The sequence below is a fragment of the Acidithiobacillus albertensis genome (assembly GCF_001931655.1).
Taxonomy (GTDB): domain Bacteria; phylum Pseudomonadota; class Gammaproteobacteria; order Acidithiobacillales; family Acidithiobacillaceae; genus Acidithiobacillus; species Acidithiobacillus thiooxidans.
In genome coordinates this window covers 2,462,305-2,519,975 of record NZ_MOAD01000001.1, presented here as the reverse complement: position 1 = coordinate 2,519,975, position 57,671 = coordinate 2,462,305, and the positions used below count along the sequence as shown (strand labels likewise).

50 protein-coding genes, 1 tRNA gene and 2 pseudogenes (1 of these 53 running past the window's edge) are annotated in these 57,671 nt (G+C 53.1%); 29 read left to right on the top strand and 24 right to left on the bottom strand.

The window, feature by feature from the left end:
- Window positions 1-978: the 5' portion of a D-alanyl-D-alanine carboxypeptidase family protein gene (locus BLW97_RS13000; protein WP_075323369.1), read on the bottom strand. 192 nt of this gene lie to the left of the window's left edge; 978 of the gene's 1,170 nt are visible here — the first part of the coding sequence; it begins with the start codon at window positions 976-978; its stop codon lies beyond the left edge, outside the window.
- A 27-nt stretch (window positions 979-1,005) separates the two neighbouring features.
- Window positions 1,006-2,511 carry a Do family serine endopeptidase gene (locus BLW97_RS12995; RefSeq protein WP_075323368.1) on the bottom strand — a complete coding sequence of 502 codons (1,506 nt, stop codon included), beginning with the start codon at window positions 2,509-2,511 and terminating at the stop codon, window positions 1,006-1,008.
- Window positions 2,512-2,915: 404 nt separating this feature from the next.
- On the opposite strand from BLW97_RS12995, the gene mrdA reads away from it, so the two are divergent.
- The 3 genes from mrdA (at window position 2,916) to BLW97_RS12980 (ending at window position 6,684) form a co-directional block, all read left to right on the top strand.
- Window positions 2,916-4,763 carry a penicillin-binding protein 2 gene (gene mrdA / locus BLW97_RS12990; RefSeq protein ID WP_075323367.1) on the top strand — a complete coding sequence of 616 codons (1,848 nt, stop codon included), beginning with the start codon at window positions 2,916-2,918 and terminating at the stop codon, window positions 4,761-4,763.
- Window positions 4,764-5,131: 368 nt separating this feature from the next.
- Window positions 5,132-6,379 carry a voltage-gated potassium channel protein gene (gene kch, locus BLW97_RS12985; protein ID WP_207650598.1) on the top strand — a complete coding sequence of 416 codons (1,248 nt, stop codon included), beginning with the start codon at window positions 5,132-5,134 and terminating at the stop codon, window positions 6,377-6,379.
- Entirely contained in the window at window positions 6,376-6,684 is a 309-nt protein-coding gene (locus BLW97_RS12980; protein ID WP_024893103.1) for a superinfection immunity protein, read from the top strand. Before kch ends, BLW97_RS12980 begins: the two co-directional genes overlap by 4 nt.
- Here BLW97_RS12980 and BLW97_RS12975 read toward each other — a convergent pair.
- Window positions 6,665-7,780: a septal ring lytic transglycosylase RlpA family protein gene (locus BLW97_RS12975; RefSeq protein ID WP_075323366.1), complete on the bottom strand. Its 1,116-nt coding sequence runs from the start codon at window positions 7,778-7,780 to the stop codon at window positions 6,665-6,667. The genes BLW97_RS12980 and BLW97_RS12975 overlap by 20 nt on opposite strands.
- Window positions 7,781-7,794: 14 nt before the next feature.
- Window positions 7,795-7,947 (bottom strand): hypothetical protein, encoded by a 153-nt coding sequence (locus BLW97_RS19490; protein WP_158025170.1) that lies wholly within the window; start codon window positions 7,945-7,947, stop codon window positions 7,795-7,797.
- A gap of 58 nt (window positions 7,948-8,005) precedes the next feature.
- On the opposite strand from BLW97_RS19490, the gene BLW97_RS12970 reads away from it, so the two are divergent.
- Window positions 8,006-9,751, top strand: a complete 1,746-nt coding sequence (locus BLW97_RS12970) for a peptidoglycan D,D-transpeptidase FtsI family protein (RefSeq protein ID WP_024893105.1) — start codon at window positions 8,006-8,008, stop codon at window positions 9,749-9,751.
- Here the strand turns inward: BLW97_RS12970 and BLW97_RS12965 are convergent.
- Window positions 9,748-10,272, bottom strand: a complete 525-nt coding sequence (locus BLW97_RS12965) for a hypothetical protein (protein WP_075323365.1) — start codon at window positions 10,270-10,272, stop codon at window positions 9,748-9,750. The genes BLW97_RS12970 and BLW97_RS12965 overlap by 4 nt on opposite strands.
- A gap of 37 nt (window positions 10,273-10,309) precedes the next feature.
- On the bottom strand, window positions 10,310-10,684 hold the full coding sequence (locus BLW97_RS12960) for a glycine zipper domain-containing protein (protein ID WP_010639269.1): 375 nt from the start codon (window positions 10,682-10,684) through the stop codon (window positions 10,310-10,312).
- Window positions 10,685-10,904: 220 nt separating this feature from the next.
- On the opposite strand from BLW97_RS12960, the gene BLW97_RS12955 reads away from it, so the two are divergent.
- Entirely contained in the window at window positions 10,905-11,291 is a 387-nt protein-coding gene (locus BLW97_RS12955; protein ID WP_010639271.1) for a hypothetical protein, read from the top strand.
- Window positions 11,292-11,461: 170 nt separating this feature from the next.
- Window positions 11,462-12,019 carry a GTP-binding protein gene (locus BLW97_RS12950; RefSeq protein ID WP_010639273.1) on the top strand — a complete coding sequence of 186 codons (558 nt, stop codon included), beginning with the start codon at window positions 11,462-11,464 and terminating at the stop codon, window positions 12,017-12,019.
- A gap of 19 nt (window positions 12,020-12,038) precedes the next feature.
- Here the strand turns inward: BLW97_RS12950 and BLW97_RS12945 are convergent, their stop codons facing one another.
- The 8 genes from BLW97_RS12945 to BLW97_RS12910 form a co-directional block, all read right to left on the bottom strand.
- Window positions 12,039-13,841 (bottom strand): putative bifunctional diguanylate cyclase/phosphodiesterase, encoded by a 1,803-nt coding sequence (locus BLW97_RS12945; RefSeq protein ID WP_075323364.1) that lies wholly within the window; start codon window positions 13,839-13,841, stop codon window positions 12,039-12,041.
- Between the two features lie 112 nt (window positions 13,842-13,953).
- Complete coding sequence (locus BLW97_RS12940) at window positions 13,954-15,261, bottom strand: ammonium transporter (protein WP_024893108.1); 1,308 nt, start codon at window positions 15,259-15,261, stop codon at window positions 13,954-13,956.
- A gap of 52 nt (window positions 15,262-15,313) precedes the next feature.
- Window positions 15,314-15,652 (bottom strand): P-II family nitrogen regulator, encoded by a 339-nt coding sequence (glnK, locus tag BLW97_RS12935; RefSeq protein WP_010639279.1) that lies wholly within the window; start codon window positions 15,650-15,652, stop codon window positions 15,314-15,316.
- Between the two features lie 55 nt (window positions 15,653-15,707).
- Entirely contained in the window at window positions 15,708-16,886 is a 1,179-nt protein-coding gene (locus BLW97_RS12930) for an outer membrane beta-barrel protein (RefSeq protein WP_075323363.1), read from the bottom strand.
- A 155-nt stretch (window positions 16,887-17,041) separates the two neighbouring features.
- Complete coding sequence (locus tag BLW97_RS12925; RefSeq protein WP_075323362.1) at window positions 17,042-18,532, bottom strand: SpoVR family protein; 1,491 nt, start codon at window positions 18,530-18,532, stop codon at window positions 17,042-17,044.
- Entirely contained in the window at window positions 18,525-19,829 is a 1,305-nt protein-coding gene (locus BLW97_RS12920; RefSeq protein ID WP_075323361.1) for a YeaH/YhbH family protein, read from the bottom strand. Before BLW97_RS12920 ends, BLW97_RS12925 begins: the two co-directional genes overlap by 8 nt.
- Window positions 19,830-20,050: 221 nt before the next feature.
- Window positions 20,051-21,373, bottom strand: a complete 1,323-nt coding sequence (locus BLW97_RS12915) for an ammonium transporter (protein ID WP_235179991.1) — start codon at window positions 21,371-21,373, stop codon at window positions 20,051-20,053.
- A 220-nt stretch (window positions 21,374-21,593) separates the two neighbouring features.
- Window positions 21,594-23,528: a PrkA family serine protein kinase gene (locus BLW97_RS12910; protein WP_075323360.1), complete on the bottom strand. Its 1,935-nt coding sequence runs from the start codon at window positions 23,526-23,528 to the stop codon at window positions 21,594-21,596.
- A 207-nt stretch (window positions 23,529-23,735) separates the two neighbouring features.
- Here BLW97_RS12910 and BLW97_RS12905 point away from each other — a divergent pair, with 207 nt between their 5' ends.
- Window positions 23,736-24,029, top strand: a complete 294-nt coding sequence (locus tag BLW97_RS12905) for a hypothetical protein (RefSeq protein WP_075323359.1) — start codon at window positions 23,736-23,738, stop codon at window positions 24,027-24,029.
- 101 nt (window positions 24,030-24,130) lie between these two features.
- Window positions 24,131-25,081, top strand: coding sequence for a PDC sensor domain-containing protein (locus BLW97_RS12900; RefSeq protein ID WP_024893114.1), 951 nt, complete (start codon window positions 24,131-24,133; stop codon window positions 25,079-25,081).
- On the opposite strand, the gene BLW97_RS12895 is transcribed toward BLW97_RS12900, so the two are convergent.
- The 4 genes from BLW97_RS12895 to BLW97_RS12880 form a co-directional block, all read right to left on the bottom strand.
- On the bottom strand, window positions 25,078-28,467 hold the full coding sequence (locus tag BLW97_RS12895; protein ID WP_075323358.1) for a transglutaminase family protein: 3,390 nt from the start codon (window positions 28,465-28,467) through the stop codon (window positions 25,078-25,080). The genes BLW97_RS12900 and BLW97_RS12895 overlap by 4 nt on opposite strands.
- 32 nt (window positions 28,468-28,499) lie before the next feature.
- On the bottom strand, window positions 28,500-29,486 hold the full coding sequence (locus BLW97_RS12890; protein WP_075323357.1) for an alpha-E domain-containing protein: 987 nt from the start codon (window positions 29,484-29,486) through the stop codon (window positions 28,500-28,502).
- On the bottom strand, window positions 29,471-30,934 hold the full coding sequence (locus BLW97_RS12885) for a circularly permuted type 2 ATP-grasp protein (protein ID WP_075323356.1): 1,464 nt from the start codon (window positions 30,932-30,934) through the stop codon (window positions 29,471-29,473). The genes BLW97_RS12890 and BLW97_RS12885 overlap by 16 nt, the downstream gene beginning before the upstream one ends.
- Before the next feature lie 260 nt (window positions 30,935-31,194).
- Window positions 31,195-31,944: a proteasome-type protease gene (locus BLW97_RS12880; protein WP_010639297.1), complete on the bottom strand. Its 750-nt coding sequence runs from the start codon at window positions 31,942-31,944 to the stop codon at window positions 31,195-31,197.
- Window positions 31,945-32,291: 347 nt separating this feature from the next.
- Here BLW97_RS12880 and glnL point away from each other — a divergent pair, with 347 nt between their 5' ends.
- The 9 genes from glnL to BLW97_RS12830 all read left to right on the top strand — a co-directional run bounded on the left by glnL (window position 32,292) and on the right by BLW97_RS12830 (window position 41,724).
- The gene (glnL, locus tag BLW97_RS12875; protein WP_075323355.1) at window positions 32,292-33,377 is read left to right on the top strand and encodes a nitrogen regulation protein NR(II); all 1,086 of its coding nucleotides are present in this window, start codon (window positions 32,292-32,294) and stop codon (window positions 33,375-33,377) included.
- Complete coding sequence (ntrC, locus tag BLW97_RS12870) at window positions 33,374-34,783, top strand: nitrogen regulation protein NR(I) (protein WP_075323354.1); 1,410 nt, start codon at window positions 33,374-33,376, stop codon at window positions 34,781-34,783. The genes glnL and ntrC overlap by 4 nt, the downstream gene beginning before the upstream one ends.
- 95 nt (window positions 34,784-34,878) lie before the next feature.
- Complete coding sequence (locus tag BLW97_RS12865; RefSeq protein ID WP_024893118.1) at window positions 34,879-35,817, top strand: tetratricopeptide repeat protein; 939 nt, start codon at window positions 34,879-34,881, stop codon at window positions 35,815-35,817.
- A gap of 124 nt (window positions 35,818-35,941) precedes the next feature.
- Window positions 35,942-36,910, top strand: a complete 969-nt coding sequence (locus tag BLW97_RS12860; RefSeq protein WP_010639305.1) for a polyprenyl synthetase family protein — start codon at window positions 35,942-35,944, stop codon at window positions 36,908-36,910.
- A 10-nt stretch (window positions 36,911-36,920) separates the two neighbouring features.
- A tRNA-Pro gene (locus BLW97_RS12855) sits at window positions 36,921-36,997 on the top strand.
- A gap of 291 nt (window positions 36,998-37,288) precedes the next feature.
- Window positions 37,289-39,379, top strand: a complete 2,091-nt coding sequence (locus BLW97_RS12845) for an O-antigen ligase family protein (RefSeq protein ID WP_077218416.1) — start codon at window positions 37,289-37,291, stop codon at window positions 39,377-39,379.
- Window positions 39,376-41,130, top strand: a complete 1,755-nt coding sequence (locus tag BLW97_RS12840) for a peptidoglycan D,D-transpeptidase FtsI family protein (protein WP_010639311.1) — start codon at window positions 39,376-39,378, stop codon at window positions 41,128-41,130. Before BLW97_RS12845 ends, BLW97_RS12840 begins: the two co-directional genes overlap by 4 nt.
- Window positions 41,127-41,438 (top strand): hypothetical protein, encoded by a 312-nt coding sequence (locus BLW97_RS12835; RefSeq protein ID WP_075323353.1) that lies wholly within the window; start codon window positions 41,127-41,129, stop codon window positions 41,436-41,438. The genes BLW97_RS12840 and BLW97_RS12835 overlap by 4 nt, the downstream gene beginning before the upstream one ends.
- Before the next feature lie 10 nt (window positions 41,439-41,448).
- Window positions 41,449-41,724 (top strand): hypothetical protein, encoded by a 276-nt coding sequence (locus tag BLW97_RS12830; RefSeq protein WP_075323352.1) that lies wholly within the window; start codon window positions 41,449-41,451, stop codon window positions 41,722-41,724.
- A 12-nt stretch (window positions 41,725-41,736) separates the two neighbouring features.
- Here the strand turns inward: BLW97_RS12830 and BLW97_RS20460 are convergent, their stop codons facing one another.
- The 4 genes and pseudogenes from BLW97_RS20460 to BLW97_RS12820 all read right to left on the bottom strand — a co-directional run bounded on the left by BLW97_RS20460 (window position 41,737) and on the right by BLW97_RS12820 (window position 44,040).
- Complete coding sequence (locus BLW97_RS20460) at window positions 41,737-42,213, bottom strand: ATP-binding cassette domain-containing protein (protein ID WP_423230374.1); 477 nt, start codon at window positions 42,211-42,213, stop codon at window positions 41,737-41,739.
- Between the two features lie 36 nt (window positions 42,214-42,249).
- Window positions 42,250-42,726: pseudogene (locus BLW97_RS20455) on the bottom strand (ATP-binding cassette domain-containing protein); the annotation flags it as partial.
- A gap of 30 nt (window positions 42,727-42,756) precedes the next feature.
- Window positions 42,757-43,596 (bottom strand): annotated as a pseudogene (locus tag BLW97_RS20450) (ATP-binding cassette domain-containing protein); the annotation flags it as partial.
- A 93-nt stretch (window positions 43,597-43,689) separates the two neighbouring features.
- Entirely contained in the window at window positions 43,690-44,040 is a 351-nt protein-coding gene (locus BLW97_RS12820) for a DUF4870 domain-containing protein (protein WP_075323350.1), read from the bottom strand.
- Window positions 44,041-44,206: 166 nt separating this feature from the next.
- Between BLW97_RS12820 and BLW97_RS12815 the strand changes: the two genes are divergently transcribed.
- The 4 genes from BLW97_RS12815 (at window position 44,207) to BLW97_RS12800 (ending at window position 48,731) form a co-directional block, all read left to right on the top strand.
- Window positions 44,207-45,145: a uracil-DNA glycosylase gene (locus BLW97_RS12815; RefSeq protein WP_075323349.1), complete on the top strand. Its 939-nt coding sequence runs from the start codon at window positions 44,207-44,209 to the stop codon at window positions 45,143-45,145.
- 136 nt (window positions 45,146-45,281) lie between these two features.
- Complete coding sequence (locus BLW97_RS12810; protein WP_010639321.1) at window positions 45,282-45,578, top strand: type II toxin-antitoxin system MqsR family toxin; 297 nt, start codon at window positions 45,282-45,284, stop codon at window positions 45,576-45,578.
- A 2-nt stretch (window positions 45,579-45,580) separates the two neighbouring features.
- Window positions 45,581-45,982 (top strand): type II toxin-antitoxin system MqsA family antitoxin, encoded by a 402-nt coding sequence (locus tag BLW97_RS12805; RefSeq protein ID WP_075323348.1) that lies wholly within the window; start codon window positions 45,581-45,583, stop codon window positions 45,980-45,982.
- Window positions 45,983-47,546: 1,564 nt separating this feature from the next.
- Window positions 47,547-48,731: a hypothetical protein gene (locus BLW97_RS12800; protein ID WP_075323347.1), complete on the top strand. Its 1,185-nt coding sequence runs from the start codon at window positions 47,547-47,549 to the stop codon at window positions 48,729-48,731.
- Window positions 48,732-49,173: 442 nt separating this feature from the next.
- Here the strand turns inward: BLW97_RS12800 and BLW97_RS19485 are convergent, their stop codons facing one another.
- Complete coding sequence (locus BLW97_RS19485) at window positions 49,174-50,055, bottom strand: TIR domain-containing protein (protein WP_075323346.1); 882 nt, start codon at window positions 50,053-50,055, stop codon at window positions 49,174-49,176.
- A 216-nt stretch (window positions 50,056-50,271) separates the two neighbouring features.
- On the opposite strand from BLW97_RS19485, the gene ffh reads away from it, so the two are divergent.
- The 8 genes from ffh to BLW97_RS12755 all read left to right on the top strand — a co-directional run bounded on the left by ffh (window position 50,272) and on the right by BLW97_RS12755 (window position 57,232).
- Window positions 50,272-51,648 (top strand): signal recognition particle protein, encoded by a 1,377-nt coding sequence (gene ffh, locus BLW97_RS12790; protein ID WP_024895344.1) that lies wholly within the window; start codon window positions 50,272-50,274, stop codon window positions 51,646-51,648.
- A gap of 69 nt (window positions 51,649-51,717) precedes the next feature.
- Entirely contained in the window at window positions 51,718-51,978 is a 261-nt protein-coding gene (gene rpsP, locus BLW97_RS12785) for a 30S ribosomal protein S16 (protein ID WP_010637598.1), read from the top strand.
- Complete coding sequence (gene rimM / locus BLW97_RS12780; protein WP_193640216.1) at window positions 51,962-52,477, top strand: ribosome maturation factor RimM; 516 nt, start codon at window positions 51,962-51,964, stop codon at window positions 52,475-52,477. Before rpsP ends, rimM begins: the two co-directional genes overlap by 17 nt.
- On the top strand, window positions 52,477-53,220 hold the full coding sequence (trmD, locus tag BLW97_RS12775; RefSeq protein ID WP_075323345.1) for a tRNA (guanosine(37)-N1)-methyltransferase TrmD: 744 nt from the start codon (window positions 52,477-52,479) through the stop codon (window positions 53,218-53,220). The genes rimM and trmD overlap by 1 nt, the downstream gene beginning before the upstream one ends.
- Window positions 53,221-53,242: 22 nt before the next feature.
- Complete coding sequence (gene rplS / locus BLW97_RS12770) at window positions 53,243-53,587, top strand: 50S ribosomal protein L19 (protein WP_010637603.1); 345 nt, start codon at window positions 53,243-53,245, stop codon at window positions 53,585-53,587.
- A gap of 54 nt (window positions 53,588-53,641) precedes the next feature.
- Complete coding sequence (locus BLW97_RS12765) at window positions 53,642-54,847, top strand: hypothetical protein (protein WP_075323344.1); 1,206 nt, start codon at window positions 53,642-53,644, stop codon at window positions 54,845-54,847.
- Between the two features lie 12 nt (window positions 54,848-54,859).
- Window positions 54,860-55,771 (top strand): site-specific tyrosine recombinase XerD, encoded by a 912-nt coding sequence (gene xerD / locus BLW97_RS12760; RefSeq protein ID WP_075323343.1) that lies wholly within the window; start codon window positions 54,860-54,862, stop codon window positions 55,769-55,771.
- An 87-nt stretch (window positions 55,772-55,858) separates the two neighbouring features.
- Entirely contained in the window at window positions 55,859-57,232 is a 1,374-nt protein-coding gene (locus tag BLW97_RS12755) for a hypothetical protein (protein ID WP_010637607.1), read from the top strand.
- Between the two features lie 12 nt (window positions 57,233-57,244).
- Here BLW97_RS12755 and BLW97_RS12750 read toward each other — a convergent pair.
- Window positions 57,245-57,671, bottom strand: a 427-nt coding sequence (locus tag BLW97_RS12750) for a PDZ domain-containing protein (protein ID WP_169829323.1), incomplete at its 5' end; no start/stop codon positions are given.

The following is a 57,671-nucleotide window of genomic DNA, read 5'->3' as shown; positions in this document are numbered from 1 at the left end:
TTCAGCACCGGTGGGAATCATGACGTCCAGGCTTCGGGCGACGGTGACGGGGAGTTTGTCGGGGTCGAGGCTGGTGTCACTGTAGGTGCCCACCATGCTTCCGGCTTTGGTCACGGTGTGATCGGTGGTGAAGCGGTAACCATAATCCAGCAGGGCTACGACATCGTTGACCCCGCTGGGCCAGTTGGGAGCACCCATGACCACCGCAATCAGGCGACGGCCATTGCGTATTGCCGTGGTATCCATGCAGTGCCCGGCAGCGTTGGTGTGTCCGGTTTTCAGGCCGTCAATGTCGGGATGTCCGAAAAGGGCCGGATTCCAGCTGCGTTGCTTGATGTTGTTGTAGCGATAATATTTTATTCTGGAAATGTTGATGACCTGGGGGTATTTGGCAATCAGGTCCCGGGAGAGCATCGCAATATCCAGGGCGGAAAGGTGCAGATCAGGGGTCGGGAGTCCATCCACGTCACTGTAATGCGCACCGGGTAAGCCCAGTTTGGTCGCCGTGGCATTCATTTCATCTACAAAACTGGCGCGACTGCCTGCCACGGCCTGGGCCAGTGCCACCGCCGCGTCGTTGCCGGAGTCAATAATCAGTCCGTGCATCAGTTGATCCACGGTAACGGGGAGGTTGGGCTGAATGAACATGCTGGACCCACCCGTGTGCCAGGCTACCCGGCTGACATGAATGCGCTGATGCCAGTGCAGGGTTCCGTTGGCCAGAGCGCCGTAAGTCAGATAAGCCGTCATCAATTTGGTCAGGCTGGCGGGGGGTAACTGCAGGTTGGCATCTTTTTCCGCAATAATCTGGCCTGTTTGGAAATCCATCAGCACATAGCTTTTGGCATCTGGTATGGGTGGTGGGGGGGGCATCAACAGGTTGGTACCCGCAAAGGCGGTGCCACCCGTCATCAGGGTGGCGAAGGCAGCAAGCAAAATGAAACGGGATTTGTGCTGCAGGTACTTTTTGTAGCGCATGCGACTTCCTTATACGTTGGTTAATTTTTAGTGTGCAGGGAGTGTGATCACCACGTAGAGGCTTTGATGACCCTGGCGAACCAGCAATGGAATCGGCGTGTGGGCCGGCAATTTCCGGACAATTTGCTGCAGCTGTTCCGGGCTGTTCACTTCCTGCTGGTCAATTTGCTGAATGACCATCCCATCGGTCAATCCCATTTGCGCGGCGGGGCCGGGATAAATGCTTTCAATTTCCACTCCATGATGAATGCCCAGACGCTTTTGTGCGGCCTGACCGAGGGTGGTGACGCGCAGCCCGAGACGGCGGATATCTGCCGTTTTTTCGGCTTCCACATGACGCATTTTGGCGGGCATGGTGCCAATGGTAACCTGCAGGGTTTCCGGTTTACCGTCATGCAAAATGCCCATGGGTACCGTGGTTCCCGGAGGGGTGTCACCGACGAGGGGGGGCAGTTGTCCGACGCTGTAAACGGCCTCGTGGTTGTAGGTCACAATAACGTCACCCGGCTTCAGGCCTGCCCTGGCGGCTGCTTCATGGGGGCTGACCGAGGCAACCAGTGCCCCGACCGGTTCTTTCAGATGGAGGGCCTTGGCCATTTGCGGGTTCACTTCCTGAACGTCCACTCCAAGCCAGCCAAAGCGAAGCTTTTTGTGTTCTTCAAAAGCATGTACTGCACGCATCGCCGTATTGATGGGAATGCTGAAGGAAAGACCCATGTAGCCACCATCGTTGGTATATATCTGATCATTAATACCGACGACCTGGCCTTCCATGTTGAAAATAGGCCCACCCGAGTTGCCGGGGTTGATGGGCACATCACTCTGAATGAAAGGAATATATTCATCATCATGGGGCAGCGGGCGATTCAGGGCACTGACTACACCCTGGGTGACCGTATTGTAAAAGCCAAAAGGCATGCCAATCGCCAGCAACCACTGGCCTACTTTAAGGTTACGGGAATTGCCCAGTTCTACCGTGGGCAGGTTGTGTGCATTGATTTTCAGCAGCGCCGTATCATAGCGAACGGATAGACCCACCACCTTGGCCGGGTAAGCATGATGGTTGGTCAATGTCACAATAATATGATGCATACCTCGCACCACATGCCCTGCCGTCACAATATAACCATTGTGGGAAATAATAAATCCTGAGCCGAGGGCCTCCATTTTTTCTTTCTGGGGCGGGTTGGCTCCGGAAAAGCCCTGGAAGAACTGGTAGAAAGGCGAGTTTCTGGGGAACGGATCGGTAGCGTTTCCTGCCCCTCCCCGAACGATTTTAGTGTCGGAGTCATCAATTTTAACGATGGCATTCCCATATTTATTGACAATGGGTGTGAAATCGGGAAGATCCACCAGTTTTTGCGGCATGGTGTTTGTTGTTGCCGGGGCAGGTTTGGCCATTGTGGCGGGTGAGCTCGTCTGACTATCTGCAGCAAAAGCCCATCCTGCCGCACCGAGTCCAAAACCCGCCGTTGCGGCTATTACGGCGACAAGTATCTGCCGTGGCTGAAAACTGAATGAACGTAAAGGCATAAACATAGGCTCCTAATTTTTTTCAGGATGATTTTTGTCCCAATGACACAATATCTTCTCCACCAGAATGCTGGCTGGATAAGCGAAGAGGGCGATGCCTGCCAAAATAAGCAGTATTTCCAGGACGTCAGTCATCAGCATGGAACAGAGCTGAGTTCCAACGAATAACTACAGGAATGATTACGGGTCATTAGCGGCATCTTCAAGTCATGGTCACGGTGCTGTACACGCGTCTTAAGACGTCTGCTTTTCGCGGGAAGTTCCCGGCAGCTCAACAGTAATGTGTGAGGCTTGGGGAACTTTACCCGCTATCATGACCTCTCAGCATAGCCATAAACTTTGTTAGCAGAGGCCTTTACGCCGTTGTTGTTCCCTCATTTCATGGTTGTTACAGGCAGGTTTTTATGAGTCCGAACGCCGTAAGAGCCGGTCGCTTCCGGGGTCGTTTGGCTTTGGCTATTGCCTTGCTGCTGCTGGCGTTTGTGTACCTGATCTGGCGTCTGGTCGATCTGGAGGTACTGCATTATCAACGCTTCCGGCAAATGGCTCAGGCCAATCATACGGCCATTGTCCCGGTTGCTCCGGCGCGAGGACTGATTCTTGCCAGTCATGGTCAGATTTTAGCTGCCAATCATCCGCGTTATGTGCTGGAAATTATTCCGGACGAAACAGAACATCTGCATGCGACCCTGAAGCACATTGATCAACTGCTTCCTGTTCCGAAAAAAAATATTGCGCATTTACTGCGGACCTTGGATGACAAACCACCCTATATCCCCAGAATTCTTCTGCACCGCATGAATGCCCAACAAATAGCTGCATTTTCGGTGCGCGATATGCAGTTTCCAGGGGTGCAAGTGGCCGCACAGTGGCACCGCTATTATCCCTACAAAACCCTGTTTACCTCGGTAGTCGGTTATGTCGGACCGGTCAGTGCCCGAAATCTGAAAGGTTTTGATCCGCAAAAATACATTTATCGCCGGTTTATTGGAGAAAACGGTCTGGAGTATGCGTTTGAACGTGAATTGCGTGGAAAATTCGGATATCAGATCAAGGATGTAAATGCTTTGGGCGTACCTGTGGCCAATTTGCGGAATATTGCGCCGACGCCGGGTGATAATCTCCTGACCAGTTTGCGCCTGCGGGTGCAGCGTGCCGTCGCAACCGTTATGCGTCGCAATCATTTTCGTGGTGCGCTGGTGGCAGTTAATCCCAATAATGGCGCAGTGATCGCCAGTTATAGTAACCCCAGCTTCAATGCCAACTGGTTTGTAAATGGCATCAGCGAGGTCCACTGGCAGAGTCTGCTGCATGACAAGGGGCGCCCCCTGTTGAATCGGGTAGCGCAAGGGCTTTATCCTCCTGGCTCCTGCATCAAGCCCTTTTATTCCATTGAGGCGCTGCAGGATCATGTTATTTCGCCCCATTTCCACACCTACTGCCCCGGTTATATCCGTCTGGGTGGTCATGTTTACTGGGACTGGTATCGCTCGGGCTTCGGTGAAACCGGTTTGACCAAGGCGCTGGCCTGGTCGGTAGACGTATTTTTTTATAAGCTGGCTATCAAAATGGGTATTCAGCGTCAGGATGCGGCTCTCTGGCGTTTTGGCTTTGGTCACCCTGCGCCCATTGATACTCCCGGTAGCGCCAACGGTTTTGTGCCGACGCCACGTTGGAAAGAAGCGCATTTTCATCAGCCCTGGTACACCGGTGATTCGGTGATTCTGGGTATTGGACAAGGCTACTTGCTGGTGACGCCACTGCAATTGGTGCGTGCCGTGTCAGCCATCGCCAATGGCGGATATTTACCCTCTTTGCATGTGGTGAGCGCACTCATTAATCCGGAAACCGGAGTGCGGCAGCCTTTAGCGATACCGCCCGCCAAGAATCTGCATATTCCTGCCTTTGCTCTACGGGCCGTGCGCAAGGGGATGGCAGCCTGTGTAACCCGGGGAACCTGCAAAAGTATGGCAACACCGGGTTTGTCCATGGCCGGTAAAACCGGAACAGCCGAAGTGCCCATCGGTTATCACGAGGGCCGCACGATTTATAATGATGACTCACTTTTCATCGGTTGGGCGCCGCTCCATCATCCGCAAATTGCGGTGGCGGCAATAGTAGAGGATGGCGGGAACAATGCCTGGCAAGCCCTTCCGGTGGCCAAGGCAGCTATTTTGAGTGACTTGCGTCCCAAAATGAAATTACGGGATTTCACCAATATTGTCGTGAACCCCGCCCAGGCCTTTGGTTGATCTCTTTGAACTGTTCCCGATGATTACGGTCTACTGATATACTTGAATATCAGCTTACAGAAGAAGGAATCACTATCATGTTTTATGCTACTTTTATTGTTCTGGGCGCTTTGTGGGTTGTTGCCATGTATGCGGGTATGCGGACTACTTTTGGTCCGGCTGATCCAGATGACAACGAGCACAGTGCCTGATCAAGCATTATTTGCGGCTTTGCGTCACCCTGTGTGCAAAGCCGGTTCAACGCCTCATCTATTCGTTCGTTTATTAAAGACCTGTCGGGCTTTTTATTGCGTTGATTATGTCTGTAGGGTTAGTGTTGCTGCAACGCCATTAACTGAATAAGTAAGAATAGAGCCTGAGGAACTGCCATGATTCGAATTCCTGATGTAATGCGCCTGTCTTTGCGCCAGAGGTTATTTCGATTTGCGGCCAAGGCGCGTGCGGTTTTATATCTGGATCACTGGTTTCCCCATATTCCCATGGCATTGGCCGTAGGTTTGCTGGGTGCTCTCGCTATTCTCAATGCGCTCCCCGATCTGCTGCACATTTTCCCGGAGCTTGCTGAATTAGCACCTTCTACCAGCCTGACTCAGGCTCCTTTGCTTTCAGCGCTTGGCACCGTGCCCGAAGCCGTACTCGGCATCGTCCTCTTGTTAATGGCTTTTGGTTTGCTGTTCCGCTCACGTTTTTCCTGGGCGATTACGCTGGTATTGGCGGGGGCCATGTTGGCCATGCTGCTCCACCATTACGGACTGGAGTGGAGCGGATTCACTATTTTCAACGCCGTTATTCTCATTGCTTTGCTATTGTTCCGCCGACATTTTGCACACTCCAGTGTGGCGGCAGGTACGCTTTTCGCGGTCATCTCCATCTTGTTGTTGATGAGTTATGCGGTATTGGGCAGTTATGTGCTGGGTGCCGGTTTTTCACCACCCATTACCAATCTGGTCAGTGCCCTGTATTTTGCCGTGGTCACCATGTCGACGGTGGGTTATGGGGATATTGTTCCCAAAAGTACTGACGCCCGATTTTTCGTGATTTCCATTATTATTCTGGGTATTACGGTTTTTGCCACCTCTATATCTGCAGTGATTGTGCCGTTACTCAATGGTCGGATGCAGCGACTGCTCATGGGTGGTGAGAAACGCCATTATCGTAATCATTATTTGATTATTGGCGACAATATGCTTGCTCAAAATACCTATCGGGCGTTGCGCGCCCGCCATTTACGGACGCTGGTTCTGGTTCCTGCTCCCCCTGAAAACCAATGGATGGCCAATGAAGATTTAATGGTAGGTGATGCGACAGATCTGGAGGTTTTGCGGCGGGCGGGTGCTGAGTGTGCCCTGGGTATTCTGGCCCTGCGGGTGATTGATAGTGAAAATGCTTTTATCATTCTGGCCGCCAAGGAATTGAATGCTCCCGGAAAAACCGTTGCGGCTGTTCAGGATGCCAAAAATCTTGAACGGTTACGTCAGATTGGTGCAGATCTGATTATTTCGCCCGATGTGCTGGGCGGAGAACTGCTGGCCATGACCTTAAGTGGCGAGGAAATGCAGGGAGACATCATTATCAACAAATTGTTTGCCGCGAAAACGGAAGGAGCAGAAGCATGAGCGCATTTCTGGGTATCGGCATTGTGCTGCTGGCGCTGATTGGTCTGGGCATCGCCGCCTTGTTTATTCATTTTGTGGTCTGGTTACTGGCGGCGGTTCTCGGTTTGCTGATTTACTTCGTGCCGAGCGTAATTGCCGCTGCTCGTCATCATGAACATTTTCTCTGGGTGTTGGTCCTCAATATCGTCCTGGGCTGGTCCGGCATTGCCTGGGTGGTACTGATCGTTTGGGCTATTCTGGGGGAGCGCCGCTTGCCGCCCCTGAACCGGGTACGGGCTGACGCCTCTAACCCGCCTGTTCGCTGACCACAAAAGTGCCTAGCCGCAAGCGCTCCAGGCTGGATGCGTAATCTTCGGGAGCAGCTGTCGGTGCCATGGGTCCGATTTTGATTTTGTAAAGACCGGCTGGGCTGTTGGATGCTGCGCGGACCAGCTTGGCGGTGCTGATGCCAAAGTCCTGAAGTTTGCTGCGCTCACGTAGTGCACTTTGCATACCCATCGCCTGGGCCGTTTCCAGATATACCTGCTCGACTTGCGGGCTTCTGTGCCAGCTGCGCAGAACATGGGCCGTCGGCGGCGCAGAGGGCTGTGGCGCCGACGGCGCTGGCATTGGCGGTACTACCTGCGTGGGCACTGTCTGGACTACCGGGTTGTTGCTGGCGAACGCCTGATTGACGACTGCCGTCAGATTTTTTCGGGCATTTGCGGGAGGCGTGTAAGCGGGCAAGGGTATAGCCTGGGGAGCAGCCTGAGGAATCACCCGTTCTGGCGCTACAGATTGTGGTACTGGAGCTTGCGGTGTTGGCCTTTGCGCGACCTGGACAATCTGCGGGGTCGGGACATTGGGACTGAGAGCGCTGGGGACTACCTGGATATGTACCCGGGAAGTCCCCTGATTGAGCATTCCCAGAGCATTGGCGGCACCCGCCGACAAATCCATAATACGACTGTCTACGAAGGGTCCTCGATCATCTACCAGTACCACGATGCTGCGACCATTTTCAAGATTGGTCACCCGCACGCAGGAAGGCAGGGGTAAGGTGCGACTCGCGGCGGAGAGTTGCCGGGCATGGAAGGCCGTGCCCATGGCGGTTGTGTCGCTGGAAGATTGACGATCATACCAGGAGGCGACACCGTTTTCAGAAAATCCCGAAGCGTTGTGCATCGGGTGATACCACTGTCCGTCAATTTCATAGGGCTGATTATAGGCAGCATTCAGGTCAGGAGACGGAGCGTAACAGGACTGCCCGGTTGAATAGGCGGAACTGGCCAAGGCGGATCCATAGCCGTTGCCTGAAGAAGCATGCATCTGGCCGGGCATGCTGGCACAGCCAGCCAGGGCCGCAACAGCTAGGGTAAAAGTCCCCAATCGGAAAAACGGGAATGCCTGTTTCAAGCGCATGAAAATGCATGACCTCAATAGTGTTGTTTCCGCCATTCTAGGGCAGAGTCTTCAGAAAGTTCAAGTTTGGCATTGGGTTGCCAAGCTTTTCTCATGTTCATATAGAACAGTATTTCAAATCCTGCCGTATTCCCGGAACTTTTTATCGGTACCGCCGTCTGATTCATGTTAAAACTCCATCAGAGTTCACTATGAATACTTTTACCAGCAGACAGTGCCCCAGTCATGGCTGAGACTTCCGTTAAAATATTACCCTCGGGTCGGGCGCGCTGGTTGATTATTATTCTTCTGCTCGGTTTTGCAGCCGTACTTGCCCGGGATTTGCGTTTGCAGCTATTGGAGCACCAAACCTTAAGATCTCAGGGGCGCATGCGTTATTTGCGGACCTTACCGCTGCCCAGTGAGCGTGGCGTAATCACCGCCCGAAATGGTGAACCGTTAGCGGTCAATGTCAAAGCCGTCACCATCTGGGCTGACCCGGCCATTCTGGATAAACATCAAAATCATTGGGGCGCCATTGCTCAGGTATTACATCTGAGTCCTGCCAGTTTTGCCGAAAGGGTTGCCGGGGGTGGGGCAGATTATGCCTATATTCTCCGGCAGATTCCCCCCGCATTGGGAAAAAAGCTGGATGCACTGCAGGTTCCGGGTATTTATGTGCAAAACACCAGCCGCAGTTATTATCCGCTGGGTGCCGTCACTGCCCCCCTGTTAGGTATGGTCAACCTCCAGCATCAGGGAGGGACCGGACTGGAGCTGGGCTACAATCAGTGGTTGGCGGCTTACCCCGGCAAAGAAAAGGTTCTGGAAGATGGTCACGGACAGATTGTCCATGTCGATAAAATTTTGCGCCTTCCTCGCGCCGGACATGCCCTGCAGCTCACCATCAATCCACAAATCCAGTATTGGGCCTATATGACTTTGCTGGCTGCCCAGCGTCATTTCGGGGCAAGTAACGGTTCGGCGGTAGTCATGGATGTGCGTACCGGACAGGTGCTCGCGATGGCCAGTGTTCCCAGTTGCAATCCCAATAATATCGGGAGTTGCAGCAATCCCATGGATTATGTGGATAACGCCGTCCATCAGGCTTTTGAGCCGGGATCGGTCATTAAACCTTTTGCCATTGCCGCCGCACTGGCTACGCATAGTGTGCGCCCAACGGCCCGTTTCAACGTGTCTCATCCCCTCTGGGTGGGGGGGTATCCGATTACCGATGACGTTACCCATCACATTTTGAATATTGAACACATTCTCAAGTATTCCAGTTGTATTGGCACCGCCAAAATAGCCCTGAAGACGCCGCGTCGAGATATATATGCCATGTATCGGGCGGTGGGTTTTGGCGATGTTCCCCAAGTCGCTTTGCCAGGGACGACTTCAGGCGTTTTGCCCGCCTGGGAAGGTTGGGGAAAAGCACGCCACGCGACAATTTCCATTGGTTATGGAATATCTGTGACTACCCTGCAATTGGCAGATGCTTATGCGGCCATCGCCAACGGGGGCTATCATATTCGTCCCGTGCTGGTAAAAGGGGAGCCGTTAGTCAAACGTCGGGTCATGCCTTTTTGGGTGGCCAACGATTTGCGACGCTGGTTACGCAGTGTGGCAGAGCCCAATGGCACTGGTATTCTTGCGGCGATTCCCGGTTATGCAGTAGCAGGCAAAACCGGTACGGCAGATTTAGCCAACGGCAAGGATGGTTTTTTTCATCATCGCACCAACGCGACTTTTGTGGGCTTTGCCCCGGGACGTGATCCGCAACTGGTGATGGCGGTAACTCTGCGCGACAGCGATAAATTCTGGAATTTCGGGGGGGTCGAGGCGGCCCCGGTATTCCGGGTAACCATGGAGCATGCGTTGGAACAACTGGATATTGGTCCGGAATGGTGCGGCAAATCGGTGTGCCGTCTGCGGGCGCCGGATATTACCACAGCACAGGCGGAAATCTGGTCGGAGGGCGGTGGAAACTAAGTGCCCTGCTCTTTGGCTAGCTTATGTAATTCGTCCACCCAGTTTTGCAATTTACGTAAATCGTTTCTGATCAGAATTCCCATGATTAGACAGGAAAATATCAGGACCCCCAACGCTGTCCACCATAAAAATGTGGGCATCCCAAAAATCAGGTTGACCAGAAACACTCCGGCAACTGGACCAAAAAGAAATACCGAAAGTAGCCATTCGCGCTGCAATACTTCGCGAATGGCCGATTTCCGCAAAATTTCCGGATGCAAGGCAATATTGGCATCAGCCAGACGTACCGCCACAATGTGTCCCTGCCGGACCAGCAAATCTGCATCGGTTCCGCTCGGTAGCGGCTCCATGCTTTGGCAAATGAGTGGCGTGACAGGAACGCCTTCTTCCTGCGGATGAAACTGATAACTGCGAATGCTGCCCTCGCCCGAACTGAGAATGATGCCCGGCAGGGCGAGAGAGTGCTTTTCGAGGGTTCTTCCACCCTCAAGATGCCCGCCGATATGTTCTATGGCAGGCATTGCGGACGGATTATCCATCGGTGCTACAGACATAAGTCTAGCGCGGTGTGCAGGTGTAACCCGCTGGGCAGGCCGGAGGCTGTTGATACTGGGGTGCTGTTGGATTGCACACATACCCTGCCGGACAGGGGACACTGCCCTGGGGGGCTGCGTAATAGCCGGGTTGCGGGGCCGGGGCTTGTTCTTGCTGCTTGGAAAGGCCATAACCTGCCAATCCCCCCAGACCTGCGCCGATCGCAGCACCCGCCAGTGGTGAACCGGTCTGGTTGCCAATGACCGCGCCAGCTACGGCACCGAGCAGGGAACCACCGGCTGTATTGGCCGTCGTACCATTGCTGGCATAAGGATTATTTGCACAGCCCGCCAGTATCAACGGGAAAGCAGCAGCTATCAACCATTTAGCAGTTTTCATGAGTGTTCAGCTCCTCTAAGCGTTTAATCATAATAGGCCAAGCCTGCATTATGGGACAAAATTACAGGGTTATGCCACTGTAGCCAAGTGCCTACAGCAGGAGTGTGGTGAAAAGCGAGGCATGGCAGATAGAGCATTGTTCCCCGGAAATTTCGGGTATATTGTACATCAAACGATCATTCTGATTAATGTTTAATGTCTGCTTTTTTGGAGGAAATTTATGTCTTTTTCGTCACGCCTTGCGACGGTGTCTGTGGTCTTGGCTCTGGGGCTGAGCGGTTGTACGGCCAGTTGGGCCCCGCAAGTCAATCCGGTGCCTTATTATACGTATTATCCGGCTTCACTGGCGGTGGTCACGGCGGCTGCAGAAAAGGCTTTGCCCCAGGCAGGCATGCAATTTACCGGAGCTAAACAAATCAGCCCGACCACCGTGGAAGTCCATGGCTATGATTCTGAGGGTAATGCTGTTCTTATTAATCTCACATCCAAGGGTGCTGCAGTGACCAAATTTTCAGCACGCATTGGCCTCTATGGGCATCTTCAGGAAGTTCAGCAAATAGAACACTGGATGGGGCGTTATGTAGGGCAGGCTATTAGCAAGCCATAATATACGGTTAACGGACAAATTTACCGAGATAAAGCAGGTAAAAAGCAAAGTTGCCACTAAGGCGCTGATTAACGCCAGGCCTTGGTAGGCTATATGAATGATTATGCTTGTAGTATATTGCAAAAAAATTAGTTTTAACTGATTGATGTCGCGAATGGAATCATGAATTTATGAATGACGCTCCCATAGAAAAAAAGGTTATTATTGCGGGGCATGTTGGTTCTGGTAAAACGACCGCCCTACAATCCATTTTCGGTGAAAACATGCTGAGTACGGATGCCAAGTACTCAGATGCGCTGCCTTCGGAAAAGAAAAAAACTACCACGGTGGCTATGGATTATGGGGTGATTACCTGCCCAAAAACTGATTATCGCTTGCATATATACGCCATTCCCGGGCAGGAACGGTTTCAGTTTATGTGGGAAATTCTAGGCAAAAATACCGACGGGCTGGTTGTCCTGGTGGACGCCAAACGTCCTAATCCCATCGCTGCAATTCACCTCTATCTGGACAAGATCCTGCCTTATCTGAATCGGGCCGTTGTCGTCGTAGCCCTTAATAAGCTGTCTTTGGATGAGCGAGACATTCTTAAAATGCCGCCCTACTTGCGACATGGTGATCTTCGCTTGCGCCTGACGACTACGGATGCGCAAGACCCTGATGAGGTTTTTGCACTTTTGCGTATGCTGCTGGATGAAATGGTGTTGGCAGCCACCCTGCAAAGCTGAATTTTTATAGTCCGTTATTCTACTTTTGTATATAAGCGACCATTTCCTGTGCAGGCATTGGTCGGGCAATGTGGTAACCCTGACCACGATCCGCTCCGCTGGTCTGCAAAAGTTGCAGGGTGATTTCATCTTCAATTCCCTCGGCGGTCACGGAAACGCCCAAGGCGTGGGCCATTTGTACCATGGCGCGGACCATATCCTGATGACGCTGGCTGCGTGTCATGGGAATAACAAAAGTATGGTCAATCTTGATCTGGTTACATCCAAGTTCAAGCAGATACTGCAGGGCCGCAGGACCGGTCCCGAAGTCGTCCAGTGCAAATCTCACCCCCAGGCTCTGACAGTCCTGGATTAATCGTGAGGTTTTGCCAATGTCCCGTAAGGCAATTCTTTCGACGAGTTCCAGGCAGACCCGTTCTGGAAGTAGTGCCGGGCACGTGTTCAGATTCGCGCGCAGTTCTTCGCAGAGTCGATGATTCTCAATCTGGCGGGCGGACAGGTTGATTTGAATGTCGAGCAGGAAACCCTGTTCTGCCCATTTATTTCCCTGTCGGCAAGCTTCCTGAGTGACCCAGGCACCAATCCGCTGCATGGCCGGAGAGTTTTCGGCAATATCCATGAAACTGGCGGGCAGTAGCAGGCCCCTTTCGGGATGCTGCCAACGAATCAGTGCTTCTGCTGCGACACACTGACCCGTATGCAAGTTGATGATAGGTTGCCAGTACAAAACAAATTCTTTCTGTTTTAATGCGCGCTCCAGCTCGCCGCGCAAGCGCTGTGCGGCGCGGCGGCGTTCGTCATCGTCATGATCATAATAAACCCAGCAGTTCCCCCCTTGGCTTTTGGCTCGGTAGACCGCCTGATCGGCGTGATGAATGAGCTCCAGGACGGGAACTTCATCATGTGGATAAGTAGTGACTCCGGCACTGGCAGTGATGCGGATCTGCTGGTGATCAACACCCATACGAATATTCAGGGCAATCAGCACGCGTTGTAAAATATCTTCCAGATCCCGACGACTGTGCAGATTTTCGAGGAGTAATAGAAATTCATCCCCGGCCAGGCGAACAATAGTGTCACTGGCGCGCAATACGTCTTGAAGACGCGTCACGATTTCGCGCAAGAGCCGGTCTCCAGCCTGGTGCCCCAGGTTGTCATTAACTTCCTTGAAGCCGTCAATATCCAGCAGGACCAGGGCCAAAGTGCGCTGGTCACGTTGTGCACGGGCACAAGCGGTTTGGAGTCTTTCCTCCAGTTGATAGCGGTTGGGGACGCCCGTGAGCGCATCCCGAGTGGCAATATGCTCCAGGTGCAGCTCCATGCCCATGCGGTACCAGGCTGCGCCAAGCATGTCAGCAAGCAGTTGGGCGAGCTGCAACTGCGCTTCGGTGATTACTGGAATATTGGCGGTAAACCAGGAAATGGCAAGAATGCCATTAGTTCCTTCGGGACCATGCACCGGGATGACCAGACTGGCTTTTAATCCGGTAGCGATATATTCAGGCATGGCCGAGGAGTCTGCAGGATAATTGTCTACAAATACTGCCTGATCCAGTTGAATGGCCCGGCCACTGATGCCCTGATTATCGGGAAAAACATGGCTGGCTAACTCCGCATAAGCGGACGGCAAGCCATGAAAAAATAAATAACGTAAATTATTTCCTTCACGAACAATGAAGGCGGCCCCTTCGGCCTGCAATTGTTCCGCAGCCAGTGCTGCAGTTTCTTCAAAGAAAGCGCCGAAATCGTAAATCCGCGTGAGATGTTGCAGGCGACTGATGATAGATTCCTGATTCATGGCGTCCGTTTTAAGGCTGTTCATTTGGATAATCCCGCTTAATTTAATTAGTCTAATTTTGTTTTTTTGCATGGACACAAAAAAACGGCGGTTTCCCGCCGTATATTGCTTATTCCTAAAGTTTTACCAGATAGCTTCAGTCACCCGTCACCGGACGCCGTTCACCATCACCATAGAAAGCATAAGCTTCTTCACCATGAATGGCATCATCCCCAATCATCAGTTCTTCTTCAGACATGCGCAGCGGTACCACCAGGCTGATCAGCTTCAGAAGAATATAAGTGACGACAATATTCAGGGCGATGATAAATGCTGCGCCAATAATCTGCAGCCAGACCTGATGCCAGTTACCGTCAGTAAGGGCACCTCCTGGGTTGCTGAGTCCGTAAGCTTTACAGCCTTCCTTGGTGGCGAGTAAGCCCACCATAATGCCGCCCAGTACCCCGGCTACAGCGTGGGTGTGGAATACGCCGAGGGTGTCATCCACTTTACGGAACAGTGCTGTTTTACCGACAATATTCATACTGATCCAGGGGATAATGCCGGAAGCGATGCCAATGGCAATAGCACCATATCCGTCTACCACACCAGCGGCCGGGGTAATTGCGACCAGTCCGGTAATCATCCCTTGAACAGCGCCAATTACTGCTGGTTTTTTGAAGTAAAAAATGTCCATGATTGTCCATGTCAACACACTCATGGCGGTGGCCACGTTGGTATTGAGGACGGCGGCACCGGCATCGCGGCTGGCAGCATAAGGATCGCCGCCATTAAAGCCGTTCCAGCCGAGCCAGAGAATACCGGCACCAACCAGCATTAATAGCACGTTGTTGGGCTGGAAGTTTTCACGATCCCGAGCAAGACGGGGACCAATCACTGCCGCACCGACAAATCCGGCAATACCTGCAGACAAATGGATGACGTATCCACCGGAATAGTCGATAACGCCCATCGTTGAGAGGAAGCCGCCACCCCAAAGGCTGAAGGCACCAACCGTGTAGGAGAAAGTCAGCCACAGGGGTACAAAAATCATCCAGGCCTTGAAACTCATGCGGCCCAAAAAGGCCCCCGCCATGATGACCAAGGTAATAGCAGCGAAGACAAACTGAAAATACACCATCGTCGCCATCGGCATGGCCGCAGTAGAGCCGCTGGTCGGGAAGACCGTTTGCATGAGTTCATCATTCATACTGGCGATGGGGCCCGGTATACCCACAAAAGAAAACCATTCGTGGCCGAAGGCCATGTTGTAGCCCCAGAGGAGCCAGGCGATCATTACGGCAGCAAAAGCGTAAAAGGCCATGAAAGCGGAGTTGATGGCCCACTTCTTTTTGACAATGCCCGCGTAAAGTACCACGAGCCCCGGAACACTTTGTAAACCGACGATGGTTGCGGCAGTGAGCTGCCACGCATTATCGCCCGTATTCAGCCAAGCTACTGACATGAGGTAATTCCCCCTTTTAACAATTTAAGAGCGGTTGTAGAACGGTTTAAATTTAAAGTGCGTCGTTACCGGTTTCACCGGTACGGATACGGATGGCATCCAGAACTTCCGAAACAAAGATTTTGCCGTCACCGATTTTTCCGGTTCGGGCGCCTTTTTCGATGGCTTCAATGGCCTGGTCGACGGCATCATCACTGATGACGGTTTCGATTTTGACCTTGGGAAGAAAATCCACGACATATTCAGCACCACGGTAGAGTTCAGTGTGACCTTTCTGGCGCCCGAAGCCTTTGACTTCGGTGACGGTCAGGCCCTGAATCCCCACCGCCGATAAGGCCTCGCGGACATCATCGAGTTTGAAGGGTTTAACAATGGCAGTAATCAATTTCATGACGTTACCTCTTGCACAGGGTTGGAACATCCTGGGGGGTAACCCCCCCCAGGGGTTAGAACATAAAGCCGGTCTCGACCATGCCACGGATCTGGCTTTTGGCGAGCCCGGAGGTACCCGCGAAACCAGTACCGCTGGCCATGCTAGCCTTGACATAAGAAAGTTCGGCGCGGGCAAAAAAGCCGCCATCCTGATAGGTGGGTGTGGCTGTCAGCGACCAGGCGTGAGATCCTGCCCCAAAGCCTGTCAGATTGGCCGATCCATCCGTGGCGCTTCCCGAGTTGCTGATATATTCGACGCGACCAGCCAGGGAAATTTTGTCCGTCAGGCTGTAGTTTGCGAGGATGGCACCCCCCAGGGTGCTGGTGGTTTTGCTGCCTGCACCCAAGGCCTGGATGGCACTGGCAGGAACACTGGTGTATTGCATATACGGGGTAACGACAAGATTACCTCCGCTGTAGGTGTACCCGACATCGACAATGGCCTCATTATTTTGCAAAGGCGTGGTGGCAATGCTGGAGTAGGCGTAATCCGTGTGGCCCAGATTCCCGCCACCCTGGACGAAGAGCGTGTTCTGCTTGTCCAGCGCCCAGCTGACCATGCCGCTCATCCAGTTGAAACGATTGGAGTAGAATCCGTCATTCCAGGAGACGGCAGCGGTAATGGGTCCCGCACTATAGTTGAGTTGGATACCCTTATTGACGGCATTTTCCTGGCCCCAGAGCAGGCCCCGCGCAATATTCCAGTTCTGATAGCTGAAGGTATATTCCGCACCAATCAATGTGAAAAGTTTGCCGATTTGGACGTTAAAATGATCATTCGGGGCAATTTCAATATAACCCGTGGGCAGAGCGCCAAAAGTGTCCTGGGTAAACGTCCCGGTAGAAGCATAATTGGCACCAAGGGTCATGACGTTATAGGCGCCAGCCTGGACGGCAAATTGCACAAGGCCGGAATTTTTGGAGATCATGACCATACCATTGCTGATATCGGCAGAGGCGGATTTGCTGCCCGGATTACTGGAACTGGGAAACTTGTTGTCCTGCCATACCCCATAGCCACTGGCTACACCTTGAACATTCAGGATACCCAAAGGACCGGCATTGAAGGTCAGCGGGCTGGGCAGAGCCAGGGGGTCTGCCTCGGCGTTGTCCATGGCGAAGGGCGAAACAGCCAGCATCGCCAGGAAAATGGGGTGATATCGACTGCTTAATGTTTTTTTGCTGTTTTTCATTGAAGTAACGCTCCCTGTCAGTGTAGTTGCAGAAAGCGTTTAGCAAATTCAGTGCCATGAAAAAAACATTTAAAAAACAAATAGATTATTAAATTTAACGACGGAGTAAGTTGTCATGCGCACCAATATGGTGCGCATTGCATCAAAATGATGCGTTACGGTTCGTCATTTGGTCGGGGTTGTGGCACCGTCAAGGTCTGATCTTCAATATCCAGATGGACGTCATAACCCCAAAGCTCCTGTATATATCCCAGAGTCTTTTGGGCTTCTTCAAGATCCAGGGCTTGCTGGTCCATTTGTTTCAGACGTAACTGCCGATCTCCCCAGCGGTCTACAGAGATGACCTGAATGTCCGGAGGGCGGCTACTGTCGGCAATTTGCTGGGCGAGTGCTTCGCGCAGGTGTTGGTAGCCCGCATCATCATGGATGGCGCTGACCCGGTAGGTCGCTTCATCTACCGCATTGTGCAGGGAGAACAGATGTAAATCCCGCATTACCTTGGGAGAAAGGTATTGCAGAACAAAGCTCTCATCCCGAAATTCGCGCATGGCAAAGTGAATGTGTTTCAGCCAGTCCGGGTCGCCGGCAAAACTGAACCAGCGCCGATCTTCCTCTGTAGGCGCCACGCAGATCCGTTTGATGTCCTGAAATATGGCAAAACCCAGCGCATAGGGATTAAGACCACTATAACGGCGGTCATCAAAATCGGGCTGCATGACTACCGCCGTATGGCTGGCGTAAAATTCCAGCAGCGTACCATCCGTCAGTAACCCTTTGGCGTGGAGGCTGTGCATGATGTGATAGTGGACAAAGCAGGCAAAGCCCTCATTCATGATTTTGGTCTGGCCCTGCGGGTAAAGATACTGGGTGATTTTGCGGACAATGCGCAAAATTTCCCGTTTCCAGCCTTCCAGATGCGGGGCATTTTTTTCAATGAAATAGAGCAGGTTTTCTTGTGGTTCAGAGGGGAAATTGTCCGGGGAATGGGTGCTGGGAGTGTGTGCAGGGGGCAGGGTTCGCCATATTTCCAGAACCTGCTGCTCCAGATAACGTTCGCGTTCCTGCCAGCGCTGTTCTTCTTCCCGCGCCGAAAGCTGTCGCGGGCGGCGCGCCCGGTCAATGCCGTTGCGACTGATGGCATGTGCAGCGTCAAGGACATCGGTCACCGCATCCATCCCGAAGCGTTCTTCGCATTGGGCAATATAGCGTTGGGCGAAAGCCAGATAATCGATAATCCCTTCGGCGTCTGTCCATTGCCGGAAAAAGGCATTGTTTTTGAAAAAGGCGTTATGTCCAAAAGCGGCATGGGCAATGACCAGAGTCTGCATGGTCATGGTGTTTTCTTCCATGAGATAACTGATGCAGGGATCACTGTTGATGACCAGTTCATAGGCCAGACCCATTTCACCGCGCCGGTACTGACCCGACTCAATGGCGCGCTGTTTGCCAAAAGACCAGTGCGCGTAATAGACCGGCAGGCCGATGGAGGCGTAGGCATCGAGCATCTGCTCGGCGCTGATGACTTCCAACTGATTGGGATAGGTGTCCAGATGGAGTTCTTCTGCAGCTATGACGGCAATGGCTTCCGTGACCGCATCCAGGCGTGGAAAAGTCCAATCATTATCCGTAAACAGGAACTTAGACATGGCTGGGGATCTCCTCGCTGGAAAACAGGGTGCGGAAGAGGGGGTAAATATCTTCCCGGGCGCTGGCTCTGGCGGTAATCAGCTCGGGATAATCTTCCGCAATGCCATCATAAAGTTGCAGAAGATCACTTTCGTTTTCGCGGTTGACCTCCAGGTAAAAAAGATTGCGCAGGCGCGGTAAAAGCTGATGCAGGTGTTCAGCTACGACCGTATTATCGGCAAAATAGTTGTCACCATCGGAAACCTGCGCGACGTAGACATTCCAGCGGTCGACCGGAAAGCGTTTGGCCATGATGTCTTCAGTGAGCATGATGGCCGGAGAAACCAGGGTGCCACCACCCTCACGGGCACCAAAAAAGGCCTGTTCAGTACATTCTGTTGCCGTACTGTGATGTTTGATGAAAACAATTTGTACGGCCTGATAATGGCGATGCAGAAAAAGGTAGAGCAGCAGGAAAAAACGCTTGGCCAGATCTTTTTCCTTTTCTCCCATACTGCCCGAAACATCCATGACACAAAACATGACCGCATTGGTGATGGGATGGGGTTGCTGGTCAATATGGGCAAAGCGCAGGTCGGCTTCATCGATAAAAGGAATCGCCTTGATTTTGCGCGCCAGGATGGAAATCTGCTCGTCCAGAATTTTCAGACGTTCCTGCTCCAGGGAAACATCTTCCTTGCGGGCAATGCGTGTGCTGATTTCCTCCTGCAGTTTGCTGCGGGCTTCTTCCAGCTCCTGAAGCTCGCGGCGTTTGCCAGCCCGCAGAGCCAGACGGCGTGCCCGGGCAGCGCGCATGGTGCGGCCGACATGCATGCGTGAGGGGCTGCCGTCCTTGATAAATCCGGCGCGACGCCATTGTTCCGCCTGGACATCGCCCTGCGCGGTTTTGCGTAAATTGGGCAAAGCCAGCCCATCAAAAAGCAAATCCAGAAACTCGTCGGCGGACAGGACGATGGCGACTTCGTCATCGCCCAGACCATCGGGAGAACCTTCACGGCCCTGACCGGCACCACCGCCTTCGGGTTTGTTGATTTCGTCGCCACGCTGATATTCCTTGTTACCAGGCAAGACTCTTTCCCAGGAGGAATCGCTGAAATCCCGGCGGAAGTTGGGTTCGTGCAAATCGCGGGTAGGGATGGAAATGGGTTGATCGGCATTTGCCAGATCTTCAATGGAGCCGGAGCGCGCCATTTTTTCCACAGCGCTCTTCAGGCGGGCGCGCACTCTTCTCTGGAGGCGCTCCTGATTACTGGTGGATCGGGTTCCGGAACTACGCCGGTCGATAATCGTACTCATGGCAGGCTCCTCGGAAAACCAGGTCTTTTCCGGATGATGACGCAAGAGAATGATTGCGGGATGCTCCCGTTACAGGTTGAGCAGAGCACGCTCGATGTTTCCAGTTTACGCGCGTAGGTCGTTCTGGAAAACAGGCAGCAGCCTGGAAATCGTGTTCTGATCAGCCCGCCCGGGGACCTGCTCCGGGCCTTGCAGCGGCCCGACACAGGTCCATTTTCGGGTTACTCGTAAACCTGTTCACCATGCTGGGTGATGTCCAGCCCTTCCCTTTCCTGCTCTTCTTTCACGCGCAAGCCGAGGGTCCAGTCGATGGCTTTCAGAATGATGAAGCTGACGATAGCGTCATACACAATTGTGACGCCCACTCCGGTAGCCTGGATCAGCAACTGTCCGGTATTGCCTTCCAGCACGCCCGCAGTGCCGCCGATAGCTTTGACGGCAAACACCCCGGTGAGCAGCGCGCCGACAATACCACCCATAGCGTGGACCCCGAAGGCATCCAGGGAGTCATCGTAACCCATCCAGTTTTTCAGGTAGACAGAGGCCCAGAAACAAATGACGCCCGCCGCAATACCTATCCACAATGCGCCCATGGGACCCACAAAACCCGAAGCCGGGGTAATGGCTACCAGCCCTGCGACAGCTCCCGAAGTCATGCCCAATACCGTAGGTTTACCCCGTGCCACCCACTCTGCAAACATCCAGGCCAGAGCTGCGACCGCAGTAGCAATCTGTGTAACCGCCAGCGCCATGCCTGCCCGATCACTGGCCGCGACCGCAGACCCGGCATTGAATCCAAACCAGCCTACCCAAAGCAATGAAGCACCTATCAGGGTGTACATGAGATTATTGGGGTGCATGACATCATGCTTGTAGCCGACCCGCTTGCCCATGACCAGCGCCGCTACGAGGCCCGCTACCCCGGCATTGATGTGCACCACGGTACCGCCCGCATAGTCGAGGACGCCATCGGCGCCCAGCCAGCCACCGGGTCCCCAGACCATGTGGGCGATGGGTGCATAGACCAGCAGGGACCACAGACCGGTAAACCAGAGCAGGGCTGAAAACTTCATGCGCTCTGCGAAAGCGCCCACAATCAGCGCCGGGGTGATGATCGCAAAAGTCATCTGGAAGGTCATGTACACCGATTCCGGAATGGTGGGCGCCAGACTGCTTACCGAATCCAGCCCCAGGCCATTGAGGAACAAGCGACTCATGCCCCCCATAAAGGCATTACCGGTGGTGAAAGACAGGCTGTATCCCAGCATCATCCACAATACCGAAATTAGCGCCGTGACCGCGAAACTCTGGGCAGCTGTGGCCAGCACATTTTTTTTGCGGACCATGCCTGCATAAAACAACGCCAGACCCGGCACGGTCATGAGCAGCACCAGTGCCGTAGAGGTCAGCATCCAGGCAGTATCCCCACTATTGAAACTGGGCGTGCTGGTGCCAGCCTCTGCCAGCGGACTCCCCAGGAGGGTGAGGGCACCCATCCATGCCGTTCCTCGAAATACGTATTGCCTTGCTCCCTTCTTCATCATATCGCTCCTTGTTTTCCATCGTTTCTGAGGCTGAATGCCCCGTGTGTGCAATTTGGTTTAGCAAAAACCATGCAAGCCATTAAAAACAACGAATAGAGGTATTTTGAGCCGGGAGAGAGAGCGAATCATCGAAACTATGCACCAATATGGTGCATAGTTTTCAGGGTAAAATAATGCCCGCATACGCGGGCAAAGATCAGAACTGGATAGAACCCGAATTTCAGTGGTGTTTACGATAGCGCATATACCAGTCCACCAGCAGGCGGACCTGTTTTTCCGTGTAGCCTTTTCGGGTCATGCGCGCGACAAAATCCTGATGTTTCCGCTCGTCTTCGGAAGAACTTTTTTTACCGAAGGAAATCACCGGCAAGAGGTCTTCGGTATTGGCAAACATTTTCTTCTCGATAACCGCACGCAGTTTTTCATAGCTGGTCCAGGAAGGGCTGATCCCATCATTGGAAGCCTTTACCCGCAGGACAAAATTGACCACTTCATTGCGGAAGTCCTTGGGATTGGCAATACCCGCCGGTTTCTCGATTTTTTCCAGTTCTTCATTCAGAAGGCCGCGATCCATGAGTTGGCCGGTGTCTGGATCACGGAATTCGGTATCCTGGAGCCAGAAGTCAGCATATTGAATGTAACGGTCAAAAAGATTCTGACCGTAATCCCCATAACTTTCGAGATAGGCTTTCTGGATTTCCAGACCCAGAAATTCGGCATAGCGGGGCGCCAGTTCGGTTTTCAGAAAAGCCAGATAATGGGATTCAGTGTCCGCCGGGAACTGTTCGGCACGAATCTGTGTTTCCAGCACGTGCAGCAGATGGACAGGATTGGCAGCCACTTCATCACTGTCAAAATTGAAGGTGCGCGACATGATTTTGTAGGCAAAACGGGTAGAAATGCCATCCATGCCTTCATCCACGCCGGCAGCATCCCGGTATTCCTGCAGGCTTTTGGCCTTGGGATCCTTGTCTTTCAAGGATTTGCCGTCGTAGATTTCCATTTTGGACCAGAGACTGCTGTTGCCCGGCTCTTTGAGGCGGCTGAGCACGGAAAAACGCGCCAGCATGTCCATGGTGTCGGGCGCGCAAGGGGCGTCATTGAGGGCGCTGCTTTCCAGCAGTTTATGGTAGATACGGGTTTCTTCCGTGACCCGCAGACAGTAGGGCACCTTGACAATATATACCCGGTCGAGAAAGGCCTCATTCCGCTTGTTGTTGCGGAAAGCGGACCATTCCGATTCGTTGCTGTGGGCCAGGATGATACCCTGAAAAGGCATGGCACCAAATCCCTCGGTGCCATTATAGGTGCCCTCCTGGGTGGCCGTCAGCAGCGGATGCAGCATCTTGATCGGTGCCTTGAACATTTCCACGAATTCGAGAACACCCTGGGTGGCGACATTCAGGCCACCCGCGTAGGAGTAGGCATCAGGATCATCCTGGGAAAAATCTTCCAGCTTGCGAATGTCCACTTTGCCCACCAGGCTGGATATATCCTGATTATTCTCGTCACCGGGCTCCACCTTGGTAATACCGATTTGATGCAGCTGCGATGGCATCAGGCGCTGCACCGTGAATTTACGGATGTCACCGCCAAATTCGCGCAATCGTTTGGCCGCCCATGGAGACATCACGCCATTCAGGGCGCGACGGGGAATACCAAAACGATCCTCCAGTATGGGGCCATCTTCATCCCGATCAAACAAACCCAAAGGCGATTCGTAAAGCGGCGAAACCTTGCCGTTGGCGGCCAGACAGTAAATGGGATGCTGCTCCATCAGGGTCTTCAGACGCTCGGCCAAAGAAGATTTGGCAGCCCCAACCGGACCCAGCAGGTAGAGAATTTGCTTGCGTTCTTCCAGTCCCTGCGCGGCATGGCGGAAATAGGCCACCAGATTTTCGACGACATCTTCAATACCGTAAAAATCATTGAAAGCCGGGTAGGTGAGCAACTTTCGATTCATGAATATCCGCGACAGTCGGGGGTCCGCCTGAGTGTCGATCACCTGCGGCTCGCCGATGGCGGCCAGCATCCGTTCTGCAGCGCTGGCATAGGCTATGGGTTCACGGGCACAGAGATCCAGATAAGCGTCCAGTGAAAGGGTGACTTCCTGCTGTTGCAGGAAACGCTCCTGATAACGGTCGAATAACGCCATTTGCCACTCCTTGCGGCGAAGCCGCGATGGTTTACAGCCTGAATCTTTTGGACATGGGCGCGACCTTAGGGTTCAGGTGTTGAAGGATGTTTTTTGTTAAGCATTTCCTGTGCCAAAGTGCGGGCAGTTCTGGTCTTTCTCCCCGATATGGCCTGTTGTGTATTCCTGCACTGTGTACTAACAAATTGTTCGTAGGTGGTGCGCTCTATGCACAATTATGGTGCATGGCGGCGGGTTGCGCCAGTCCGCATCCCGACCAGAAAGATGCTGTCCGGAAATGCTTCACAAAATATTAACTGGCTGTTTATCAGCGGATTATATGGGTATTTGGCGATGAGCCTGAGCTTTGAACAAAAAAAAGGGCGGGAGGACCGCCCTGGAAGCCACTTGAGGAGGAGTGATCAGATGACCATGATCAGGATATGTTTAGCAGGAAGCGTGCCATCTTTTTTGCGAAATGCCGATTCCCGCTTTTGGGTGAGTAGATTCTTTGAAGCATAAAAGGTGTTGAGGCTATGGCACGCCCCTTGCTGCACTATACATAGGTCATAATCTGAACAATTTGCACATAGACGCCACGAGCGACCTGTTGGGGGTGAGTCATGAATCGCTTCGAGCATTTTCGCGAAGTACGCAAGGATCTTGCCGCACTGCTTGGGGGCGTCGTTGATGCCCTCGCCAGTCCTGCATTGTTGCAGCAGCATGCGGATGAACAACGAAAAAAGCTGACTTGCCTCATTAACCGCCACCCTTTTCTGGATTTGTGCTATCTCCTGGATGCGGAGGGTCGGCAAATTGGGGATAATGTGGCTGCTTCCCGGCGCCGTACCGCTGGTAAAGAAGATGGAGATGGCGTGGATCGCAGCCATCGACCTTATTACCGTCTGGCCCTCAATGCCTTGTCTCCAGTCCTGACCGAACCCTATTTATCTTCGGCCAATGGTCATATTTGTGTGACGGCTGCAGCACCTATTCGTGATGAAAAGGGGCGACTGCTGGGCATGCTGGTGGCGGATAGCGAGCTGGATAGAGCCCTCGCCCTGCTTGAAGAAGATGATATCCGGCGGGGCTTCGAACCCTATTTCAAGGCCATTTATACCCTGTTTTCGACTGGCCTGCTGGCGGTCAGCGCCGCTCTGGGTTTTCATGCAGTTGTCACCCTGAAACAGGTCTGGTCTGCGGTGGCCGCGCCAGAAGATTTTGCGGCCCCTTTTCAGGCAACTATTTTGTTCACCCTGGCGCTGGCCGTATTTGATCTGTCCAAAACCATTTTTGAAGAGGAAGTCCTGCTACGCAAAGACATTCGTCGTCATAGTACTACGCGACGCACTTTGACCCGATTTATTGCGGCCATCCTGATTGCGGTGTCCATCGAAGGCCTGATGCTGGTGTTCAAATTTGCTCTGGATGCCCCCCAGAATCTCTGGTTGGCCGTACTGCTGCTGGTGGCCGCTGCATTGCTGCTGGTGGCCCTGGGCGTATATGTATATTTGGGCGGCCAGGCAGAAGTGCTCCTGTCACAGCATCGTGACCAGCGCCACGATGCAGGTTAGGACCTTGGTTTTGGGGATCTGGCCATGCGCAGATCCAGGGTATGTGGATAATCCGGTTGTTCTTCATCATAAGGTGCTTGCCAGGGGTATTCACCGCTGCCTCTGGCAACGAAACGCCCCTCACCCGGAGCTACCGGAACCCCGATGATGGAGGGGGGTGTAGGAGGGGTTGATTCGGGTTGGCTGTGACCGGTCGTGGTAAAGCGGGATTGGCGCCGCGCCTCGGCTTCCCAGGCGTTGACGGGGAATACTTCCGAATTGCGTCCACCCGGATGCATGACATGGTAGGTACAGCCGCCGATGCTACGTCCATTCCAGGTGTCGATCAGATCAAATGTCAGTGGGGAATGCACCGGAATGGTCGGATGCAGGGCAGATGGCGGCTGCCAGGCACGATAACGCACCCCTGCCACCTGGGTATCCGAGGCTCGGGTTGTCTGCAGCGGAACACGCCGCCCATTACAGGCCAGTATATGTCGTCCGGGAGTCATTCCCGTGACCTTGACCTGCAGACGTTCAATGGACGAATCCACGTAGCGGGCGGTGCCACTTCCGGTGACCTCCTCACCGAGAACATGCCAGGGCTCAATGGCGGCACGCAGTTCTATTTGTACATCACCAATCTGCACATGCCCATGCTCTGGAAAGCGAAATTCTGAAAAGGGTGTCAGCCATTCCAGTTGAAAGAGGATCCCGTGGTTTTGCAGGTCCGTACAGACCTCGCGCAAATCTTCCCAAACATAATGGGGCAGCATGAAGCGATCATGAAGCGTCGTTCCCCAACGAATCAGGGCATGACGATAAGGATCTTCCCAAAAGCGTAAAACCAGACTGCGGACCAGCAACTGCTGGACCAGACTCATGCGCGCATGAGGCGGCATTTCAAAGGCACGCAGTTCTACCAGTCCCTGGCGTCCGGCGGAACCGGTCGGCGAGTAGAGTTTGTCAATGCAGATTTCTGCGCGATGAGTATTTCCAGTAATGTCGACCAGAAGATTACGAAACAAGCGATCTACCAGCCAGGGTTGCACGACAGTACCTGGAGGTACCTGGGTAAAGGCAATTTCCAGTTCATAAAGTGCTTCATGGCGGGCTTCGTCCACCCGGGGTGACTGGCTGGTCGGGCCAATAAACATCCCACTGAAAAAATAGGAAAGAGCCGGATGATGCTGCCAATAGGTAATGAGACTTTGCAACAAATCCGGACGGCGCAGGAAAGGGCTGTCGCCGGGGGTAGCGCCGCCCAGCGTCATGTGATTGCCTCCGCCGGTGCCGGTGTGGCGGCCATCCAGCATGAATTTTTCGGCGGTCAGGCGGCAGGCATGGGCTTCTTCGTAAAGCAGGGTGGTTTTTTCGACCATTTCCGGCCAGCTGGAAGAAGGGTGAATGTTCACCTCAATAACGCCGGGGTCCGGTGTGACCAGCAGTTTTTCCAGGCGCGGATCACTGGGCGGCGGGTAACCTTCAATGACGATCGGCATTTTCAGGGCAGCCGCAGTGGCTTCAATGGCGCTGAGTAGTCGCAGATAATGTTCAGTCACCTGCAGGGGTGGGAAAAAGCAATACAGACAGCCTTGGCGGATCTCCAGGGTGACTGCTGTGTGGGGGATTTCCTCCCAGCTGGGGGCTTTGTTGCTGGCCTGGCTTTTCGCTGTTTCGGATTTATCGCTGCTCCCCGGAGTCGGCTTGGCATGCAAATCCGGTAAGGGCGGTAAGGGCGCGAAGGAGTCCGTTTCCGGCTGCCATTTTTTGTGCGGATCGACCATCCACGGCAGGCTATCGAGGGGCAGACGCATCCCCAGAGCTGAGTCGCCAGGAATAAGAATCAGGCGTCCGCTGCGAAATACCCAGGTTGCGGAGTACCAGCATTGCTGATTCCATTCCCAGGCCAAAGGCAGAACCCAACCTACGGGGTGGTCCAGACCGGCCTGAAGCTTTTCGATGAGGGCCTGCCGCTCCAGAGGGTCATCAAGGCGATGGGTACTGAGGTCAATGTTGACCGGAACCCGGCCCTCTTGATGAAGGACATGCCAGGCATCTTCGTAGGCAGGAATGAGCCGGGTGCTGTCTACCTGCAATTGTTCGCAGAGCTGACAGGCGAAATGATGGAGATCTTCCGGTTTCCAGCCGTAATCCTTGAGTGGATCCGCCAGCAATGCCGGATTTTGCCACACCGGCAGGCCATCTTTGCGCCAGTATAAGCCCAAGGCCCATCTGGGCAGGGGTTCGCCCGGATACCATTTACCTTCACCCGTATGCCGCAAAGCCCCTTGTGCAAAATGCTTGCGCAGGCGTTCCGAAAGGATTTCAGCGCGTTCGCGTTTGTGTTTGCCCAGTGCCTCCAGATTCCATTGTGGATCATCCACCGCTTCCGTAGCTACAAAAGTGGGCTCCCCGCCCATGGTCAGACGGACATCTGCCGCCTGCAGGCGGTCATCGACAATTCGCCCAAGCACCATGACTTCTTCCCACTGGCTCTCGGTATAGGGTTTGGTGACCCGGGGTGTTTCCGGCAAGCGGGTGACCTGATTGGAAAAATGAAAGGTAACCTCACATTTTCCGGTGGCACCGCTGATCGGCGCGGCACTTTGGTAGTGCGGCGTACAGGCCAGGGGGATATGCCCTTCACTGGCAAACAGACCGGAAGTTGGATCCATACCAATCCAGCCTGCTCCGGGGATGTACACTTCCACCCAGGCGTGCAGGTCAGTGAAATCCTGGGCGGGGCCGGAGGGACCTTCGAGGGGCGCCTGATCGGCCACCAACTGAACCAGATATCCGGAAACAAAGCGGGCAGCCAGACCCAGATGTCGTAAAAGCTGTACCAGCAGCCAGGCGCTGTCCCGACAGGAACCGCTGGCTTTTTTCAGGGTTTCTTCAGGAGTCTGGACGCCGACTTCCATGCGCAGGTTGTAAGCGATGGCAGTTTGTAACTGCTGATTGATGCCGACTAGAAAATCAATGGTCCGCTGTTTGCGTTTCATGATACCCAGCAACATTTGTTGCAGTAGGCGTCCGGCTTTTTCTTTTTCCAGGAAGGGAGCCAGCTCTTTATATAATGCCGGTTCGTAACGGAACGGCCAGCGTTCTGCCTGCTCTTCAATAAAAAAATCGAAAGGGTCAATCACGCTCAGATCGGCGATGACTTCGATGCTGAATTTGAGGGACTTGGCGCGTTCAGGAAAAACCAGACGGGCCTGATAATTCCCGAAGGGATCCTGCTGCCAGTTGAGGAAATGTTTTTCGGGGCTGACTTCCAGTGAATACGCAAGAATCGGAGTACGACAGTGCGGCGCCGGCCGCAGACGCAGTACGTGAGGATGGATTTCCACCAAACGATCAAAGTCATACTCGGTCTGATGACGCAGAACGACATGAATACCCATAAAATATCCTCGGTGGTGAAGTGCTGTGGGACTTAAGCTTGAGCAACCTGCAAGTGGAGTCCATTCAGAGCATTTTCCGAACCACTATCTTCCCTGGCGAAATAAGTACCCTGAATGGTCCGATGGACCATGGCGAGATCTCTCTGGGCCTGATCCAGATATTCATGGAGCAGGTCCGGGCGGAGGTCACTCAATTTCAGTTGATCGAGGCGCCGTCGGGCCCTACGAACGGCTTCTGCAGGGGTTCCGGCATTGGGCAGATAGGCTAATGCCACTTCCATTTCTCCCAGGCAATATTTCATGCTGCGCGGGAACTTGCCGTCCTTGAGCAGATAGTCTACTACCTGATTGCTGCGCACTTGCACGGAAATATGGCGACGATACATTTCAAAGGCACTGAGTGACTTCAGAACCCCGATCCACAAGCTGCTGCCCGCTGTTTTCTGCAGGCCCTGATCCTGGGGTAAAATCACAGCGCTGGTGACATCGACAATGCGCGTGGTCATATCCGCCCGTTCCATATTGCGTCCCAGCTTGATGAACTGGTAAACGTTATCCTGACTCATGCTGCTGATCAGCAAGCCTACCAGGGCGTGGCGTCGGGCAATGACTTCGTTGAGAAAGGCGTAACGGGCGTGGCGGCTATCTGCTCCGGAAACGGCCTGATCGCGGACGTACAGAAACAGGGTGTTGAGGCGTTCCCAGAACTCGCCAGGCAGTAAGTCGCGAAACGTCCGGCAGTTTTCCCGAGCCTGATGAATGGCAGCCATGACCGAATTCGGATTGCGCTCGTCGGCAATCAAAAAACGCATGATGCGGTTTTCTTCGGGGGCACCATAAAGCTCTGCGTATAGCGTCGCGTCACCGGTGACCTGCAACAGGATATCCCAGCCAAAATAAGCTCCAGGGGGCAGATCCAGCAGCATCAGGGTGGTGGCATTAATCAGACGGGCTACGTCTTCCGTGCGCTCCAGGTAGCGCGCCATCCAGTACAGATTTTCAGCTACTCGGGAAAGCATGGTGCCTCCTCATCAACAATCCAGGTGTCTTTGCTGCCGCCACCCTGTGAGCTATTCACTACCAGTGAGCCCGGCTGCATCGCCACCCGGGTCAATCCCCCAGTGGTTACATACAGTTTATCCGCCTGCAAAATAAAGGGACGCAGGTCGAGATGCCGCGCCTCCAGATGATCATCTACCAGTGTGGGTGCGGTGGAGATATTCAGGGTTGGCTGGGCAATGTAGTTGCGTGGGTTGGCCTGGATCAGTTCGGCAAAACGGTCGCGTTCAGCCTGACTGGCCCTGGGCCCGATCAGCATGCCATAACCCCCGGACTCGTTGGCCGGTTTAACCACTAGTTCGGCCAGATGACTGAGGACATAATCCCGATCTGCATCGCGCATGCACAAATAAGTCGGGACATTGGGAATAATGGGTTCAGCATCCAGATAGTAACGAATAATTTCCGGAACAAAGGCGTAAACGACCTTGTCATCGGCTACTCCGGCACCGGGCGCGTTAGCAATGGCCACATTCCCGCGCCGCCAGGCGCGGAGTAGTCCGGGGATGCCAAGTACGGAATCCGGAAAAAATACTTCAGGGTCCAGGTAGTCATCATCAATACGGCGGTAGATGACATCGACGCGTTGTAATCCGGAAATGGTGCGTAAATAAACAATATCTTCCTTACTGACATAAAAATCCGGCCCCTCAGCAAGATAAGCGCCCATCTGCTGGGCTAGATAACTATGTTCGAAGTAAGCGGAATTGTATATGCCGGGGGTAAGTACTGCGAGCACGGGCTTTTCTTCCGGGCGCGGAGACAAGGCCGCCAGGGTTTCGTACAGGCGATTGGGGTAGTCGTCGACGGGTCGGATAATGGATGACTTGAACAATTCCGGGAAAAGCCGCTTCATGATCTGGCGGTTTTCAAGCATGTAAGAAACGCCCGAAGGTACCCGGAGGTTATCTTCCAGCACATAAATGGTGCCGTCGGCATCGCGCACCAGATCACTTCCGCAGATGTGTGCCCAGACTCCGAAGGGGGGACGAATACCCCGACAGGCATCCCGAAAATTGCGCGAACCTTCCAGCACTTCGCCCGGAAAAACGCCATCAGCAACAATGCGCTGATCATTGTAAAGGTCATCAATGAACAGGTTGAGTGCCTGCAGGCGCTGTTTGAGTCCCTCTTCAATACGCGTCCATTCGCTGCTGGAAAGAATTCTCGGGATAATGTCAAAAGGCCAGGCACGATCAATATTGCCAGCTTCACTATATACGGTAAAAGTGATTCCCATGGCGAGAATGGAGGTATCTGCAGCCTGACGACGCGCCTGCAACTCGCTGCTGTCCAGAGTGTTCAGATAATTGAACAGGGGGGCAGCCGCCCGGCGCGGTCGGGCATTTTCATCCACCAGTTCGTCATGGGTAATCTGCTGTTGATAATGGGTTCTGAGCCAGTCCATCTGCTTTGTCTCCTCGTCGCAAGATTCTCGCCCATGCTTCTGTGTTGAAGCTGCTTGGGTATTATCGCGTTCAACTCAAATAATGATGCAAAGCTCGTGCCAGTCAGGCTGATTACCTATATGAAAGATGAGTGGAATTTGCTCCAGTAGCTTGGTTGCACGAAGGCTTTATCTAAAGCGGCTTGCCAAAATGTCGGTGAACCGATTGTACCATATTGGTGCGATATGCACCAATATGGTGCGTTACGACTGGCTTTCCCTTATAGCGGCGGCAGAGCCGTCGGAGTTTCCCAGTCAAAAGGCGGAAGACCGTCCAATGCCTGCAAGAGTCCCTGACTCCAGCGTTCACCAAGATTCCGATAAAAACGATCTTCTTCGGTCAGCGAAAGATAGCGGCCCATCTGCAGTGAATTGGTTTCATAGATGAGTAACTCAACCGGCGGGCCGACCGTAACATTGCTACGCATGGTGGAATTCATAGAAACCAGCGCGCAGCGGGCGGTGGCTTCCAGGGACAGTTCCGGTTTGATCACGCGGTCGAGTATGGGTTTGCCATATTTGATTTCGCCGATTTGTAAAAAGGGGTGATCAGCTGATTCGTGAATGTAGTTTCCCTGAGGATAAATCATGTAGGTGACAGGCACTTCGCTGCCGATCTGACCACCCAAAATGAAAGTGGCTTCAAAATTGGTGTTGGCCGTATCACGACAGACCTGATTACGCTGGATTTCGGCGTTAATCAGGCCAATGTAATCTGCAGCTTCTGCCATGCTGGAAAGGTTCAGCAGATGGATTTCGGCATTTTGGTCCATATCCTGCTGCAGGCGTTTGACGACTCCCTGAGTGGTGGCCAGATTGCCGGCTGAAAGCAGACAGAGAAAGCGATCACCGGGCCAACAAAAATTATGCATTTTTGAGTAAATACTGACATTGTCCGTGCCTGCATTGGTGCGGGAATCAGAACAGAAAACCAGCCCCCCGGAAACGTGGGCAGTGAGGCAGTAAGTCATGAATTATCCCTGTAGGCATGCAGCATTGTGTAGTTATAGTCGCTGATATTTTGGTGTTTTGGAAGCCTGTTCACCATGAGCATGATTTACCGGCGTTGTGGTGGTCAGAGGTTGTGCACTATTATGGTGCGGTCGGTGCACTATCCGGGTTGCGTCCGTTGCTCTGGATGATGGGCGGTCATTTTGATTGGAGACTTCGCTGTTACTGACTAGAGCTGGTACCCATCTGAAGAGTTGTATGCGTACGCAGGGCAATTTCCAGGCTGCCAGAGATTGGTTTGGTGTGCTTTTTGCTTGGTTAAATTTATGAAGGCGCCTCCAGAGGCGGTTACCCACTTGGAGCTTGCATGGTGCAGCGCAAAATCACAAAAACAGCATTGACGGAAAACGCGGTGCTGGATGCCCTGGAGTCAGCGGTAATGACTCTGGACGCCCAAAACAAGCTGCGTTTCATGAATCCGGCGGCAGAAAATCTCCTGCGCATCAGTCAGCATCAGGCACGCGGCCAAACCGTTGCAGCCTTATGCAGTATTGTCGGAGAAGATCGTTTTGCTGCGCTGTTTGCCGATGCCACCGATTTGAATGGGACCATACTGCGTCGCGCCTTGCCGTTGCAGCTTCATGATGGCAGCCATGCGGTGGTGGATCTGGTGGTGACGCCTTTGGCCGATGGCCATCTGATTATCGAAATGCGACCGATGGAACTACCCGCACGGCATGCAGAAGAAGAAATGCAGGATCGGATTTACGGAGCAGCTCAGGAAATGCTACGCGGCCTTGCCCATGAAATCAAAAATCCTCTGGGTGGATTGCGCGGCGCTACCCAACTTCTTGAGAGAGAATTGCAACGTCCTGAATTGAAAGATTATACCCGGGTCATACTCCATGAAGTCGACCGTCTGCATCATCTGGTGGATCGTTTACAGGGACCACGCAGTCGCCCGATTTTTGCCAACGTCAATATTCATCAGGTGCTGGAGCATGTACGGCGTCTCCTCCAGACCGAACTGCCCACAGGTATTGCGTTGCGTTTCGATTATGACCTTTCCATTCCGGAAGTTTATGCGGATCAGGAGCAACTGGTGCAGGTTTTCCTCAATTTGCTGCGTAATGCCCAGCAGGCGCTGGATCGCCACGGCACCATCCTAATTCGGACCCGGGTGGATCGCTATGTCACCTTGCTCCACCAGAAATTTCGCCTCGCCCTACGAGTAGATATTGTCGATAGCGGTCCAGGGATTGCTGAGGATCTTTTGCCCCGCATTTTTCTGCCCCTGGTGACCAGTCGTGCGGCAGGCATGGGGATGGGGCTGGCTATTGCCCAGGGTCTGGTGCGCGGACATGGTGGCGTCGTGCACTGTCATTCCCGACCGGGGGAAACCATTTTTTCGGTCTCCCTGCCCCTTGGCCAACATCGTGAGGAGCCGCAATGAAACAGGTCTGGATTATTGACGATGATCCCTCTATTCGCTGGGTACTGGAAAAAGCTCTGGCTCAGGCGGAAATTCCTTCCCGGAGTTTTGCCGATGCTGACAGTGCCTTGCGGGCGTTGGGCCGTGATCAACCCAATGCCATTGTCACGGACTTACGCATGCCCGGTCTGGACGGTCTGGCTTTTCTGAGGGAAGTGCAGGCGCGTTGGCCCAAGCTCCCGGTTATTGTCATGACGGCCCATTCGGACCTCGATAATGCCGTTTCGGCTTTCCAAAGTGGGGCTTTTGAGTATTTACCCAAACCCTTTGATATGGACGAGGCCATCAATCTGGTTCGCCGCGCTTTGGGCAGTCAGGAAGAACCGACAGCCAGTAGCCAGACGGAGGATGTGGACCCGGCGGAAATGATTGGTGAAGCGCCAGCAATGCAGGAGGTGTTTCGAGCGATCGGACGCTTGTCCCGATCACAGATCAATGTGCTCATTACCGGTGAGTCAGGAGCAGGCAAAGAGCTGGTGGCCAGCGCCCTGCATCGTCACAGTCCACGGGCCAGAGGGCCTTTTATTGCGATCAATACCGCCGCTATTCCCGCCGAACTGCTGGAATCCGAACTGTTCGGGCATGAAAAGGGCGCATTTACCGGAGCGGTACAAACCCGCCAGGGGCGTTTTGAGCAAGCCTCCGGGGGTACCCTGTTTCTGGATGAAATAGGAGATATGCCGGCTGCTTTGCAAACCCGCCTGCTGCGGGTACTCTCGGATGGTACTTTTTACCGGGTGGGGGGGCATGCCCCTTTGCGTGCTGATGTGCGGGTGCTTGCAGCCACCCACCAGAATCTGGAAGCCAAGGTCCGCGACGGCAGTTTTCGCGAAGATCTCTACCATCGTCTGAATGTCATCCATATTCACTTGCCGCCGCTGCGCGAGCGCCGCGAAGATATTCCGAGGCTGGCGCGGCATTTCCTGCGCCGCAGTGCAGATCAGCTGGATGTCGAGCGCAAGCTGCTGAGCCCGGCTGCCGAAATGGCTTTCACCGAATGGCACTGGCCGGGCAATGTCCGGCAACTTGAGAATGTTTGTCGCTGGGTTACGGTCATGGCTCCTACCAGTGAGGTGCAGATCACTGATTTGCCTCCGGAGATGAGCGTAGCGGCGCCGCTAGCGGAACTGACAGAGGCACCGATCCTCCAGGATTGGCGGCTGCAACTGGGGACACTGGTGCGCCAACGCCTGGCCAGCGGAGAAGAATCCCTGCTCGATAAAATTCAGCCCCAGTTTGAGCGTTGTATGCTGGAAGCAGCACTCCAGCATACCCGTGGTCACAAGCAGGATGCCGCCCAGAAATTGGGTTGGGGACGTAATACCCTGACCCGCAAGCTGAAAGAACTGGGTATTGAAGATCACTAAAAATATTCTTGCAAATTCTGGCCCTTAGACTAATTGCACTGGAACATGCGGGGTAAGAGCATGTTTGAAAGCACGGTCGTGGGGTTGAGGTGTTTATGCAAGGCTTGATGATATTCCTGGAAGTGGTTGTTGTACTGCTATTGTTGGTAGAAGTGTTTATTCGCTTGCGCGCCCGGCGGCGACGTTTGCAGAATCGCGCTGCGACGGCTTCGCCAGATCTTTCCAGGGATGCCTCTGCTCTACCAGTCAAGACTGTTCCCGCTCCCCCGCGTGAAGTCACAGCCATTCCTGAAGCTGAAAAAGTGACAGCGACCACGCAGGAAGCGCTCAGCATCGATGACTTACTCAATGAGGCGAATATTTATCTGGAATACGGGCATCATGCGCAGGCGGCAACGGTATTACGTTGGTATGTCGATCTGAATCCTCATGAAACCCGGGTGATTAATCAGCTACTGGACACCTATATTGCCATGGCTGATATGGACAGTTATGCGGATTTGCTGGAAAGTCTGGGCGAAAAATCTGCCAAGGTTCCCATGGATGAAACCTGGTGGCGGGAGCGGGTGGAACACGGCTTGCAGCAGGATCCCGGCAATCTCGAACTTCTGGTGCTGGCCGAAAAGGTGGGAATGACTGTTCCCATGCCGCAGGAACAAGGCGGTGAGGCCGCGATGACCGCAGAAATGGCCCTTGCGCTGGTTGCCCGCAATCGTGACCCGCATTATGGCATGGCCATATTGTGGCGAGCGATTGCCCATGAGCCACTGCGTTTGCCGCTCTATGCCGAGTTACTGCGTATTACCCACCAGCAGCATCTTCTTGAGGAATACATCAACGCTTTGATTTTGCTCTTCCTGACGGTAGGTAGTGGCGGGAAAACGCTGCGAGAACGGATGTTGCGGGCAGGTCAGGATCTTGGGCCGCACCCCTTATGGGATGTGCTGGCAGAGTGGGAGGGTGATCCTGAAGAATTGCGACAGCTGGCCCGTTCCCGACAGCTGGAAATTCCCAAGTCTCTCCCAGATGCCTGAGCCGTTGGGCAGGAATCGTGCTTGACAAGCCATTGTCGCCCTCACCACAATCCCCTGCGGCCGCAAGCTTGGCACTTTCTGGTGTAAAGTGGTGCCGATGCCAATAAACAGGGAGCAGCAAGGTATGGATCTGGAGTCGGTTAACCAACTGGTGCGGTCGGATATGTTGGCTGTAAATCAGGTGATTCAGGAGCAACTGCGTTCCGGAGTGCCGACCATCCCCGCGATGGGCACCTATTTGATTAATGCTGGTGGAAAACGACTGCGTCCTATCGTCCTGCTCCTGGCCGCGCGCATGGGTGGAGAACACAGCGCGCGACCAATTCCCCTGGCGGCAGTGGTGGAATTTATTCATACGGCGACGCTCTTGCATGATGACGTGGTGGATGGATCTGAGTTGCGCCGCAATAATGCCACTGCCAATCAGCTGTGGGGCAATGCGGCGGCGGTTTTGGTGGGTGATTTTCTCTATGCCCGCTCCTTTGAAATGATGGTGGCAGACGGGGATATGCGTATTTTGGCGACCATGGCCGAGGCAACCAGTGTCATTGCCCAGGGAGAAGTAGCACAACTGGAAAACGCGCACGACCCGGATTTGAGTGTAGCGTCTTATTTTTCGGTCATTGAAGCCAAAACCGCCAAATTGTTTGAGGCTGCCATGCGTATTGGTGCCTTGATCAACCATCTGGATCAGCAGGCCGAAACAGCACTGGCAAAATACGGTTCGTTACTCGGGATTGCTTTTCAGTTGATGGATGATGCCCTGGATTATTCCACCTCTGCCGAAAAAATGGGTAAAAACCGGGGAGATGATCTGGCTGATGGCAAGGCGACCTTACCCTACATTCACGCCATGCAGCATGCTACTCCCTCTGAGCAGGCCATTTTACGTGCGGCTTTGGATGGCGAAAACCCGGCCGATTTTGCAGCGGTCTGGGAAATCATTGCCAGAACAGAAGCTATTGATTACACTTTGCGCGTCGCGGCAGAAAAGGCTGAACAAGCCATTGCTTGTTTATCCAGCTTTCCCGATGGTCCGGAAAAGTCAGCTTTGACATTTCTGGCCGGGTTCGCGGTGCAGCGTGACTTTTAGGTAGTAGCATCGGGGCGTGGCTCAGCCTGGTAGAGCGCCGCCTTCGGGAGGCGGATGTCGGAGGTTCGAATCCTCTCGCCCCGACCAAATTGTGGAAAAGGCCCGCTTCGTCGGGCCTTTTTGGTGTTTTTATGGCGTTCCAAAAAATTGCGGCTCGAAGCAGGCAGGGATTTTGTGGATGTTTAAATGGTTGTTACTGGCAGGGTTTCTGGGTCTGTTGTTTTATTTCTGGCGACAAAAACAGCGAATACCCAAAAAACATCCTGAAGTGGAGTCCCTGGTTCGCTGCTCCGTTTGCGGCCGCCATATATCCGTCCACTCCGCCATGATAAGTGCTAAAGGCCATTATCGTTGTACCCTACATGCGGGAGATCCGGATTGACTATCAGCAGTTATTCCTCGGGGACGAAAACCTCCGGGCAAGTGATTTCATTCCGGGCGGGTTTATACGCCGTTTTGGCCTTGGTGATTTACGGCCTTTCCTGGTATTACAACGGTCAGCTGATTCCGTTGCTCGCTGCTGGAAGTATTGTGTTGATGATCTGGGGGGCTATCGTCTGGTGGCCATGCCTGCGCGCCGGCTTGATCTGGCCACGCGGTTTTCTGCCCATATTCATGTTGTTATGGTTTGTCTGGTTTGGTTTGACCTTGTTCTGGAGCGGATCTCCCTACAGCAGCTGGTTTTACTTTTGGGTGCTGGGTGCGCTGCCGTTGACCTTTCTGGTAGCCATCATGATCCCGGAGCCAGTGGCTGAACAATTCTGGGTCTGGTTCTGGCGCGGGATTTTAATCAGCGCCTGGATTTTGAGTGCCATGGCACTCTGGCAATATTATCAGGGGATGGCCACCAATATTATTCTGGCCAATTTACGGCCTTTTGGCCCCTTGCTGGATACTAACAGTTTTGCAGCCTGGCTGAATTTGCTTTTTTTTCCTGTTCTTGCCTTGTATTTTGTCAAAGATGGCCGACGCCAGGTGTCCTTTCTGCGCGGTGGTGTTCATCTGGAGGCTTTTTTCTATCTTTTGACCTTGGCGGTATTGCTCCTGGCATTTTTCTCGACCAGCAGTCGGGGAGGGCTTCTGGCCTGGGTCTGCACCATGCCTTTTGCGGTCTGGGGATTATGGCGTCAGCCTGCAGCACGGTCGCGTTTTCTTGTTGTTGCGGCTTTAGTCATCATAGCCTTTTTACTGATGGACTACGCGCATGGTTATGATCTGATCGGGCACCTTTCCCCCGGATACATTACCAGCAATATTACTACGGTATCGCGCAAGCTAATGTGGATTGCGACCTGGCATATGTATCTCAGTCATCCCTGGTTGGGTACCGGGATCGGCAGCTACTTTTTGAATTATCCGGCTTACCGGCTGCCAGGCGAACTGGCATCAGCAGGTACTTATGCACACAACGATTATCTGGAGTATCTGGCCGAGGGTGGACTGATCAATCTGGGCTTCCTGCTGAGTTTTGCCGGGATTTTGATGTACGCCATGTATCGTCTTTTATATCGGGCGGGGAAAGCCCTGCAGATTAGTGATGAACAGCGTCTGACAGCGCTCGGCTTGGTGTTGGGTGTGTTTGCCATCACCGGTCACGCTTTGGGGAATTTCATTTTTTATAATCTGCCTCTGAGTGTACTGGCAGGGCTTTTCATGGCGCGTGCCTGGCGGATTTATGGCACTTCCGAAAATACCCAACCCTTGCTGCCAAAAATTGGCATCAATCATGGGTTCATAGCTCAGATTGTTTTGTTACTAGGCATAGTCGTCGCCTCCTGGAATTTACTGGCAGATGCGGCGACTTATGCTTTTCTCAGTGATAATACCTGGCTGAATTCTGTTATCAAAAATCCCCGGCAACGCGCTACGTTACTGTTGAAGGTCGCAGACACGTTGACTTCATTGCGTCCCTTGGCAACCCAACCCCACGTTTACCTTGCCAATACTTATCTGACATTGGCGGAACGCGATACCCGGATGAACAGCGCAAGTCGTCGTTCTTTGGTCCAGGCGGCATTGCATCAATATCAACAAAGCCTGATAGGAATTCCCCAACAATCCGGCGTGCTCAATTCTATTGGAACACTCTATCTTACTCAGGGGAAATTACTGGGTCTGGATGCCACACAAAGACAACGCCAGACGCTGCTGGCCTGGCGTCGAGGCCTGGCTATTGATCCTGAAAGCATCAGTCTCCGTAACCAGATTGCCCAACTGGCTTATGCCGATCAGGGCGATGTAAAAGGCGGTTTGACCTTTTTGCGGGCAGGATTAGCGCGACCGCTTTTCCCTTATCCCCGTTCGGAACTTTTGCTGGATATTGCGCTGATGCAATGGCGTGCAGATGAAAAAACGGATGCGGACAAAACCCTGCTGCGTCTTTTGCATGAAAACCCGGCTTATGAGCCTGCCGTTTCGTGGTTGCAGTCCATTCATCGTCAGGCCGAACTGCATTCCGGGGATAGATGACTGCAGAACGCCCAAAGTCGAATCGCATTTTGCCCCGTTGGCGGGCTGTGCTCATTCTGGCGATCATCTTCGTCGGTTTTGTCGTTGTGCTGACCCGGGACACGGATTTGCAATGGTGGCAGGATCATACCCTGCGTGATCAGGGGCGCATGCGTTATATGCAGGATCGTCCTCTTCCTGCTGATCGCGGCGTGATTTATGCCGGTAATGGTACGGCACTGGCAGTCAATGTCCCTGCTGTCACCATCTGGACAGACCCGCGAATTTTTAATCAATACCGGAAGGATTGGGATAAGGTCGCTGCTGCCTTGAATTTAAGCCCACAGGTGTTGGCGGAACGTGTGCAATCCGGTGGTTCCGGGTTTGCCTATATTTTGCGTCAGGGCGAGCCGCAGATGGGCAAGGCTTTGAACGCCCTCCATGTACCGGGAATTTACGTGCAGGCAACCAGTCGCACTTACTATCCACTAGGCGCTGTAACTACGCCTCTGCTGGGCTTGGTACATCTGGATCACCATGGTGCTGCCGGTCTGGAAAGGGGCTATGACCAATGGCTGGCGGGCCATTCCGGCACGGAAAAAGTATTGGTGGACGGGCAAGGTGAAGTACTGCGGGTGCTGGGTGCCCGTCATGCACCCATACCCGGTCATGATCTGCATTTGACCATTAATCCCCAGATTCAGTACTGGGCATACATGACCCTGCTGGCTGCCCAGAAGCACTTTGGGGCAACAGAAGGCTCTGCAGTGGTCATGAACGTCGAAAATGGACAGATTCTAGCCATGGCCAGCGTACCCTCCTGCAACCCCAACTCCCGAAGTGGTTGCGGCAATCCTGCCGATTACGTCAACAACGCCGTGCATCAGGCTTTTGAACCGGGTTCTGTGATGAAACCCTTTATGGTGGCAGCAGCACTGAAAACCGGCAGTATCCAGCCGGACCAAAGCTTTAATGTTTCGCACTGTTTGCCGGTCGGTGGGTTTTGTATTCGTGATGATGTGGTGCATCATGAATTGAATGTGGCACATATTCTTAAATATTCCAGTGACATCGGGGCGGCTAAAATTGCGCTGCGGACGCCTGCCCAAGCCATTTATGACATGTATCGGGCTGCGGGTTTCGGGAAGGAACCGGATCTGGGCTTTGCCGGCGCTACTGGCGGCGTCCTGCCACAGCCTCAGACCTGGGATAAAGCCCGCCATGCCACCATTGCGCTGGGTTATGGCGTTTCGGTGACGACCCTGCAGCTCGCCGAAGGTTATGCCGCCATTGCCAACGGTGGTTATCATGTGGCACCGACCCTGATAGCGGGCCAGCCGGTGCAAAAACAGCGCATCATGCCGGCAAATATTGCCGCACATTTGCGCCACTGGCTTGAGGGTGTGTGTGCAGCCAACGGGACCGGCATTTTGGCTGCCATTCCCGGTTATGCGGTGGCTGGCAAAACCGGAACCGCCAATATGGCCAATGGTAAGGACGGGTTTCAAAAAAACAAGACCAATGCGACCTTCGTGGGATTTGCCCCCGGCTTTGCTCCAAAACTGGTCATGGCCGTGACCATGCGCGGCAGCACGCGGTACTGGAACTTCGGCGGCGTTGAATCGGCACCGGTGTTTCGGGTTACCATGCGCCATGCGCTGCAAGAATTGAATATTTCTCCACGCTGGTGTGGTGGCAAGGCTTGTGCTTCCAAGAATAAAGGCATTACTGCTACCCAGGCGGAAATATGGGCAGAAGGAGGCGGAAATTGAGTCGAACCGATAAATGGGTCGCCAGCATTTTGGCGCTGGGTATTGCAGGCTTGTTGCTGGGTGTTCTCGCCTTGGCCGCTGTTTCGCGCATCCCGGTAGCCCATATTTATGTGAATGCCGCCGGTGCCCGAAATATTATTGTGGCCGGACACCGAGCCGTAGCCGCACCGGATTGGCCGGGCGCCTATCGAGTAACCCCGCGTTTTACCAATCCGGCTTTCTGGTCTGATGCGACCCTCTACTTTCGGCAGGGCAAGGTGGTGACTATCCCGCGTCAGGACATCAAACTCTGGGTGTACCGTGGTTAAAGCAGACCCCATGACTGCGGCTCTGAAGGCCCTGCTGCAAGGCGCTATCGCCGTTGTTCTGGTGCTTCTGGCAGTTTTGTTGTTGCTGGCACTGGATGGTCTTTTATTGATTCCCGGATTGATGTTGGCTTACACATTGATGGGTCTTCCCTGGCACTGGCCCGGTATTTTGCCGGACCCCCTGAATCCCCCCGGCCCCTGGATCAGTATGGCCGTCGGGGTGATTGCTACCCTGGTCCCGGCTGTCGTGGATGGGATCGTCCTGCACTTTGTCCTGCGCAAATAAAATAATTTCTGGTTAAGCGTTGCTGCTGGCAGCGGCTTTGGCTTCCAGCAGCTCCCAGCGTGAATAAGTCTGCTGCAACTTTTTGGCGAGTTGGTCTGACTGCAGTTGGAGCGCTTTCAGTTTTTCGGGGTTCTGGTAGGTTTCCGGTAAAGCCAGAGTTGCTGCCAAATCTTCCTGTTCCTGCTCCATAGCTTCTATTTGGGCAGGTAAAGCAACCAACTCCTGACTTTCCTTGTAACTGAGCGTAGTTTTTTTGCTGTTTTCCCGCTTGCCGGATGTTTTGCCCGTAGAGATTTCGGCATTCTTGCTGGCAGCACGCTGGATTTCTGTCTGCCAGCGTAACCAGTCTTCATAGCCGCCAGCATTCTGGGTAAGCTGGCCGTTTTCACCGAAGGCAATGACCTGGGTGACTACGTTGTCAAGAAAGTCCCGGTCATGAGAAACCAGAAACAGGGTGCCCGTATAATTTTGGAGACGCTCTTCCAGCACTTCAAGGGTTTCCAGATCCAGGTCATTGGTCGGTTCGTCGAGCACCAGAATATTGGCGGGGCGGGCAAACAAGCGGGCCAGTAGCAGGCGCGCCCGTTCGCCGCCCGACAGCGCCTTGATTAACCCCCGGGCGCGACTGGGCGGAAACAGGAAATCCTGCAAATATCCCAGAACGTGGCGCCGCTCCCCATTGATCTCAATGAAATCATTACCATCTGCAATGGCATCCACCACCCGGCTTTCCGGATCAAGCGTCGCCCGCATCTGATCAAAATAGGCGACTTCCTGTTTGGTACCGCGCCGGATCTGGCCTTGCTGGGCTTCCAGTTCGCCGAGAATCAGGCGCAGCAAAGTGGTTTTGCCGGCTCCGTTGGGGCCGATAATGCCGACCCGGTCACCGCGCTCAATGCGCGTCGAAAAATTACGGATGATGGGGCGCTCTTCATAGTGGAAGGACACCTGTTCCAATTCCGCGATCAAGGCCCCGGAGCGTTCCGCCGTGCTGATCTGCAGGCTCGCCTGCCCCTGCTGCTGGCGACGGCTGGCGCGCTCCTCGCGCAGGCTTTCCAGGCGACGCAAACGGCCCTGGTTGCGTTTGGCGCGCGCCTTTACCCCCTGACGCAACCAGGCTTCTTCCTCGGCGAGTTGCCCTTCCAGACGATTATCTGCCGCAGCCTCGGCCGCCAGTACTTCCGCTTTGCGTGCCTGATATTCGGCAAAGCTGCCCGGAAAGCTGCGTAAAATGCCGCGATCCAGTTCGACAATACGGGTAGCCAGGCGGTCCAGAAAGCGCCGGTCATGGGTGATGAATACTAGGGTGCCGCGATAGCGCAGCAGGGACTGTTCCAGAGCAAGAATGGCCGGTAAATCCAGGTGGTTGGTGGGCTCGTCAAAAAACAGAATATCCGGTTCGGAAACCAGTGCAGCAGCAATGGCTACGCGCTTGCGCTGCCCTCCTGACAAAGCAGAAACCACACCTTCCGCTGGCAGGCCCAGACTATCGCGCAGGGCTTCCGCTTTATAGTCGATTTGCCAGACATCATGATGGTCCGCCAGGGCATGGGCCTGCGCGTCTCCCGCCTCGGCATTTTGCAGCTGCCGCCAGGCGGGGTGTCCGGATTTGATAGCGGTGAGCAGATCGTGATCGGCGGCCAGTTCGGGCTCCTGGGCCAGATAACTACGGCTAAGTCCCGGCGCTACCCAAAGATTTCCGGCATCCAGCCTGCAAAGACCGGCAAGTGCTTGCAGGAGGGTCGATTTACCTTCGCCATTGCGACCAATCAGACCAATGCGTTCACCGGCTTCAAGATTCAGATCCGCATGGTCCAGTAAGGCGCGGCCTCCCCACTCCACCTGCCCCGCTTCCAGCCGCAGAATAGACATAGCCCCAATCTCCCATGTGTTTTCATTCAGAAGGAAGGTAGGGTACGGGGCGGGCTCTGGCGGCGCAAGCCGTCATTGCGGAAAGATGTTGGTTTAGCTCAGCAGACGCAGGGTCAGGGGATAACGGTAGCCTTCACCGCTACTCGATTTCAGGGCAGCGATAATGCAAAAAACCAGATTGAAGAGAAAAACCAGGGGAAAAATAAAAATCCCGATGAGTAAGGCGCTGAGCACGCTGGCGACAATATATGCGAGGAGAATGGTGATCTGAAAATTCAGGGCTTCTTTGCTCTCGGTGATGAGCCATTGATTGCCGCCATCCTTCTTGATCAGGTACACAATCAGCGCGGGTAAAAAACCGAATAAAATGCCTCCGGCCTGGATTAATGCCATGATGTTGCGATCTTCCTTGTTGTCAGTTGTTACCAAGCTGCCTGTTTCCATGATAAAGCCCCCTTACAAAATGAGTGGTCCAGCTATTTGATGGTGCGTGATTGTATGATGCTGTTTTTTTATCATACTGATTATCATCATGAAGTGGAATATGCTTGTGCGGCATGGGCTACAAATTATATTTGCCAGCACAGCGTCCGACCCTTAGCATAAGGCGATGTCAGAGATTTTTAATGCAGAGCAGCGGCGGTTTCTGAAACTCCTGGGTTTGGCGGTACCAGGGGAGAGTCCTGTTCTGCCCCCGCTAAAAAACCAAGCCGTATCTGTCCCGGCGCAAGCAGACGCCAAGGCAAAAATCCCGGAATCCTTAGCAAACTCTCTGGAGGCCCCAGAGGGTATCAGTACCTTGCGCGCAGCCGCAGGTCTTCTCAGTGCCCCACCCAAAGCAGCGGGCGTAGCGCAGCCAGTAGCCCCGGAACCGCAGCCAAAAATACTGGTTGAACCGGAAGCGGCGGCGTCATTGTCTGATCTGCCTGCACCCGGCGAATCTGCCGAACCGCAACGACTTCAGCAGATCAGCGCGAGTGAATGGCGTGATTTGCAAATCATGGTGCATAACTGTCGGGCTTGTTCGTTGGGCGAAACCCGCCAGCATGCGGTTTTCGGAGCCGGTAACCCCAGAGGTTCCTGGCTTTTTGTAGGAGAAGCACCGGGTGCCGAAGAAGACCGGCGCGGCGAAGCTTTTGTCGGTCGCGGCGGGCAGTTGCTCGATAACATGCTGAAAGCCATGGGCCTGACCCGCCAGCAGGATGTCTATATTGCCAATGTGCTCAAATGCCGTCCGCCCAACAATCGTGATCCTCTGGGTCCAGAGGTACAGTCCTGCCTGCCTTTTTTGCAGCGTCAGATTGCCCTGCTGCAGCCCCGAATCATCGTTGCCCTGGGGCGCTTTGCTGCCCAGAGTCTGCTGCAGGTCACCACACCTATCGGCCAGTTACGCGGGCAAACCCATCAGTACCAGAATATTCCATTGATTGTTACCTACCACCCGGCCTATTTACTCCGCAGTCCTCTGGAAAAGCGCAAGGCCTGGGAGGATTTGCAGATGGCGGTGCAGGTGTACTCAGCGCAATCATTGCCTGAATTATTCCAGTGAAACTATAGTGGCTCCAGATTTGAGACAGTAGTGTTGGGTCAAACACCGATAGCAGTAAGAAATAATCGCGTGCCATGGAAGGTAATCCCGTGCTAACCAACTTGCCAAAATAAACCAACTTGGTTAGAGTTCTTTCATGGAGAAACAAGTTCCTCATTGCAAGCTTTCGGTCGTCAAAGCCTTGGCAAAGACCGGCAGAGTACGCACTACGCATGCAGCGCGTACTGGCGCAAATGAGTTGGGGTTGGTCTTCTCCGATATGCTGGACGTATTGATGGCACTAACGCCGACGGATTTTTACAAGAGCATGACCACCCATGCCGATCATACGGTATGGCAGGATGTGTACCGCCCAGGCACACAGGTGGGCGACGTGTACCTGAAGCTGACGGTCATTGATGACGTACTGATCGTGTCTTTTAAGGAGCTATGACCATGAAATGTCCTGTTTGCGGCGCGGCTGAACTGATCCATGACACCCGCGACCTGCCTTATACCTACAAAGGTGAAACCACCGTCATTGCAACGGTAACGGGCGGCTTCTGCCCGGCCTGCGCCGAGTCGGTTTTGGACGCAGCAGAATCGAACCGCGTCATGCGCGAGATGCGTGCCTTCTCCAAGCAGGTGAACGCGGCCATCGTCGATCCGGGCTTCATCGCGGATGTGCGCAAGAAACTCGATCTTGATCAGCGTGAAGCTGCTGAAATCTTCGGCGGCGGCATCAATGCCTTCTCGCGCTACGAAAATGGCAAAACCAAGCCGCCGCTGGCCCTGGTCAAACTATTCAAGCTGTTGGATCGCCATCCCGATCTGCTCAACGAGGTCAGAACTGCCTGACAGGCCGAAAACAGTTGGTTTGTGGTATCTCTGCAAAGCTCCTAGGTTGGTGGAGTCATTTGAATTCTAAGAGTTATCCACAAGTTAGCAGGTTTTGTTGGTTTTAATAAAGAATTAGGCGGCTAAAACAAATAAAAATCTTTTTACATCATTTGATTAATTTTTTATCTAGTGTGCGATGTACGGGATCCGGTGTGATCCGAGTCGCTGCTTCCGCAACTGCTTTCACGCGAGCGTTCGAGAATGGAAACCGCTTGAGGACCGAAAAGGCGCGGCCTATAAGCATCGCTTCCCGCCAGGCCGACTCATCGTAGAGTGTACTTACAAGGGCAGCTACTTGCGGAGAAGGCGCTGCACCTGGTTGAACGGTCCGGGTCGGAATTTTCTTTCCATCGGGTTGAGTTATTCCTGGAAGGCACGAGGCAATGTTGTTGAGTGCCCCGGCGTTCGGTATGCTTACCCCATCCAGCACATTAGCCAAAAAAATGATTGGCTAGGGCGCGGCGCGCACAGTGCCGACTGTTTTGCCCGTATTATCCAATATGATCAAGACATTAAGAGGCGATCCGATGCATGTTGGAGGCTCTGGTAGGACTCCAAGGCCTCATTTGCGGCGGCTTCATATGCCATTGGCACGGCTGTGACGGAATCCTGAAAAATCTCTTAGCTTTTGTGCCCGATCGTCCAGATTCTGCAAGCGGGTCTCCTTGAGGCGGAATTTTTCATGATGGTGGTGCCGGAAATTTAAACGAGCACCCCATAGTGGCTATAGCAAGTGCATCTTAAATCAGCTAGTCAGTATCACAAAGGCTTTCCGGGGAATACTAAGTACAGCAGTCCTTCGGATGGTTGCATCCAAGAAAAGGGTTGGCAACCGGCGGAGCCAAGCTCAGGAATAGTCCTTCCCAGACTATTTGTGAATGTCTGCTCCTTCTGTCATGCCTCCGTTGAGTCACCATGGTTGGCAGTTTGGCGTACCGAAGGTCGAGATGATCATTGGACCTGAGTGTTTCTGGGCCTGAACAGCTTCCAATTCAAGGGCCTAACTGGTAGTCTAAGCCAACTATTAACTAGTGCATGGAGACCGCAGGCACGCGATCAACTACTCATCATTGCAAGGCCAAGAAATCTGGTGTGGTGCCAGATGTCGCGTAAGTTGGTTTTTATTTACAACACATTAGAGCTGAATAAAAATGACATATATCCCGAACCCGCAACATCGCAACCCATCTTTTTCTAGTCAAAAGTCACAGTGGATTATTAGTATATCAGAAGAACATACTGCTTATAATCTATCATCACAATCGAGTTGGATAGCAAATGGCGCTTGCTATGGGCTTCACCTGATTAACAACAGGCCGCAAAAACTAGGGGTTCCGCCGAACCACGTTATTGGTGATTTATATATATGCAAATTTGTAGAGGATCAATCGATATGGCACGGGTACCCTATTGCGCACTGGATACACCCTTGGGATAAGCCTAGCCAACAGGTGCTACTTAATTGGATGAATGCAGGATACATAAATAGAGCTAAATTATCAAAAATACATAGGGGTAAAAAATGCGACCTGTAACCATGCACATTCTTGGGGATTTTTGGGACTCTCAGGTTTACGCTGGAGATATGATCCTTTTTGGATGTGATGGAAGGTTGACAAAAATTGATTGGGAATCAATGCTAGATGATTTAGCATCTAGAAATAAATCAATACAAACGGCTATAAGAATCGCTTTTATTGATAGCGATACATTATATAATTCGAAAGTTAGGACTATAATTAAAGACGATAAAATATTGTCAATTATTTCACAGCAGATTAGAGATATGGCAGAGGTTGGAATAGAAGTTAATGACAAGTTGTACGCTAAATATTCTAGAACATTTGATAGCTCTTTTGATTTTCTCACGACAGACACGGACATTTATTACAATAGAATAATAGCTTCCGGAAACGATGGGTTGTTTTCCGTTTCCAAAAGTTTCGCCGGAACAAGTGAGATGAAAAAAAATACAAAAAAGCACCATGATGGGATGGTTCTTCAAGTTAAATCATCAAGTAGAAATTCGGCCGTTGCCGCAGCATCCGGAAAGGATGGCCTTATAGAGATGCCACTATATGTGAATTCAGAAAAATTTTTTGGGGAACCTAGAATAATTGCTAAGATTCCTTGCAGCGGTTGCGAATGGTCTTTCGGTAGTATCTTAGCATGGGAAGATGACAATGCATTTGTAGCAAACTTCAAAGAAATCAAAGAAGAGAATAAGAAAAAAAAGACAAGAATTTTCAGGAGAATAATAGAAAAAGATGAAATTTTAAAATCCTCACAAGAATCAAAAATGTGGGGGTCACACGAGAAGATATTTATCTCAAGTGATAAAACGATAGAAGTGTTCAACTGTCAGATAACGGGTGAAGATGATGATGATGTGTTCAAAGGAATAGGTTCGAAGGCAACAGAATTTAACACTGAAGAGATAATCTCTACCGGAACGGCACCTTTTGGTACCATTGTTGAATTAAAAGACAAGCTGGTTGTTTTTAGGTCAGACGGAGAAGAATCTACTTTTTATGGGGAGGTCGTTCACTGGAGAATTTTTCCGCGTTTTGAAAAATACAACAATCAGCTTCATATCATATATGATGATCGTATGGTTATCGTATCGTTTCTACATGACTATTTTGTTGATCAAGAAAGTAAAATTGTTGGTTTTTCTTACGGAAAGATAAAAAATATAGTCACATAAGGGTTAAGTAATACGATTGTTTCGTGAATACAGGTTTTTGGACGGTTTTTTTGCGTGGAAGTCTGTCAAGCAAACCAACCATCATTCTGTGTTCAGTAAACCCATAGTGAAGCCCGCCAAGCCATACTATGAATGACGGCCCCCGCTGCTTATCCGCCATTGATTTCTGATGGTCGGCTGCAGACTGAAAGCGGCCATTCATTAGCTGTGATTTAGATGACATCATCCAATAGTCACAGTCGTTCATGTTTGGGGTAATTTGCGATGACAATGGATGTGTTTTACTCAACCTAATTTTGTTACGCTGTATCGGTGGTGCAATAGAATTTATGTCAGCTCTTCCAGGAAATTCCATATGGCCGTTTGTGTTATTGTCAAATGTTACTTTTTTAGTAACCGGATAAGCATTGTTTGTTCGTGACCATAATCTAATTATTGTACGTTAGGTGTCGCTGCTGGTGTGATCATTAAGGCGCACCCGCTCAACAATTAGGTGCGCAGCTTGAATGGATGAGTATTCCCTGACATCAACGTACCCATCTATTGAAAACAGCCCAGAAATCTCTGTGTCATCAAATCTCATGAACATCAAAGCGTGATCACTCTTATTCATGATGATGTTGCGTATCGCACGCCACTCGATTCCGCACCACTTCTTTCGTTCATAGTCTTCGGAGACGAAGATTACGACAAGATCTGAGTTGTTGAGATAGATCTTCTGAAGAAGCGTGTCGAGATTCGGACGTGCAAGTTGGGAAGTGAAGTCTTTGTCATAGAAGACTGATCCTGCACCAAGTCGTTTCTTGATCTCTTCAGCGACAGCTGCGACATAGTCGCGTTGTTCTCCCGGGAACGAAAGAGCAACCTTGAACTGTATCTCCTCCACCCGACCTAGCTGATTACCTTGATTGATAAACGTATTGTTTGCTATTCCTGTCGCCGCCAGAATTTCAAAGAGATTTTCATCCTTGATCGCCCAGTGCGTACGATTCATTTCCCATTTCTCAATGTCAAGTTGGACCTTTAGGGCCGCGATTTCGCAGAAATTGAACGGTGGAATGTCCTCCTCAAACTGGTATTCGACTAGCAGGCTCTTCCCACGTTCCTTAATCCGTCGGACGTAGCCGACTCGCACGATCTCTTTTTCTCCTTCGTATGCGAACAGCGCCGGGAAGGACTTGAGTTCCTCGATTCCTGATACCGTGAGCTTCTGGAACCGATCAACCAGCGTCTTGGCGGTGTATTCTCCGAAACGCTCGAGATCGAATTCGTATGCCAATACATCCCATGCCCCGACGTTTGAGGTGACCAGTAGATTGTACAAGCTGTGCTTCCTTTGCAATCAGGCTGAGTTAGAGACACACACGATGGAATTTTTTGTCTGCCCTGATGCTGCAGTATAATATGCCAACACTCTGCACGATAGCCTGACCAGATTTGACTGTAACACCTGACCTTATGTCTCAGGTGTGAAAAATTGCCCACCATTGCACGACCGCGCCATACAGTCCAAAATCCACCCCTGATATGAGGGGGACCCATGTTTGACAATCTGACCCAAAAACTCACCCAGACTTTTAAAAACCTGCGTGGCCAGGGGCGTTTGAGCGAAGACAATATTCGTGATGCCCTGCGTGAAGTGCGCTTGGCCTTGCTGGAAGCCGATGTGGCGCTGCCGGTGGTGAAAGACTTCATCAACAAGGTGCGCGAATCGGCGCTGGGGGAGGAAGTGGTGAAAAGCCTGTCTCCGGGGCAGGTGTTTATCAAGATTGTCAATGATGAACTGGTCAAGCTCATGGGTGAGCACAACGACCGGCTGGATTTGAGTGCCCGTCCTCCGGCGGTGATCCTTTTGGCCGGGTTGCAGGGTTCCGGTAAAACCACGACCAGTGCCAAGCTCGCTTTGTGGCTCAAGGAAAAAGAAAAAAAGCGGGTCATGATGGTGAGTACCGACGTCTATCGGCCTGCTGCCATGGAGCAGTTGGCGCATCTGGGCAAGGATATTGAAGTTGAAGTATTTCCGTCCCGTCCAGAACAGCAGCCGGTGCAGATTGCCAAAGATGCTTTAGAGGCAGCGCAGCGCGGGGTATTTGACGTGTTGATTGTCGATACCGCCGGACGCCTGCATGTGGATGACGCCATGATGGCGGAAGCTCAGGCTTTGACCGCTGCCGTCCAGCCGGTGGAGTTGCTGTTTGTGGTGGACGCCATGACAGGTCAGGATGCTGTCAACACGGCCAAGGCTTTTAATGATGCCTTGCCGCTGACCGGTGTCATTTTGACCAAGGCTGACGGTGACGCGCGTGGTGGGGCCGCCTTGTCGGTGCGGGCCATTACCGGCAAGCCCATCAAGTTTATGGGTATTGGCGAAAAAATCCGCAAGGGTCTGGAACCTTTTTATCCGGATCGACTGGCTTCGCGTATTTTGGGCATGGGCGATATTGTCAGCCTGGTTGAGCAGGTTCAACAGGATGTCGATGTTGAGCAAGCGCAGAAAATGACCGAGAAGCTGCGCAGCGGGAAAGGTTTTGATCTGGAAGATTTTCGTCAGCAACTCCGGCAGCTGGAAAAAATGGGTGGCATGTCGAGCATTATGGATAAATTGCCGGGTATGGGTGAGCTCCCCGCCGAGGCACAGGCGGCCATGCAGGATGGTAAACCCATGCGTCGTCTGGAGGCCATTATCAATTCCATGACACCCGGCGAACGTCGGCATCCGGAAATCATCAAGGCTTCGCGCCGTCGCCGCATCGCTGCAGGCGCTGGAACCACCGTAACGGAGGTCAACAAGCTGCTCAAGCAGTTTGAGATGATGCAGAAAATGTTCAAAAAAATGGGAAAAGGGGGACGTGGACTCAGCCGTTTATTGGGGATGAATCCCAAATCGATGTTAAAGGGCGGTTTACCCTTCCGTTAGAGCTTGTTTTTAGTTACGATACGCGCCTTTCTCCCGTCCAGTGGGAGAGGACATGGTTAAGGAGAACACATGGTAGTTATTCGTATGGCCCGGGGCGGCGCCAAAAAGCGGCCTTTTTATCACATCGTGGTGACGGATAGTCGTAACCGGCGCGATGGCCGTTTCATTGAGCGCCTGGGTTTTTACAATCCCATTGGCGCTACGGCCGAATTGCGCATCGACAAAGAGCGTGCCGCTTACTGGCTCAGCCAGGGCGCGCAGCCTTCCGATACAGTAGCCGGCTTTTTCAAGAAAGAAGGCGTGAGTAAGACGGGTGTCGCTGCCGCCTGAGTCTGAAGAATGGGTGGTGCTGGGAAAAATTTCCGGCATCTACGGTGTGCGTGGAATGGTAAAAGTGTTCTCTTTTACGGATCTGCGTGATGCCATTCTCGACTACTCACCCTGGTTTTTGGGTTCTGAACTACGGCCTTATGTGTTGGAAGAGGGGCGTATGCAGGGTGAGGGTGTTGTTGCCAAGCTGGCGGAAGTCAGTGACCGGGAACAGGCCCGTGCCCTCATTGGTCAGGAGATCAGAATTGCGCGGAAGTATTTACCGGATCTGGAGCCCGGTGAATATTACTGGCGTGACTTGATTGGCATGCGGGTGCTGAATCAGGAAGGCCTGCTTTTGGGAAAAGTGACGGCTTTTCTCGAAACCGGTGCGAATGACGTTATGGTACTGGACGATGAAAAAGGCGGGGAATTGCTGATTCCCTGGTCAGATACAAGTGCAGCTGGGGTGGACCAGAGTGCCGGACTGATTACCGTGGACTGGCAAGCGGACTGGTGATGCGTTTTGATGTCATCACTATTTTTCCAGAGCTGATTCACGGTTATCTGCGCGAGGGGGTACTGGGGCGGGCCCAGGCGCGTGGGCTGATCCAGATACATGCCTGGAACCCTCGCGATTTTAGCGATAATGCGTATCGCCGCGTGGATGACCGACCTTTTGGTGGTGGTCCAGGAATGTTGATGATGGCGCCCCCGTTGTTGGCAGCCATTGCTGCGGCACGCGAAGCAAACCCCGGGGCGCCGGTGATTTACCTGTCCCCCCAGGGGCAGCGTCTGCAGCAGGGAGCCGTGCAGGGCTTTGCCGGTGCAGACGGATTGATTTTGCTGGCAGGCCGCTATGAAGGCATTGACGAGCGGGTGCTGGCGGCGGTGGATGCAGAATGGTCCATTGGCGATTATGTACTGGCAGGTGGGGAGTTGCCTGCCTTGGTATTGATTGAAGCAGTGGCCCGGCAATTACCGGGTTTGTTGGGACATGCGGACTCGGCCGCCGAAGATAGCTTTGCGGATAACGGCTTGCTGGACTGTCCACATTTTACGCGCCCGGAAGTGGTGGGGGACGTAAGGGTTCCGGAAGTTTTGCTTTCGGGAGATCATGCCCGGATTCGTAGTTGGCGCCTGCAACAGTCATTGGGGCGTACGGCTGAGCGGCGTCCGGATTTGTTGGCGCAGCGCGTTTTGAATGCGCGTGAGCAGAAGTTATTGGATGATTATCGCCGTCAGGACGGCGAAGTGCAGTAATACTAGGCGAAGGAGCAGGGCTGTGAACATCATTGATGAAATCAACAAAGAACAGGTTCAGTCGGAACTTCCGGCTTTTGGCGCAGGCGATACGGTTGCCGTGCATGTCAAGGTGAAGGAAGGCGACCGCGAACGTATCCAGATTTTTGAAGGAATCTGCATTGCCCGTCGCAATCGTGGCTTGCATTCTGCCTTCACGGTGCGGAAAATCTCTAATGGTGAGGGTGTGGAACGTGTTTTCCCCTCTTATTCACCGCTGGTCACCAAGGTGGAAGTCAAGCGTCGCGGTGATGTGCGTCGTGCCAAGCTTTACTACCTGCGTAACCTGTCTGGTAAGGCTGCCCGCATCAAAGAAAAACTGGGCTGATGATTTCTGCTGCGCTCCCTGGCGAAGGCCGGGTTCGCTTTGGATAATCTGATTATGACGCCGGCGTCCAGGGAAATCCTGGAGCGCTGGCGTTCTGCGTCTGTTGATGGGCGGGCCGCCCTGTGGGCCGACCCTGCTCAGCAGTTGTTGCTCCATTCGGCCTGGCAGGAGGATATCCTGCCGTACTGGTGGAGTGCAGCGGACAATACGGAGGCCTTGCAGGTGGTGGTGGATAGTCAGTCCATCTGGGCCGCTGCTGGGCAGCTTCCTGTCGAGATCTTGGCCGCTGCGGTAGGTATCCAGGAAGAAAAACGCGCGTTATTGACTGCCGTCCCTTTGCCGGATTTGCTAAAGCTGGAAGCCAGTGCACCCATGCCGCTGGATATGGAAGTCGATCTGCTGTCCAAGGCGGTGGAAGAAGCCGATCTGGAGCATCTGGTGCCTTTGCTGCAGAGCATGGCCGATGACGAAAATGCCCGGCGTGTGGTGCTGAATCGGCTGGCCCAGCGGCTGGCGGATGACAGCCATGCGCAAGGCCTTCGTAGTATTCTGTTTGGGGAATGGCATGACGCGGCAGCCGGGCTGCCTGCCCGGTCTTTTGCTTTGGGGGCTTTGGCTTTGCTGCATAGCCATTGGCAGCAGGCTCCCGGTGTTGCGGTGGTCGTGCCGGAAGGGCGGGCGAGCCGCGATCCTGAAGTGGATAAGCCCTTGCTGCATGCCCTGCGGGAGCGTGATCTGCCCGCCTTCATGGGGCGGATCCGGGCTTTGGGCGACCAGCCTCTGGATGCCATTCGGCAGTTGTTTCTGACGGTAACCCTGATGATTATTGAGGGGGGTCATCGTCATGATCCCCAGGCGCTGATGCGTTTATACGTCTGGCTGGGAACCCTGCTGACCTTGCCCCATCGCAGTTTGCGCCAGGCTCGTAAGGTGTTGTTCAGTGCTGCCGCCTGCACTTTTGGCTTTGCCGGTTGGCAGCGCCGTGAGGATTGGCCGGATTTCAGTACTCTCGCTGCTTATCGGGATAGGGCGTTGTCCGAACCGGTCCCTGCGCATTTTACCTGGCAGGGAGCACTTTATGCCGCTGCTTCCGGAACGTCTGCTGATTGGTGGCTACAATTGGCCGAACGGGCGGTAGCCCAAGGGAATCCCACGGGTTTCTGGCCGATCTGGCGAACCGCGCAGCGCGCCGGACAGGTCACAGGAGGACCATTGGCATGGATTCACCCTTTGGTCGTATTGCGTTTTTATTTCGATTAAGTAAACCGCCTCATGACGATGGCATCGCCCCCGTCTGAGGATCGTCAGCGTATTGATGTCTTTCTGGATGCGCTCTGGCTCGAAAAAAATCTGGGTGAAAATACCCTGGCTGCCTATCGGCAGGATCTGCTCCAGCTTTGCTCAGCACTGGCAGAGCAGGACGCGGATTTATTGAGTGCAGATGCCGGGATGCTGGCGCGCATTCTTGGACAAAAGCTGCAATCCGGCGCAGCAATGCGTTCGGTAGCCAGGATGCTGTCCAGCATCCGCCGTTTTTATGGTTATGCGCTGCGTGAGAGTTGGGTAACCCACAACCCCAGCCAGAATTTGCAAAGTCCTCGTCTTGCCCGCTATTTGCCCCATGTGTTGAGTGAAACACAAATTGAAGCCCTCCTGGCCGCGCCCGATCAGACCCGGCCGCTGGGGTTGCGCGACGCGGCGATGCTGGAGTTGATGTATGCCTGCGGCTTGCGGGTTTCCGAGCTGGTCAATCTGGAAATGCGGCAACTGGATCTAAGTGCGGATCTGGTGATGGTTTTTGGCAAAGGCCGCAAGGAACGGCTGGTGCCCATGGGGGAAATGGCGGCTGAGCGAATAGCGGCTTATTTGCAAAATGCCCGCCCCCGGATTCTGGGTGGGCGTATTTCTGCAGCCGTATTTGTGACAGCTCGCGGGGCGGCGATGACGCGGCAGCGTTTCTGGCAGAATATAGAAGCTTATGCAAAGGTCGCCGGTATTGAACAGTCGGTTTCACCCCATAGTTTGCGCCATGCTTTTGCCACCCATCTGCTCAATCATGGTGCTGATTTGCGCAGCGTTCAGTTGATGCTGGGGCATGCGAATCTGGGTACTACCGAAATTTACACCCATGTCGCCCAGGCACGTCTCAAAGCCTTGCACGAAAAGCATCATCCCCGCGCATAGGATTATTTTTCGCTAATTTGGACTTGCAGCCTGGCGCGTTTCGACTATCTGTAAAGTCAGGTTTATGACCATCGAGCGTGGCAGAATATGATGCAACTTCCATCCATCCGTCCCCAGCGTGACCCCAACACCGGCATAGTCACCATTGATAATGAGCCAGTGATTTTTCACTGTAATCATTACAATCGCTTTTTGCAGTTGGTGGTCGAAGATTGTCACTACATTCAGCGTGATCCTATTCTCAAGCAATCGGCGGCTGAGGTCAGCTTCCGGCAATTGCAGCAACATTTTAAATCCTGTCCGGACTGGTCAGTGGAAGATCGGCTGGCGTATGCAGAAGCTGTTTACCGATTTTGTGGATTCGGTGATTTGCCTCTGGCCTCTTTTCACTTGCCTGAAAATCCCGAAAATGCTTTTCAGATTATCGAAAAAAATTCTCATTATGGTTTTGCCCTGCGTCTGAATTATGGGAAAAGACGCTGGGCAGGAGAACATTTTGACCTGGGATTTGCTATTGGTGCCTTATCTGCAGTTTATGAGGCGCCATTTGCCGGTCATTTGGGAAATCGTCTTGGTGATCAGTCTCTCAGCCGTGGGGACGAACAAACAGAACTATGGATGAGTCAAATCCATATTGCCAATCCGGACGGAAATATTGTGGGTACGCAGGCCATTGCGGAGGTACGATTACCTTCAGAAGCGGCGGATATCCCTGAACGCACGGTTGGTCTGCATGTGGATGAAGCGGGTATTATCGCGGCAGTCAGCGGTATGCCGCTTCAGGGCGATGAACATGGACTGATACGGGAATTTGGCGTTTGTCTGACACGTCATTATGCGGACTACTACAATTTGGTGTCTTTTCGCTTTGAAGCGGCGCTGGTTAATGCCCTGGCGACGCATCCTCTTCTCGATGAAATGCTCTGGTATGAATATCCCGCCCTGTTTTATTACAAGGAAAAATTTGCGGGATTACAGGGTAAGGATCTCGCTGATACCCTGCTTATTGAAGCCGGTCATATCTGTGGTTTCAATACGATGGGTGGCATTATGCGCTCGGATCCCTGGTATCAACTGGTGGTCCCGCAATTACGCTGTCGTGAGGATTGGCTGGCGGGTATTGTCGCCTGTATTAATGCTCTCGGCTGGGGTGTCTGGCGAATTCATGAACTGGTGCCCAACGAACGTCTGGTGCTGAGGGCCTGGTATCCCTATGAATCTCTGGGTTATCTGCGGAGTTTTGGCAGGGCAGATCATCCCGTGGATTATTTGCTGACGGGTATCGGCGCTTCCTTGATGAACCTGCTGTACAGTGCCGATATTACCGCCAAACCCGATCTGAGCCTGGAATTTTATTATCAGGTGAATCGTTCAAAGGCTGGTTTCTGGGGACGACAAAGCGCCTGCGTGGCAATGGGGGATCCCTATTCAGAAGTGATTGTCGAGCGCAACGTTCTGTAGCGCTCGAACAGATTATTTTTTCGACAGGGTAATGACCACATAGATGCTCGCTTTACCCTGACGGACCAACATGGGAATGGGTTGGTCTTTTGGTAACCCGGCGACAATGTGCGCCAGCTCGCTGACATTTTGGACATCCTGCTGATTGATCTGCTGAATGATCATTCCGGGCATCAGGCCCGCTTCAGCGGCAGGGCCTTCACTGACACCTACCACCACCACACCATGGTGGACATCCAATTGTTTTTCAATATCTGGAGTCAGATTTTGAACATGAATATCCATCCGACTGATTTTCACAGTCTTTGCAGGCGCTGCCGGTTGGGTACTGCTGGACTGCTCGTCCATGTTTTTCGGCAGGGCGGTGACCAGGACATTTTTAGTTTCCGCGACACCATGATGGAGGATACCTACGCTGGCATGGGTGCCGGGAACCGTG

Coding starts and splice junctions, on each gene's coding strand:
- BLW97_RS12820 (WP_075323350.1), bottom strand. CDS start 44,040: ATGGAAACAGGCAGCTTGGTAACAACTGACAACAAGGAAGATCGCAAC.
- BLW97_RS12900 (WP_024893114.1), top strand. CDS start 24,131: ATGAATCGCTTCGAGCATTTTCGCGAAGTACGCAAGGATCTTGCCGCA.
- BLW97_RS12955 (WP_010639271.1), top strand. CDS start 10,905: ATGTCTTTTTCGTCACGCCTTGCGACGGTGTCTGTGGTCTTGGCTCTG.
- BLW97_RS12960 (WP_010639269.1), bottom strand. CDS start 10,684: ATGAAAACTGCTAAATGGTTGATAGCTGCTGCTTTCCCGTTGATACTG.
- BLW97_RS12865 (WP_024893118.1), top strand. CDS start 34,879: ATGCAAGGCTTGATGATATTCCTGGAAGTGGTTGTTGTACTGCTATTG.
- kch (WP_207650598.1), top strand. CDS start 5,132: ATGATTCGAATTCCTGATGTAATGCGCCTGTCTTTGCGCCAGAGGTTA.
- BLW97_RS12925 (WP_075323362.1), bottom strand. CDS start 18,532: ATGTCTAAGTTCCTGTTTACGGATAATGATTGGACTTTTCCACGCCTG.
- glnK (WP_010639279.1), bottom strand. CDS start 15,652: ATGAAATTGATTACTGCCATTGTTAAACCCTTCAAACTCGATGATGTC.
- BLW97_RS12800 (WP_075323347.1), top strand. CDS start 47,547: ATGCGACCTGTAACCATGCACATTCTTGGGGATTTTTGGGACTCTCAG.
- trmD (WP_075323345.1), top strand. CDS start 52,477: ATGCGTTTTGATGTCATCACTATTTTTCCAGAGCTGATTCACGGTTAT.
- BLW97_RS12885 (WP_075323356.1), bottom strand. CDS start 30,934: ATGGACTGGCTCAGAACCCATTATCAACAGCAGATTACCCATGACGAA.
- BLW97_RS12970 (WP_024893105.1), top strand. CDS start 8,006: ATGGCTGAGACTTCCGTTAAAATATTACCCTCGGGTCGGGCGCGCTGG.
- BLW97_RS12975 (WP_075323366.1), bottom strand. CDS start 7,780: ATGCGCTTGAAACAGGCATTCCCGTTTTTCCGATTGGGGACTTTTACC.
- BLW97_RS12920 (WP_075323361.1), bottom strand. CDS start 19,829: ATGAGTACGATTATCGACCGGCGTAGTTCCGGAACCCGATCCACCAGT.
- BLW97_RS12950 (WP_010639273.1), top strand. CDS start 11,462: ATGAATGACGCTCCCATAGAAAAAAAGGTTATTATTGCGGGGCATGTT.
- BLW97_RS19490 (WP_158025170.1), bottom strand. CDS start 7,947: ATGAATCAGACGGCGGTACCGATAAAAAGTTCCGGGAATACGGCAGGA.
- BLW97_RS12815 (WP_075323349.1), top strand. CDS start 44,207: ATGTCAGAGATTTTTAATGCAGAGCAGCGGCGGTTTCTGAAACTCCTG.
- BLW97_RS12765 (WP_075323344.1), top strand. CDS start 53,642: ATGACGCCGGCGTCCAGGGAAATCCTGGAGCGCTGGCGTTCTGCGTCT.
- BLW97_RS12755 (WP_010637607.1), top strand. CDS start 55,859: ATGATGCAACTTCCATCCATCCGTCCCCAGCGTGACCCCAACACCGGC.
- BLW97_RS12880 (WP_010639297.1), bottom strand. CDS start 31,944: ATGACTTACTGCCTCACTGCCCACGTTTCCGGGGGGCTGGTTTTCTGT.
- mrdA (WP_075323367.1), top strand. CDS start 2,916: ATGAGTCCGAACGCCGTAAGAGCCGGTCGCTTCCGGGGTCGTTTGGCT.
- BLW97_RS12980 (WP_024893103.1), top strand. CDS start 6,376: ATGAGCGCATTTCTGGGTATCGGCATTGTGCTGCTGGCGCTGATTGGT.
- BLW97_RS12840 (WP_010639311.1), top strand. CDS start 39,376: ATGACTGCAGAACGCCCAAAGTCGAATCGCATTTTGCCCCGTTGGCGG.
- BLW97_RS12910 (WP_075323360.1), bottom strand. CDS start 23,528: ATGGCGTTATTCGACCGTTATCAGGAGCGTTTCCTGCAACAGCAGGAA.
- BLW97_RS12830 (WP_075323352.1), top strand. CDS start 41,449: ATGACTGCGGCTCTGAAGGCCCTGCTGCAAGGCGCTATCGCCGTTGTT.
- BLW97_RS12860 (WP_010639305.1), top strand. CDS start 35,942: ATGGATCTGGAGTCGGTTAACCAACTGGTGCGGTCGGATATGTTGGCT.
- BLW97_RS12995 (WP_075323368.1), bottom strand. CDS start 2,511: ATGCCTTTACGTTCATTCAGTTTTCAGCCACGGCAGATACTTGTCGCC.
- BLW97_RS12965 (WP_075323365.1), bottom strand. CDS start 10,272: ATGCCTGCCATAGAACATATCGGCGGGCATCTTGAGGGTGGAAGAACC.
- glnL (WP_075323355.1), top strand. CDS start 32,292: ATGGTGCAGCGCAAAATCACAAAAACAGCATTGACGGAAAACGCGGTG.
- BLW97_RS12915 (WP_235179991.1), bottom strand. CDS start 21,373: ATGATGAAGAAGGGAGCAAGGCAATACGTATTTCGAGGAACGGCATGG.
- xerD (WP_075323343.1), top strand. CDS start 54,860: ATGACGATGGCATCGCCCCCGTCTGAGGATCGTCAGCGTATTGATGTC.
- BLW97_RS12940 (WP_024893108.1), bottom strand. CDS start 15,261: ATGTCAGTAGCTTGGCTGAATACGGGCGATAATGCGTGGCAGCTCACT.
- BLW97_RS12930 (WP_075323363.1), bottom strand. CDS start 16,886: ATGAAAAACAGCAAAAAAACATTAAGCAGTCGATATCACCCCATTTTC.
- BLW97_RS12805 (WP_075323348.1), top strand. CDS start 45,581: ATGAAATGTCCTGTTTGCGGCGCGGCTGAACTGATCCATGACACCCGC.
- BLW97_RS12810 (WP_010639321.1), top strand. CDS start 45,282: ATGGAGAAACAAGTTCCTCATTGCAAGCTTTCGGTCGTCAAAGCCTTG.
- ntrC (WP_075323354.1), top strand. CDS start 33,374: ATGAAACAGGTCTGGATTATTGACGATGATCCCTCTATTCGCTGGGTA.
- BLW97_RS12895 (WP_075323358.1), bottom strand. CDS start 28,467: ATGGGTATTCATGTCGTTCTGCGTCATCAGACCGAGTATGACTTTGAT.
- ffh (WP_024895344.1), top strand. CDS start 50,272: ATGTTTGACAATCTGACCCAAAAACTCACCCAGACTTTTAAAAACCTG.
- rpsP (WP_010637598.1), top strand. CDS start 51,718: ATGGTAGTTATTCGTATGGCCCGGGGCGGCGCCAAAAAGCGGCCTTTT.
- BLW97_RS12890 (WP_075323357.1), bottom strand. CDS start 29,486: ATGCTTTCCCGAGTAGCTGAAAATCTGTACTGGATGGCGCGCTACCTG.
- BLW97_RS12905 (WP_075323359.1), top strand. CDS start 23,736: ATGCACAATTATGGTGCATGGCGGCGGGTTGCGCCAGTCCGCATCCCG.
- BLW97_RS12945 (WP_075323364.1), bottom strand. CDS start 13,841: ATGAACAGCCTTAAAACGGACGCCATGAATCAGGAATCTATCATCAGT.